Origin of the sequence: Rhizobium sp. AP16 (assembly GCF_000281735.1) — a bacterium.
In the GTDB taxonomy this organism is placed as follows: Bacteria; Pseudomonadota; Alphaproteobacteria; order Rhizobiales; family Rhizobiaceae; genus Rhizobium; species Rhizobium rhizogenes.
Genome location: NZ_AJVM01000064.1, coordinates 57,395 through 100,764 on the forward strand (window position 1 = coordinate 57,395; position 43,370 = coordinate 100,764).

At 60.0% G+C, this 43,370-nt stretch carries 34 protein-coding genes (1 of these 34 cut by a window edge); 17 read left to right on the plus strand and 17 right to left on the minus strand.

The features are described from left to right. A protein-coding gene (locus PMI03_RS17915) for a BMP family ABC transporter substrate-binding protein (RefSeq protein WP_007695931.1) crosses the window boundary here: on the minus strand, nt 1-299 show its start. The gene continues 823 nt to the left of window position 1, outside the view; the window shows 299 of its 1,122 coding nt (coding positions 1-299); it begins with the start codon at nt 297-299; its stop codon lies beyond the left edge, outside the window. A gap of 237 nt (nt 300-536) precedes the next feature. Here PMI03_RS17915 and PMI03_RS17920 point away from each other — a divergent pair, with 237 nt between their 5' ends. The 4 genes from PMI03_RS17920 to PMI03_RS17935 are packed head-to-tail and all read left to right on the plus strand — an operon-like array spanning nt 537 to nt 3,882. Continuing rightward, on the plus strand, nt 537-773 hold the full coding sequence (locus PMI03_RS17920; RefSeq protein ID WP_229202649.1) for a hypothetical protein: 237 nt from the start codon (nt 537-539) through the stop codon (nt 771-773). Next, complete coding sequence (locus tag PMI03_RS17925; RefSeq protein WP_007695934.1) at nt 770-1,432, plus strand: Rieske (2Fe-2S) protein; 663 nt, start codon at nt 770-772, stop codon at nt 1,430-1,432. The genes PMI03_RS17920 and PMI03_RS17925 overlap by 4 nt, the downstream gene beginning before the upstream one ends. Further along, nucleotides 1,432-2,064, plus strand: coding sequence for a glutathione S-transferase family protein (locus PMI03_RS17930; RefSeq protein ID WP_007695935.1), 633 nt, complete (start codon nt 1,432-1,434; stop codon nt 2,062-2,064). Before PMI03_RS17925 ends, PMI03_RS17930 begins: the two co-directional genes overlap by 1 nt. Before the next feature lie 18 nt (nt 2,065-2,082). Beyond that, entirely contained in the window at nt 2,083-3,882 is a 1,800-nt protein-coding gene (locus PMI03_RS17935) for an adenine deaminase (protein WP_007695937.1), read from the plus strand. A gap of 43 nt (nt 3,883-3,925) precedes the next feature. Here PMI03_RS17935 and PMI03_RS17940 read toward each other — a convergent pair whose 3' ends face one another. The 10 genes from PMI03_RS17940 to PMI03_RS17985 all read right to left on the minus strand — a co-directional run bounded on the left by PMI03_RS17940 (nt 3,926) and on the right by PMI03_RS17985 (nt 18,756). Continuing rightward, the gene (locus PMI03_RS17940; RefSeq protein WP_007695940.1) at nt 3,926-5,542 is read right to left on the minus strand and encodes a GMC family oxidoreductase; all 1,617 of its coding nucleotides are present in this window, start codon (nt 5,540-5,542) and stop codon (nt 3,926-3,928) included. Nucleotides 5,543-5,641: 99 nt separating this feature from the next. Further along, a complete protein-coding gene (locus tag PMI03_RS17945; protein WP_007695941.1) occupies nt 5,642-6,715 on the minus strand; it encodes an ABC transporter ATP-binding protein in 1,074 nt (357 codons plus the stop codon). 1 nt (nt 6,716) lies between these two features. Further along, a complete protein-coding gene (locus PMI03_RS17950) occupies nt 6,717-8,648 on the minus strand; it encodes a glycoside hydrolase family 127 protein (RefSeq protein ID WP_007695942.1) in 1,932 nt (643 codons plus the stop codon). Between the two features lie 26 nt (nt 8,649-8,674). Continuing rightward, a complete protein-coding gene (locus tag PMI03_RS17955; RefSeq protein WP_007695943.1) occupies nt 8,675-9,553 on the minus strand; it encodes a carbohydrate ABC transporter permease in 879 nt (292 codons plus the stop codon). Beyond that, on the minus strand, nt 9,550-10,467 hold the full coding sequence (locus PMI03_RS17960) for a carbohydrate ABC transporter permease (RefSeq protein ID WP_007695944.1): 918 nt from the start codon (nt 10,465-10,467) through the stop codon (nt 9,550-9,552). Before PMI03_RS17960 ends, PMI03_RS17955 begins: the two co-directional genes overlap by 4 nt. Nucleotides 10,468-10,538: 71 nt before the next feature. Further along, complete coding sequence (locus tag PMI03_RS17965) at nt 10,539-11,777, minus strand: sugar ABC transporter substrate-binding protein (RefSeq protein WP_039974283.1); 1,239 nt, start codon at nt 11,775-11,777, stop codon at nt 10,539-10,541. A gap of 67 nt (nt 11,778-11,844) precedes the next feature. Further along, nucleotides 11,845-12,843 (minus strand): LacI family DNA-binding transcriptional regulator, encoded by a 999-nt coding sequence (locus PMI03_RS17970; RefSeq protein WP_052034289.1) that lies wholly within the window; start codon nt 12,841-12,843, stop codon nt 11,845-11,847. A 179-nt stretch (nt 12,844-13,022) separates the two neighbouring features. After that, complete coding sequence (locus PMI03_RS17975; protein WP_007695948.1) at nt 13,023-14,333, minus strand: glycosyltransferase; 1,311 nt, start codon at nt 14,331-14,333, stop codon at nt 13,023-13,025. A gap of 14 nt (nt 14,334-14,347) precedes the next feature. Further along, complete coding sequence (locus tag PMI03_RS17980; RefSeq protein ID WP_007695950.1) at nt 14,348-18,328, minus strand: non-ribosomal peptide synthetase; 3,981 nt, start codon at nt 18,326-18,328, stop codon at nt 14,348-14,350. 95 nt (nt 18,329-18,423) lie between these two features. Continuing rightward, a complete protein-coding gene (locus PMI03_RS17985; RefSeq protein ID WP_174053460.1) occupies nt 18,424-18,756 on the minus strand; it encodes a hypothetical protein in 333 nt (110 codons plus the stop codon). A gap of 315 nt (nt 18,757-19,071) precedes the next feature. Here PMI03_RS17985 and PMI03_RS17990 point away from each other — a divergent pair, with 315 nt between their 5' ends. Together PMI03_RS17990 and PMI03_RS17995 are read left to right on the plus strand one after the other, a co-directional pair. Next, complete coding sequence (locus tag PMI03_RS17990) at nt 19,072-20,823, plus strand: ATP-binding protein (protein WP_007695956.1); 1,752 nt, start codon at nt 19,072-19,074, stop codon at nt 20,821-20,823. Next, a complete protein-coding gene (locus PMI03_RS17995) occupies nt 20,820-22,130 on the plus strand; it encodes a sigma-54 dependent transcriptional regulator (protein WP_007695957.1) in 1,311 nt (436 codons plus the stop codon). The genes PMI03_RS17990 and PMI03_RS17995 overlap by 4 nt, the downstream gene beginning before the upstream one ends. Nucleotides 22,131-22,162: 32 nt before the next feature. Here PMI03_RS17995 and PMI03_RS18000 read toward each other — a convergent pair whose 3' ends face one another. The 6 genes from PMI03_RS18000 to PMI03_RS18025 form a co-directional block, all read right to left on the minus strand. Further along, nucleotides 22,163-23,008, minus strand: coding sequence for a carbohydrate ABC transporter permease (locus tag PMI03_RS18000; RefSeq protein ID WP_007695959.1), 846 nt, complete (start codon nt 23,006-23,008; stop codon nt 22,163-22,165). Nucleotides 23,009-23,013: 5 nt separating this feature from the next. After that, nucleotides 23,014-23,952 (minus strand): carbohydrate ABC transporter permease, encoded by a 939-nt coding sequence (locus PMI03_RS18005; protein ID WP_007695961.1) that lies wholly within the window; start codon nt 23,950-23,952, stop codon nt 23,014-23,016. Nucleotides 23,953-24,041: 89 nt separating this feature from the next. Then, nucleotides 24,042-25,289: a sugar ABC transporter substrate-binding protein gene (locus PMI03_RS18010; RefSeq protein ID WP_007695963.1), complete on the minus strand. Its 1,248-nt coding sequence runs from the start codon at nt 25,287-25,289 to the stop codon at nt 24,042-24,044. 454 nt (nt 25,290-25,743) lie between these two features. Then, the gene (locus PMI03_RS18015) at nt 25,744-26,889 is read right to left on the minus strand and encodes an ABC transporter ATP-binding protein (protein WP_007695965.1); all 1,146 of its coding nucleotides are present in this window, start codon (nt 26,887-26,889) and stop codon (nt 25,744-25,746) included. A gap of 134 nt (nt 26,890-27,023) precedes the next feature. Continuing rightward, nucleotides 27,024-27,983 carry a PfkB family carbohydrate kinase gene (locus tag PMI03_RS18020; RefSeq protein ID WP_007695967.1) on the minus strand — a complete coding sequence of 320 codons (960 nt, stop codon included), beginning with the start codon at nt 27,981-27,983 and terminating at the stop codon, nt 27,024-27,026. A 3-nt stretch (nt 27,984-27,986) separates the two neighbouring features. Then, nucleotides 27,987-28,787 (minus strand): class I fructose-bisphosphate aldolase, encoded by an 801-nt coding sequence (locus tag PMI03_RS18025; RefSeq protein WP_007695971.1) that lies wholly within the window; start codon nt 28,785-28,787, stop codon nt 27,987-27,989. Between the two features lie 236 nt (nt 28,788-29,023). On the opposite strand from PMI03_RS18025, the gene PMI03_RS18030 reads away from it, so the two are divergent. From PMI03_RS18030 to PMI03_RS18080, 11 genes are all read left to right on the plus strand, one after another. Further along, the gene (locus PMI03_RS18030) at nt 29,024-29,785 is read left to right on the plus strand and encodes a DeoR/GlpR family DNA-binding transcription regulator (RefSeq protein ID WP_012650347.1); all 762 of its coding nucleotides are present in this window, start codon (nt 29,024-29,026) and stop codon (nt 29,783-29,785) included. Nucleotides 29,786-30,415: 630 nt separating this feature from the next. After that, nucleotides 30,416-30,616 carry a hypothetical protein gene (locus PMI03_RS18035; protein WP_007695975.1) on the plus strand — a complete coding sequence of 67 codons (201 nt, stop codon included), beginning with the start codon at nt 30,416-30,418 and terminating at the stop codon, nt 30,614-30,616. Nucleotides 30,617-31,210: 594 nt separating this feature from the next. Then, nucleotides 31,211-31,930, plus strand: a complete 720-nt coding sequence (locus PMI03_RS18040) for a helix-turn-helix domain-containing protein (RefSeq protein WP_283802854.1) — start codon at nt 31,211-31,213, stop codon at nt 31,928-31,930. A 316-nt stretch (nt 31,931-32,246) separates the two neighbouring features. Beyond that, complete coding sequence (locus PMI03_RS18045) at nt 32,247-32,666, plus strand: hypothetical protein (protein ID WP_007695987.1); 420 nt, start codon at nt 32,247-32,249, stop codon at nt 32,664-32,666. Further along, a complete protein-coding gene (locus PMI03_RS18050) occupies nt 32,663-38,023 on the plus strand; it encodes a YadA-like family protein (RefSeq protein WP_007695990.1) in 5,361 nt (1,786 codons plus the stop codon). Before PMI03_RS18045 ends, PMI03_RS18050 begins: the two co-directional genes overlap by 4 nt. Before the next feature lie 7 nt (nt 38,024-38,030). Then, the gene (locus tag PMI03_RS18055; protein WP_007695992.1) at nt 38,031-38,606 is read left to right on the plus strand and encodes an invasion associated locus B family protein; all 576 of its coding nucleotides are present in this window, start codon (nt 38,031-38,033) and stop codon (nt 38,604-38,606) included. Between the two features lie 14 nt (nt 38,607-38,620). Next, nucleotides 38,621-39,316 (plus strand): hypothetical protein, encoded by a 696-nt coding sequence (locus PMI03_RS18060; RefSeq protein ID WP_007695994.1) that lies wholly within the window; start codon nt 38,621-38,623, stop codon nt 39,314-39,316. Further along, nucleotides 39,313-39,789: a DUF4189 domain-containing protein gene (locus tag PMI03_RS18065; protein ID WP_007695995.1), complete on the plus strand. Its 477-nt coding sequence runs from the start codon at nt 39,313-39,315 to the stop codon at nt 39,787-39,789. The genes PMI03_RS18060 and PMI03_RS18065 overlap by 4 nt, the downstream gene beginning before the upstream one ends. A gap of 190 nt (nt 39,790-39,979) precedes the next feature. Continuing rightward, a complete protein-coding gene (locus PMI03_RS18070; protein WP_007695997.1) occupies nt 39,980-40,504 on the plus strand; it encodes an invasion associated locus B family protein in 525 nt (174 codons plus the stop codon). Between the two features lie 361 nt (nt 40,505-40,865). Continuing rightward, on the plus strand, nt 40,866-41,495 hold the full coding sequence (locus PMI03_RS18075) for an invasion associated locus B family protein (RefSeq protein ID WP_007695998.1): 630 nt from the start codon (nt 40,866-40,868) through the stop codon (nt 41,493-41,495). Nucleotides 41,496-41,514: 19 nt separating this feature from the next. Then, complete coding sequence (locus PMI03_RS18080; RefSeq protein WP_007695999.1) at nt 41,515-43,260, plus strand: ShlB/FhaC/HecB family hemolysin secretion/activation protein; 1,746 nt, start codon at nt 41,515-41,517, stop codon at nt 43,258-43,260. Nucleotides 43,261-43,370 lie beyond the last annotated feature (110 nt).

Consider the following 43,370-nt stretch of genomic DNA (forward strand, 5'->3'; position numbering starts at 1 on the left):
CGATAGGTGCGCGTCGCGTCGGCCGAATAGGGGATATTCTCGACTTCAAGAATCTTTTTCAGCTTCGGATAAGCGGCCTTGACCGCGAGCAGGCCCTGGTGATGCGCCCAGGTCCAGCCTTCATCCGAAATCGGCCCGACATGGCCGAAGCCGACGACCGCATCCTCTTCCTTAATCGCCGGAAAGGATGCCGCTGCGAGCGCCTGGCTGGCAAGGCCGGCAGGCAGCGTCAAGGCGGCCGCACCGGCGGCGCTCATATTCAAAAATCCGCGACGGGACAGCGAACGCAAGTCAATCATGAAATCCTCTTTTGGTTTGGCACGCCAACCGCGTCCGGAGGAAATCGACGCAACAATTATGCCAGTTGCGGCGTGCGAGAGCGATGCCATCTGTTGGGCCGTTTCGGAAGTCTCTTGAATTTTTAGGGGGAGGGCGGCTAGAATGCCCAAAAGTGAAGCATGTATATTTTTTATGCATACTGAGTATTTTTGATGCGCAAGGTGAGGCATGGCTAGGGCGAACGGACATTCCGCGACATGACCGATCGGGCGCGATTTATCTTTCGAGGGCAGATGGTCTGCGACAGTTTCATCGAGTTTGCGCAGCATCGCGCCCGGCGGCTGGATCTGGACATCGAGATGGAAGCCTGTGATGCGATGTCGGCGACGCTCGCCGTCAAAGGGCAGGAAGATCTGGTCGACGCCTTTGAAATGGCCTGCAGTCTCGGGCCGTATGACTGTATCATTCTCGATATCGAGCGGAGTGACATATGAAACTGGAAGCGGGATGGGTGCCTGTCGCCCTGTCGGCATCGATCGAGCCGGGGACCTCGGCGGGTGCCGTCGTCGAGGGCAGCGAGATCGTCGTCTGGCGCGACAATAGTGGCAAGGCACATGTCTGGGAGGATCGCTGTCCGCATCGCGGCATGCGCCTCAGTTTCGGCTTCGTCCGCGACGATCACATCGCCTGTCTCTATCACGGCTGGCAGTACGATACCGCTGGGCAATGTCGCTACATTCCGGCGCATCCGAGCCTCGAGGTGCCGCAGACGATCAAGGTGCCAACTTACCTTGCCGAGGAAAGATACGGGACCATCTGGGCGACAACGGCGCGGGAAGCCTTGTTGCCGGAGATCGACGCGGCGATGGGCGTTACCCCGGTACGCAGCCTCTATGTCGAGCGCGGGGCGGACGATATTTTGGCGGCGCTGGAGAAAGCTGGCGTGGGCAATTTCGCCGGGAATGCCGGTACAGTGGAGCTTGGCGACGACAGGTTGCTGGTTGCGGTTCAGGTCGTCTCGCCGGAAAAGACCGCCGTTCACATCGTCATTCTTGGATCACCGGCGGTGAATGCCGGAGCCAAGCAGAAGCATTATGCGCAATGGGCCGAGGGTCTTCGTTTCGATCTTGAGCATATAGCGGAGGTCGCCTGATGGCGGAGATCACGCTCTATAATTACGAGATGGACGAGGGGAGCTATCGCGTTCGCCTGCTGCTCTCTATGCTCGGCCTCCCATACAAGACCATCGCCGTCGACATGTTTCCGGGCAAGGAAGAAAGCAAGTTGGCCATGCTGGCGCTCAATCCGCTCGGCACCATGCCGGTGCTCACCGACGGAGACCTCGTGCTTCACGGCACGGAAGCGATCCTCGCCTATCTGGCTAAGGCTTACGATCCGGCGCGGCGCTGGCTACCGGAAGATGCCGCGGATTTTGGTTTGACGACGATGTGGCTGCATTTCTCCGCGACGGCGCTTGCGCCTGCCGTTGCCGCGCGCCTGCAATCGCTCTTTGATACGCCGGGCGACGAAGCGTTCCTCAGCGCCGCCGCTCGCAAGGCTTTCCGCGTTATGGACGACCATATGACGCTCCGCCACTTCGACGGCTTCGAGTGGTTCGTCGGCGATCGGCCGACGCTTGCGGACCTGACGCTGTTCCCGTCCTTTGCCCTCAGCCGCGACTACGGCGTCGGTCACGACGACTATCCGGCACTGCGCTGGTGGCTGCGTCGTTTCCGCGCCATCGACGGCTTTCGAACCATGCCCGGCATTCCCGATTATCATTGATTTTGAACTGGATATCCGATGACGCTCACCCGTTTTTCCGTCAAGCCGCTCTCGACCATGACGCGCACGCTCGCCGATGTCGCCTCCGCCCGCCGGGATCCCGATCTGGTCATTCAGGGCGCGCGGGTGCTCTCGACCTATTCGGAGCGCATCCTTGCCGACAAGGAAATCTGGATCTCCGGTGGCCGCATTGCCGCAGTCAAACCGGCCGGCAGCTACCGTGGCGGCGGCGCCAAACTTTACGACGCCAGGGGCGGGATCATCGCGCCCGGCCTCGTCGATCCGCATATTCATATCGAATCCAGTATGGTGACCGCCTGCGCCTATGCCGAGGCGGCTCTTCTGAACGGTACGACGACGATCTTCTGCGATAGTCACGAGATCGGCAATGTCATGGATGTTGCCGGTGTCGAGGCAATGCTGGAAGATGCCCGCCAGGCGCCGCTGTCGATCTTCCTGACCGTGCCGAGCACCGTGCCGGCCACGTCGCCTGAGCTTGAGACCGCCGGCGGCGACCTGACGCCCGCAAAGATCGCTGATCTGTTCGACAAGTGGCCGGAAGCCGTGGCGCTCGGCGAGAAGATGGACTTCGTGCCGGTGGCAATGGGCGACGAGCGTAGCCATGCCATTCTGGCGGCAGCGCTGGAGCGCGGTCGCCCGGTCTCGGGCCATGTCTACGGCCGGGAATTTGTGGCGGCCTACGCGGCATCCGGCGTGACCGATACGCATGAGGCGATCGACCGTGAAATCGCTGATGATCTGCTGGAGGCCGGTATCTGGCTCTTCCTGCGTGGCGGTCCGCCGACGACGGCGTGGCATAGTCTGCCGCATGCGATCAAGACCATCACGGAACTCGGTGCGTCCCACAAGCGCATTGCGGTGTGCACCGACGACCGCGATGCAGACGATCTTCTGCTCTTCGGTCTCGATTGGGTCACACGCCAGGCGGTCGTGGCCGGCATGACGCCGGAACAGGCTTGGGCCATGGGCTCGTTGCATGGCGCGACACGTTTCGGCATGGAGAATGAAATCGGCGGCCTCGGCGGCGGGCGCCGCGCCGATCTCGTGCTTCTGACAGACGATCTGAAGCCGGTCAGCACCTGGTATGGTGGCGAACTGGTGGTCGACGACCGCAAGGTCACGCCGGTTCTCGATGCCGCCCTGTCCAATCCCTACCGTTATCCGGAGGCCGCCTACCACACGGTGAAACTGCCGAAGAACCTGAAACTGACACCGGAACTGCCAACCGAGCCGGTGATCGCCCATACGATCAAGACCGAATTGCCGGGCATCGTGCTCGGTCATGTCACAGTCGAACTCGAACCGGCCAATGACTGGCAGACGCATTTCGACCGTCACGGCCTCTGCTTCGTCACGGTGGTCGAGCGCCACGGCAAATCATCTGGCAACGTCGCACATGGTCTTCTGAGCAACTTTGGTTTGAAGAAGGGAGCGGTCGCCTCCTCCGTCGGGCACGACAGCCACAACATCATCGTTGCCGGCACTAACCAAGCGGACATGCAGGTCGCGCTCGATGCGATCGAGGCTAAACAGGGCGGCGCATGCGTCGTCATGGACGGCAAGGTGACGGCCATGGTGCCATTGCCGATCGCCGGCCTGCTCTCCGACAAGCGTGTGCACGAGGTTGCCGAAGAGGTGAAAGCCTTGAAGGTCGAATGGGAAAAGGCCGGCTGCACCATTCCCTATATGGGCTTCAACCTGATCCCTCTCTCCGTCATTCCGGAAATCCGCATCACCGATAAGGGCCTGGTGCTTGTGCCGGAGATGACGATCGCGCCATTGTTCGAGCCAGCTTGATAACAGGGGAGCCCGGTCTCATCGCCGGGCGTCTTTACCGCTTTTAGAAACCATTCCCGATCATCTCAGCCGCCTTCGAGCCGATCGCCATGGCCGGGGCATTGGTATTGCCCGAAGGGATGAACGGGATGATCGAGCAATCGATGACTCTGAGGCCGTCGATGCCGCGTACGCGAAGCGTCCCGTCAACCACGGACATCGGATCGCTGTCCGGTCCCATGCGCAGGCTGCCGGATGGATGGTAATTGGTCTTGACGGTTTGGCCGGCGAATTTGGCGAGAGCCTCGTCATCCTGCAGGGCCGGGCCGGGGAGGATTTCGTCCGCAATCTTCAATTTGAAGGGTTCCGTTTCCAGCAATTGCCGCGCGACCTTCAGCGAGGCGAGCGTCAGGCGCAGATCGTCTGGGTCGCCGAAGAAGTTGCAGTCGACCAAGGGCTGATCCGGCGGATTAGCCGAGCGTAGCTTGACGCTGCCGCGCGCCTTTGGGCGTAGCAGGCAAGACGTAAAAGTGACGCCGTGGGTCGGTTTGGCGGAAGAGACATCGCGGTCGAGATAGACGATCGGGGCGCAATAGAGCTGGATCGATGGTCGATCGCTGCCATCCGGGTCGTAGAACAGGCAGGATTCGATACCGGTGGTCGTCACCGGGCCGGAGTTGAAGAGCAGATATTGCAGCCCGTTGCGCAACATCGGCCAGCCCTTGTCCTCGCCGAAATAGCCCGACTTCTCCTTGGTCGTGGCGATAACCGGGACTTCGTGATGATCCTGCAGATTAGCGCCGACGCCGGGGAGATCGAGAGCAACGGTAATGCCATGCTCTCGCAGATGGTCGGCCGGACCGATGCCGGAGAGCATCATCAGCTTGGCGCTATTGTAGGTGCCAGAGGCAACAAGGATTTCGCGCTCCGCCCGAGCCGTGTGGCTTTCGCCATTAAGGGTGTAGGTGACACCTGTCGCACGGCCATTTTCGAGGACGATGCGATCGACGCGGGCGTCGGTGATGATATCCAGGCGTGGATCTCCATCGAGCGGATCGAGGAAGGCCTTCTTGGCGTCGGAACGCTCGGTCTTGCCGTTCCATTGGCCGTAGGTGTGCTGCATGATGCCGACGCCGTTTTGTCGGACGCCGTTGAAGTCCGGATTGTAGGCATGGCCGAGCCCTTGAGCTGCCAGCAGGAAATCCTGTGTCGTGTCGCAGGTATATTGTGGCTCCGAGATGCGCAGATTGCCGGAGATGCCGTGGTACTCATTGTTGAAGCGCGTATTGGCTTCAATGCCCTTGAAGTGCGGCAGCATGTCCTCGTAAGACCATTCCCTACCGTTGCCGAGATGGGCGGCCCAGCCGTCGTAATCCTCTCTCTGGCCGCGCATATAGACCATGGCGTTGACGGCGCTGCCGCCGCCGAGGGCCTTGGCGACCGGAACAATGGGGCCGCGACCACCAAGCTGCGGCTGCGAAACCGTATGGTGCATTTCGAGAAAGTCGTCGCGAGCGAGATATTTCATATAGCCGGCGGGAAAGGCCATCAGCTTGGCGGTCTTGCGCGGCCCGCGCTCGATGATCAGCACTGAAAAGCCGAAATCCCGCACCAGCCGCATGGCCGCAACGCACGCCGCCGAGCCACCGCCGGCGATAATGAAATCATACGTCTTCGCCACCAAAACTCCCCCCTTGATCCGGTCTGACGGCGCAAACATCGCCATAATTTTCATTATTGGTCAAACGATTAGGCCGCGTCACTTTGACAGAGCAATGCATCAGCGCAGCCGGTTTCCCTGTCCGTCGAAATAGCGGCGTCTCTCGGGCGCACAGCGCAGATGAAGCGTGTCGCCGCGCTGAATATCCGGACCCTCGCGATACTCGGCGATCAGGCTCTGACCGTCCTCCGTCTGGCAATAAAGATAGCGGGTGCCCCCGAGATATTCGTCGAAATCGACCTTTACCCGAACCGCATCATTGCCGTCCGATACGACAACCAGATGCTCCGGACGCATGCCCAGCATCAGTTTTTCGCCAGCTGCGAGATTGGCCTGCCCTATATCGGCCTTGACGGAGCCGCCCGGGATTTTGACAAGGCCATCTGAGTCCCATTCGGCTGCGATCATGTTCATCCGCGGTGAGCCGATGAAACCGGCGACGAAGATGTTGGCGGGGTCTTCATAGACCTCGCGCGGGCTGCCGACCTGCTCGATCTTGCCGTCCTTGAGCACGACGATCTTGTCGGCAAGCGTCATCGCCTCTGTCTGATCGTGCGTCACATAGATCATCGTGTTGCCGAGCTCGCGGTGCAGTCGGGCAATTTCGATACGCATGGAAACGCGCAGCTCCGCGTCGAGGTTGGACAGCGGTTCGTCGAACAGGAAGACGTCCGGCTTGCGCACAATCGCCCGGCCAATGGCGACACGTTGGCGCTGGCCACCGGAAAGCTGGCCCGGCCGCCGATCCAGCAGATGGTCGATCTTGAGGATCGCGGAGGCCGCCTTGACGCGCGTCTCGATCTCGGCGGTCTCGGTTCGGGCCATCTTCAGCCCGAAACCGAGATTGTCACGCACACTCATATGCGGATAGAGCGCGTAGGACTGGAAGACCATGGCGATGCCGCGCTCGGACGGGTCGAGATCGGTGACGTCCCGACCCTTGATGGCGATCTCGCCATCCGTTACTTCTTCCAACCCGGCGATCATCCTGAGCAAGGTCGACTTGCCGCAGCCCGAGGGACCGACAAAGACGACGAATTGCCCCTCCTCGACCTCGAGATCGATGCCGTGAATGACCTCCAGTCCGCCGTAACTCTTGCGGACGCCGGTCAGCCTCATGCTGTTTTTCGCCATGTCAGGCTCCGCGCTGCAACTGGTCGGCACGGATCCAGACCAGCATTTCGCCCGGTTCGCGGTTATCCCAGAGATGATAGGGAACGAAACGCGCTGTCGCGGCACGGCTTTGTGGCGGTGCTGTCCGATAGAGGTCAGATCCCCAGTCCACATCGTCGCGCTTTACCGGAATGTCGAGCGCAATAGCGCCTTCCAGCGCAGCAATCTCCGCTGTCTGCGCAGCCGCCGGATCGCCGGCAAGCGAGATGCCATTGAGGTCCGCGCCGTTGTCGGTGGTCTCGACGCAATAGACCAGTGGTCCGCGCATCAGTGCCGCGCGGCCGGCATCCTGGCGCACCTTGGGATTGGCAAACAGGGTGCGTGGGATCAGCGGAATGTTGAGATCGACCCTGTCACCGGCCTGCCAGTCGCGCTCGATGCGCGCATAGCCGTCGATAGTGACGGCGGAGAGGTCGACGGGTACGCCATTGACGGCAAGCGTCGCGCCATCGGCCCATTCCGGTATGCGCAATGACAGCGCGAAGCGGGCGTTGCGGTCGGGATTGACCTCGAAACGGATAGCGCCGTCCCAAGGGTAACGCGTCTCCTGAGCAAGTTCGACCGTCACGCCGCTTGCAAGCGGAACGCGGGCTTTGCTTTCACCATAGAGATGCACGGCAATTTCATTGTCTGCCGCGGCATACATGTAGGAGCCGATCGAGGCGAGCAGGCGAGCGATGTTCGGCGGGCAGCAGGGGCAATGATGCCAGGTCCAACGATGATGCTTGCCGCCGCTCTCGAGAGGATTTTCATAAAAGAAGGTCTTGCCGTCGAGCGAAAGCCCAGCCATGGCGCCGTTATAGAGCGCCTGTTCCATGATGTCGGCATAGCGCCGGTTCGGCCCGCGGCCGAGCATGCGGTTCGCCCAGAAGACCAGGCCGACCGAGGCACAGGTCTCGGCATAGGCGCTTTCGTTCGGCAGGTCGTAATAGTCAGTGAACCCTTCGTTGGAAGCCGCTGGCCCGATGCCGCCGGTGACATACATCTGCTTGGTGGTCAGGTCGTCCCACAGTGTTTCCAGCGCCGAGGTCAGGCTGTCGTCGTTATATTCGGTCGCGATATCAGCCATGCCGGAATAGAGATACATGGCACGCACTGCATGTCCCACAACCTTGGTCTGCTCACGCACCGGCTGATGCGCCTGATTGTATTCGTAGGTTTTCTGCACGAATTTCGCCGGGTCGCGGCCATCGCGCAGCGCTTCATCGGTGAAGAAATGCGGTTCCTGACCGCGCTCGTCGACGAAATATTTGGCAAGATCGAGATATTTCTTCTCGCCCGTCACACGGGCAAGCTTGACCAGCGCCAGCTCCACTTCCTCATGGCCGCAATAGCCCGGCAGTTGGCCCTCGCCATGGCCGAAAACCGTGATCATGTAATCGGCGAAGCGGCTCATGATGTCGAGCAGCTTGCGCTTTCCCGTTGCCTGATAATAGGCGACGGCAGCCTCGATCAGATGGCCGGCGCAGTAAAGCTCATGATGGTCGCGAAGATTGGTCCAGCGACGGCCGGGCTGGACGCGCTGGAACCAGGCGTTCAGATAACCGTCCTTGTCCTGCATCTTGCCATACATGTCGATGATGGCATCGGCGCGGGCCTCAAGCTCCGGGTTGGGGCGACGATAGAGCGAGTAGGCGATGGTCTCGATGGATTTGCCGAGGTCGCTGTCCCAGAACATCTGCGTCGAACCCGACCATGTCTGGAGCGGAATGACGATGCCGGGGCTTGGCTGCTCGACATCGATCGCCTGGATCATGCCGGCCTCGACACAGCGGTCGAGCAGGGTGGCAGCCGTCGAATTGCAGATCGCGTCCTGACGGGCGCCGAAAAGGCCGTGCAGTTCGACATTCGGAACGGGCAGCGGACGGAATTGGCGATTTTGCTTGTTTGACATAGCGTTAATCCGTTTCGTTAGAGTATTTATTTCACCGCGCCGGCCATCAGGCCGCGCATGTAGTAGCGTTGCAGAAGCAGGAAGACGATGACGCAGGGAATGGTCATGACGGCGATACCGGCCTGGACCGCGCCCCAATTGACGGCGCCGAGCCGCCCGGTCCTGACGGCGATCATCAGCACCGGTAGGGTGAATTTCTCACTGCTGGAAAGCAGGATCAGCGCCGCCAGGAATTCGTTCCAGGCGTTGAGAAAGGCGAAGATCGCAACGGTCGCCACGCCTGGCAGCACCAGAGGTAGCAGCACACGGAAGAGCAGCTTCAGGTCCCGCGCCCCGTCGATGCGCGCGGCCTCCTCGATCTCCTTTGGCACCGCATCGAAGGCGTTGCGCATCATGAAGACCGAGAAGGGCAGCTGAAGGGTGACATAGACGAGCGTCAGCCCGATGAGCGAATTGTTGAGCCCGAGCTTCGCCAGCATGATGAAAAGCGGAGTCAGGATCGACTGGAAGGGGATCATCAGCGTCGCGATGATCAGGACGAAGAAGACGTTCTTGAACGGAAACTGGTAGCGCGAGAAGCCGTAACCGGCGAGCAGGCTGACCGTGACGGTGAGGACGACCGTCGCCACCGAGACGAAGAGAGAATTCAGAGTGTGCTGCAGGACGCCGGCGCCGAAGCCATCGAGGGAACGATAGGCGTCGAGGCTGAAGCCGCTCGTCGGCCAGGGCGGCAATGGCGGCAGGCTCGCCTCCGTGCCGTGCCGAAATGATGAGAGCAGGGCGATCGCAAAAGGCGCGAAGAAGAAGATGACGATGATGACGCCGACGCCGTGATAGCCGATGCCATCTAATAGTTTCCGTCGCGCTCGTCGCTCTTTTGCGGGTGTGAAATTCGCGATGGTCATGGACGGTCCTCCCCGACGCGCAGCAGCCAGAGCTGGACGATGCTGATCAGTACGAGAATGACGAGGAGAACGATCGACAGTGCCGCGCCGTAGCCGAGATTGAAGGACACGAAGGACTGGTTGAAGATATAATAGACCACCGAGATCATCCGGTTCTGCGGTCCGCCGCTGGTCATGATGTAGAACTGGTCGAAGGCGAGCACCGAGCCGGTAACCGAGATGATCAGGGCAAGCGCAATGGTCTTGCGCATCAGCGGCAGGGTCAGAAAGCGAAAGCGCTGCCAGCGCCTGGCGCCATCGATCCGAGCCGCTTCCGTCAATTCGGATGGGATGGCCTGCAGGCCGGTCAGCAGGATGATCATGGTGAAGCCGGCGATCTTCCAGACCACCATGACGACGATGGTGGCAAAGGCCATGTCGAAATCGGCAAGCAGGTTCGGCTTCTTGTCGACGAGGCCGAGCGCCTGCGCCACTGGTGAGAAAAAGCCGCTATCGACATTGGCAAGCCATACCCAGAGCAACGAAGCGGTCGCCAGACCGACGACGACGGGCAGGAAAATGATGGTGCGATAGAAGCCGACGAAAGGCCGCTGCTTTTCGACGTAGAGTGCCAGGGGAAAGGCGACAGCGAAGATCGCGATGGTGACGATCACCGTGTAATAGGCGGTGAAACGCAAGGCCGCCATGAAGCGGATATCCGATAGCATCCTCGTGTAGTTGCTGAAGCCGATCCAGCGCGGATTGCCCAGCAGCGGCCAATTGTGCAGGCTCATCCAGCCGGTGAAGAGAACGGGTACGACGAAGAAGACGATCACGAGCGCCATGGCCGGCGCGATGTAAAGAAATCCGTGCCAGTTGGCACTTCGCCGCCGTGTGCGCCGCCGCACTGCTCCAATAGCTCCAGGGCTCGCCATGGAATGCTCCTGATGTTCCGATGGGAAGGACCGGGAGACTTTAAGCCTCCCGGTTGGTCGAGCGATTTTTGTTACTGGGCGTTGTCGATGATCGACTGCATTTCCGACTGCGCGTTGGAGAAGGCAGTGTCGACATCGTTGCCGAAGATCGCGGCGTTGGTGAAGCCGGCCCATGGCCCGTTGGCGCTGTTGATCAGATCGTTGAATTGCAGCGTATAGGGCGTCTTGGCAACGGAGATGGCTTTCAGGCCAACCTGCATGCGCGGATCGAGGCCCTGAAGCACCTGATCGGCAATATCGCCGCGCGTCGGCAGGCTGCCATATTTCGCCATGATCTTCTGGCCTTCCAGCGAATAGGTGTATTCGAGGAATTTCTTCACCGCATCGAGTTTCTTCGTGCCCTTGGAGATGACGAAATTATCGCCGCCGGCAAAGGAGGACGGGTTACCGTCGACGCCGGGGATCAGGGTCACGCCGAAATGGATATCCGGATATTGCGTGATCAGCGTGCCGATCGAGAAAGCACCGATGGTTTGCTGGCCGATCCTGCCGTTGCTGATGCTGAGGAAGTTGGCGCCGGTATCGCTGGCGGCACCTGCGGGAACCAGATCCTTCTTGACCATGCTGCGGTAGATATCGACCGCCTTGCGCATCTGCGGCGTATCCAGCGTCGCCTTCTTGCCATCAGCCGAGAGAATATCGGCGCCGGCGCCCCAGACGAGCGGTGTAAAGGTGAAGATCATGCAGCCGCCACAGCCACCGCCGGAGAAGTAGAAGCCGTAGGTGTCGCCGCCGAGCGCGCGGATCTTTTCGGCATTCTTCTCGATTTCGTCCCAGGTCGTCGGCGCCTTGTCCGGGTCGAGGCCGGCCTTCTTGTAGAGATCCTTGTTCCAGGCAAAGACCGAGGTCTCGACGGAAAGAGGCAGGCCGTAAACATGGCCGTCATAGGTGCCGAGCTTCACATGCGATGGTGAGAGCGAGTTGAAATAGGGCAGGGCCTTCGCCCAGTCCGTCAGGTCTTCGAGCTGGCCCGCCGCGGCAAAGGCCGGGGTGTAGATCAGGTCCATCGACAGCGCGTCCGGGGCCTGGCCGCCGGCGATCGCGGTCGCATATTTCTGCACGAGCTCGGAGAAGGGCACCTCGGTGAGGGTGACCTTGTCGTCATGGCCGGCATTATACGCCTCGACGACCTTCTTGAAGGAATCGCCGATGCCGGACCGCACCCACATCGAGATATTTTCGGCGGCAGACGCACTTGTCATCAAGCATAAGGATACGAGGCCTGTCGCGGCCAGAAGTCGCTTCATCATGTTTCTCTCCTCCCATGGGCGTTTCTCCCGCCCTTTTCCTCAACCAGTCAATTCTCGAGGTTTCCCCTCACGACTGCCGCACGATCAGTTCGCACGGCAATGTTCTGATCCCCGGTTCAACGGCGCGTCCCTCCGCCAGCGCCAGAACCGTCAGCCCGGCTTCCCGCCCGAGCGCCTTGAGATTCATATCCACCGTCGTCAGTGGCGGCCGGGTTTGGGCGGCGACAATCTCCCAATTGTCGAAACCAACCACGGACACATCCTCCGGTACCCGTACGCCACGCTCGCGCAGCGCATCCACGACCGCTCGCGCGATTTGGTCGTTGCCGCAGAAGATGCCGTCCGGCTTTAATCCGGACGCGCTCCACAGCCTGGCAACGGCCTCGTGCCCCCAGGCTTCGGACCATTCGCCATACATCACCGGCAAGGTATCGCCGGCGAGATCACGATAGGCCTTGGCGCGCTCGCGCACCGAGACGAAACTGTCCGGCCCGGTGATGTGAGCGATCCGTTTGCCGCCGAGGCCAATCAGCCGCTCGACGGCGAGCGTCGCCCCCTGAAAATCGTCGGCGCAGAAGGTGACGCTGTCGGCCGTCCCTTCGGTGAAGGCGTAGACGACCGGCACGGGCAGGTTGGACAGATCCACCGGCAGCCGGCGATCGATCCTCTTTCCCGAGGCGATGATGCCATCGACGTGCTTGTCGAGCATGGCGTCCACATGAACCTTTCCGAGCGCAGGATCGTCTTCGATCGTGCAGAGAAACACCGAGACACCGTGATCCACGAGCGCTTCCGTAATGCCGGCCATCACCGGGAGGGTGAATCGTCCGTAGGTATCGTTGGTCAGAAGACCGATGGTGAAGCTGCGGTTGCTGAGCAAACCCTTGGCCAAGGCATTCGGCCGAAAGCCGATTTCGGTCGCGACCCGCTTGACCCGCTCACGCGTCTCGTCGCCCATTCGACCGGTATTGTTCAATGCCTTCGATGCCGTCGAAATGCTCACACCCGCGGCGGCGGCAACATCGTGAATCGTCGTCCGCCCGCTTCTGCCACGCTGATTTTCCAGATGTCCGCTCCCGAATTATTTGTAGTGAGAAAAGCTTTTCTCATATCGAGAGTCAAGATGAGAAAAGCTTTTCTCAAGATTTTCTGATGGTGCGGTGCAATCACGGTTGAGCCTCGGCCGCCATGGAGCCGAAAGCTCCATGGCGGCCGATCGCAATGCATCAAACAGAAAAGGTTCACTCAGGCGGACTTGAGCCTGCTGCTGCTTTGGGGGATTGTGGTGGAAGATGGCAGCAGGCCCCAGGTTCGCAGCGCATCTATTGCGCTTTCAACGCCTTGCTCCGCCCTCAGTTCCTCGCCGAGCTTTCTCGCCGCCTCGCACATTTGTGGTGCGTCGGCGCCCAAAATTGCCGAAGCGAGCGAAGTGGCGGTCAATTTTTCTCTCGGCAACGCTCTGGGAGCGACACCCAGATGTTCGAGCCTTGCAGCCCAGAAGGGCTGATCGCCAAAAACAGGTGTGACGACCGAGGGAATGCCGGCTCTGGCGGCGGCGGCTGTTGTTCCCGCGCCGCCATGATGCACGGCCAGGGCCATGCGCGGCAGGAGCCAGTCATGCGGCGCGCGCTCAAGGGCGAAAACCGTGCTGCTATCGAAGTCAGCCTTTTCGCTTAGACCTCCCCATCCTGTCGCCAGGACGGCGCGCTTGCCGGTCATCTTGACCGCACCGAGTATCGTATCGGTAAATCCCGCCGAATCATGATGCATCATGCTGCCGAAGCCGACATAAATGGGCGGCGGACCACTCTCCAGAAACTGCATCAGAGCTTCGGATGGCTGCCATGTGTCCCTGCTTTCCAGATACCATGGCCCGGTCACGCGGGTTTGCTCGGGCCAGCTTGCGGAAGGTTCGATCAGTGTCGGGCTGAAGCCGAAAAGGCGCGGATGGTTGAGAAACTGCGCCTGAAAAGGCGCAAAGCGCGGATAGGGCGGTAACCCCAGAGCAGGCCTGACGATCTCGTTATAGGCGGGCTTCAGGGTCTTCCAGACCAGAAGACGGGCCGCATGGCCGAGCGCCTTGTTGGCAAAACCCGGAAGGCGGTACATCCATTGCGGCAGGGGCAATGGCGGAGATGTGTGAGACGGCAGCGTCGGCATCAACTGGCTTTCCACGACCGGCACCCCAAGGCGCTCCCCGAGCGATGCGGTCAGATAATAAACCATGCCGTTGCCGATCAGCAGATCAGCCCCTTGCGCGGCCGCGCGACCCTGTTCAGCCCAGTCGACGGCCATGGCCAGCAATCTGCGGCGGGCTTCCGCCATGATCGCGAACGAGGCAAGTCCGCGCTCCATCGTTCTCTGGTCGCTTCGCATCCAGGCGAGAAAATCACCGTTCAGGCAAGCGTATTCTATGTCGTTTTCCCTTACCAGATCGGCGCAACTCGGGTCGGTGGCAATGCGGACCTGATGGCCCGCCTGCTGCAACCCCAAGGCAAGGGCAACCAGGGGACGGACATCGCCTTCCGTCCCAATGGTGAAAATGGCAATTCTCATGAGCTTGCGATCCTCTATGCCGTCATGGCATTTTCGGAATAGTCGGGTGCCCGCAAAACCAGGAATTCGCGAAGCACCTCTGCCTGAACGACAGCACCAATTTCCGCCGCCGGGGCGGCATCGAGCATTTCCTCGTGATGGCAATTGAGATGACGGCGATAAACCCGCCCGCCGACATGCGGGAGCCACGCTTCGGCGCGATAATTCATCACGTCATCGATGGCTTTTCCCTTGCCGCGATTGGCTGAGAAGAAATGCATGTCCAGATCGGTAAATCCCGGCTTGAATTTTCGGGCAAGACCGAGGTGATGGATGATGATCGCGCGCGCCTTTTCCAGAATGTCGGGTTCATATGTCTGGATTTCATGGATCAGCGGATGATTGCCCCTATCATACTGGGCAATCAGATAGTCATACAGGATGGAGAAGGCGGGCCGGCTGGGATCGAGTGCGCCTATATCGACATCGACGCCGAGGAAGCCGAGTGCCGCCTGAACCAGAATGACGTCATCCGATGACGCATCACGGACCTTCTGGAGATAGGGATAGGAATCCAGCAGGCCGAGGAAGGCCACCGTCTCATCCTCCTCCCGCAATTGTCTGGCCATCTCGTGAGCGACGAGGCCGCCAAAGGACCATCCCAGGATATGGTAGGGACCATTGGGCTGTATCTTGCGTATGCGGTCGACATAGCGCTCGGCCATTTCCTCGACGGAATTCGGCAAGGCGGAAGGATCGCTCAAGCCTTCCGATTGCAGAGCGTAGATCGGCATGTCCTGTGCGATATGCTCGGCAAGCGAATGAAAGGCCCAGCCCATGCCGAGAACCGGATGGATGCAGAACAGTGGCGCCGAATTCCCGTTTTTGCGGATCGGCAGCACCGGATCGAGATACTCGTTCTTCGCAGTGGGATTGCCGATCAGCACGGCGAGGCTGGCAATTGTCGGCAATTCAAAAATCGCACCCAGCGGAATGGCCGTGTTGATTTTCGAGCGTACGGCGGCGATCATTCTGGCGGCGGCGAGTGAATCGCCGCCGAGCTTGAAGAAGCTGTCGTGGACGCCGACCTCATTGAGTCCGAGCGTTTCGCACCATATGCCGGCGATCATCTTTTCCGCCTCGGTGCGAGGCGCAACAAAGCCTTCCTGGATCTGCCATTGGGGCGCCGGCAGCGCATGCCGGTCAATCTTTCCGTTCACGTTGAGCGGTATGGCATCCAGCATCACAAAGGCAGAGGGAATCATATGGCTCGGCAGGCTGTGGGCCAGTCTGGCGGAGAGATCGGTTTCGCCAATCGCATCGCCATGCGCTGAGACCAGATAGGCGACAAGCCGTTTGCCCTGGCCGCGATCCTCGCGAAGAATGACAACCGCCTGACGGATTTCAGGCTGCGAAACCAGAGCAGCCTCGATCTCGCCGGGCTCGACGCGGAAGCCGCGGATCTTGATCTGATGGTCGTTCCGGCCGAGATATTCCATCACGCCGTCACCGCGCCAGCAGGCCATATCGCCGGTGCGATACATGCGGCTGCCATCGCCCGCGAACGGGTCGGGCAGAAAACGTTCCTGCGTCAGATCGGGCCGGTTGAGGTAGCCTTTCGCGACCCCCGCGCCGCCAATGTAAAGCTCTCCGGCGAAACCGGGCGGCAGGGGTGCGCCGTTGCGGTCCAGAACGTAAAGCCTGGTGTTCCAGATTGGGCGACCGATCGGGGGCATGTCGAGATCCTTGCCCTTCAGCGGCATCGCGGTGGACCAAATCGTGGTCTCCGTCGGGCCATAGACGTTCAGCACCGCATGATCGAACCTTGCCATCTTATGGGCAAGATCAGCCGGAAGTGCTTCCCCACCAACCACCGGGCGCAGGCCGCGCACGCCATTGCCGTGATCATCGAGCAAGGCGCGCCACAGCGATGGCGTCGCCTGCATGATGGTGGCCTTCGATTGCTTGAGAAGCTGTGCAAGAGCCGCCGGATCCCGCACGGTTTCGCGAGGGGCGATGATGGTGCGTGCGCCCGCCAGGAGGGGTAGATAAAGCTCAAGTGCCGCAATATCGAAGGCGATGGTGGTGACGGCCAGAAGACGATCCTCTGCCTTCATCTTCAGAAGGTCCTGCATGGCAAACAGGAAGTTCGTCAGCGCGCGATGCGGGATCTCCACGCCCTTCGGCCGTCCGGTAGAACCGGAGGTGAAAATGACATAGGCCCTGTCGTCGGGTGAAGGCGTGCCGGTCACCAGATGCGGCGAGCAATCCTCCGGATGATCGAGGAGCACCGTCGGGATGCCCTCAACCGGAAGCTTCGACGCAGCTTCGCCCGTGGTGATGATCGCGCTCGGCTTCGCATCCTCGAGAATGATGCCGATACGGCTTGGCGGATCGGAAGGATCGAGCGGCAGATAGGCGGCACCTGCCTTGAGTACGGCGAGCAGACCGACGAGCATCTGCTCCGAGCGGGGAACCGCCACAGCCACCAGATCGCCACGCACGACACCGCGCTTGCTCAGAAGTCCGGCCCAGTTGTCCGACGCAGCATCCAGCTCGGCATAGGTCAACTGTTTGTCCCCGAAGGCAACGGCAATGGCATCGGGATTGTTGGCCGCCTGCTGGCGGAAAAGTTCCGGCCATGTGAGATCGGGGACCGCACGGGCCGTATCGTTCCACTCCACCAGGACCTTTTGCCTCTCTTCATCCGAGAGCAGGCTAAAGGAGCTCAATTTCTGCCCGGGCTCCGTCAGCAGCGTATTCATCATCTGCGTGAAGCGCGCCTCGTGCGATTGGAGTTCCTCCATGCTGTAGAGACCGGGATTGGCATCGAAGTCGACGCGAATCTCGCTGCCGTCGCCGCGATCATAGGCAAAGATCGTCATGTCGTTCATCGAACCGTTGGATAGGTTGTGAACTGTTGTCGGATGGCCGGCGAAGCGAAGATCGTAGTCGAACGGCTCGATATTGACGCCGAGCCAGGCGATCTGTTCGTCGTGGCGCAGAAGACCGAAATCCCGGCGCATGTCTTCATAGCGATAGCGCTGGTAGCGCAGCGCCCGCATCATCTGCTGCGACACCTGCTTGACGAGTTCCTGCAGCGTCAGGTCGGGCGAGAGCTTGAAACGCAGCGGAACGGCATTGGCCATCATGCAGGGAACGCGACGCATGGCCGGGTTGATGCGCGCGGTCAGCATCGTCAGTATGACCAGATCTTCGCAGTCGGTCGCCCGGGCGTAGTAGGCTGCGACGAGTGCAATCAGCATCTGCGGAACAGAAGCACCCAGCTCTTTTGCAACCTTGCCGAGGGTATGGGCATTTTCGGCGGTCAGATAGGTGCTGTGGCGGAGCATGCCGCCTGTCTGCGTCGAGCGCCGTTTGGCCAGCGTCGGCGGCGGAGGGGTTTGCTGGAGCTGATCCGTCCAATAGGCGCGGTCGCGTTCGAAATGCTGTGAGGTGCGGTAGGCCTGATCGGCTTCCAGCATCTCTTCCAGCGTGCCGTAATCGACCGGTGCGGGCTCCCGCCCTTCTTCCAGCGCCGTATAGATTTCCGCGACACGCCGCGATGACAACCCGGCCGTGAAGCCATCAAAGGCGATGTGATGCGCCCGCTGGAACCATAGCCAGTGATCGTCGGCAAGCTTGATGAGCGCGCTGTCCCACAACCTGTCATGCGCAAGATCAAGGGGAGCCAATACTTCCGCTGCCATCCAGGCTTCCGCTGTCCTTCGCGGTTCCTCGGTGGTGGAAAAATCGATCACGCTGAATTCGCCCTCGAATTCCTCCAGCACGATCTGGTGAGGCTGACCTTCGATCTCGTGAATACGAAGCCGGGTGGCGTCGATCTCTTCCGTCAATTGACGTAGCGCCCGCCGAAAATTCTCCGGATTAACCGGCCCGTGGATTTCGACTGATTCCGCAAGATTGAAGATAAGGCCGGCCGCCCCAACCTTCTCGCCGATCCACATGCCGGCTTGCGCCGGAGAAATCGGGAGACGTCTCTCCTTCCTAGTCATTCTTAAATCCTTAAATCCATATCTCTTTTGAAAACCCTACAGTAGAGAACGGCGGCGGATGCAGAACGGGTTTTTGGGTTGCTGCTTCAGACCGCTTAAATGCCGAACGGCCCGTTGATCGGACAGTCTTCTCCCATGGCGCAGTCGCCATATTGCCGGATTACGGTCCGGTCTTTGCTCAACGCACTAGTCACCTTGAAACCTTTCAGCGTGGAGTAGATCGTCTTCATCGACGGGCAGCCCACAGCGGGACCGATCGCCCGCTTGAGCTTGCCATGATCCTCCTCGACTGCATCGCCGAGGTGTGTCGTCTGCCGGTATCGATGGTCAGTGGCTTTCCGCAATCCTTCGGCCCGGCAAGGGCCTTGCCCGGGTTGAAATCGCGCATCAAAAGCTCCGCGGTCGATAATGGTGATCAAAGTCAGCAAGCGACGAATTTTGCAGCAGGGTCCGATCGAGCAACGCAAACAAGGCGAGCTGTGCTCCCCTTTTTGCCGGCACCGTCAGTGCGCGGAAATTGCTGTGATTGTCCGACGACATGACCCTTTCCTCTCCGACTAGGCCCAATACTTCGACGCTCCGCGCATGATGCAAGAGATCTCCGTATGCTACCAGTAGCTAAAGAAAGTTTGACCTAAATTACTGTTTTAGATCATATAATTTTCTATTTTTGCTGCGGCGCAATGTGATTTTGTGCAAAATCTTGCATAGCGAATATGAGGGGATTGCAGTATCCTGCACTAATGAAGCATTTGCCGTTAAAAGCCAAAATCGCCGCGCCGATCGCAATCCTGCTGCTGATGGCAGGACTATGGGGATTGGCGACGTTCTGGATGGAGAAGGACGCGCTTGCGCGGCTAGGGGCGAGTGCAGAGCTTGTTGCCCGTCAGCAAACCCGGTTCATGGATAGCGAACTCGCCAAATATCGGCTGCTTCCCGTGGCGCTCGGGGAGTACAGCGACCTGGAAGATGCGTTGGCCAGCGGATCGCCTGCGGTAGCCTCGCGTCTTAACGAAAAGCTTGCATTCCTGGCCTCGCAGACCGGTGCGCCCGTCATTTACATCATCGACGGCAATGGGCGGGTCATTTCCGCCTCGAACGCCGATACCCCGGAGAGCTTCGTCGGCCGTAACTACGGGTTTCGTCCCTATTTTACCGATGCGTTGTCCAGCGGCTCCGCAGAATATTATGCCGTCGGCGATCTCAGCGGGCGCCCGGGTTTGTTTCTTTCGCGGCGGGTCGGCAACGCAAAGGGCGCACTCGGGGTGGTGGTCGTCAAGTATGAGTTTCAGGCACTGCTGCATGTCTGGGCCGAGGATCCGGGTCAGACCTTCGTGATAGATCCGCGCGGCATTGTCCTTGCCTCGACCGATCCGGGAGAGGAGCTGCGGACATTCCGGCCGATTTCTGCCGTGGATCGTGCGCAGATTGCCAAAAGCGGTCAGTTCAGCAACGTGCCGCTGGAGCCTAGCCGCCACAGCTTCGAAGCGGACGGCATGATGCGTGACCCATCAGGCGCCTTGTTGATGCCGGTTGACGAGCCGATCGCCGAGACAAAACTGAGGCTGATCCATGTGGTGAAGGCCGCGCCAGCGCTGCGCGGCGCGCGCGATCTTGCTTGGCTGACTTCCATTGCCGCGACCATTGTTCTGGTTGCCATCGCCGTCACAATCTACTGGCGCATGACGCGCGCGGCGCGGATCGCCGCGGATCGGGCAGTGCTTGAAGCCGCCGTCACCACGCGCACAGCCGAACTGAGCTCGGAGATGGCGGAACGCGAACGCGCGGACCGCCGCTTTCGCGAAGCGCGGGAAGAGCTCGCACAGGCAAACCGGCTGGCCTCTCTTGGTTCGATCACTGCCGGCCTGATCCATGAGATCAATCAGCCGGTGGCCACCATCCGTACGCTCGCCGAAAACGCGCAGCATCATCTAGCAAACGCCCGCATGGATCGTGTTGCCGCCAATCTGGCCACAACGGTTGAACTGACGGCCAGGATCGGCGCGATCACGCAGGAAATGCGGCGTTTCGCGCGACGCGGGAAGGGAGAGACCGGCCGGGTGCCCCTCGATGGGATGATAGAGGGCGCGTTGCTTCTGATCGGCGATCGCTTCCGCAATGCGCAGGTGCGGCTTGATCTGCCGGAGCCCGGCCAGCCGGACGTGCTTGCCAATAGGGTTCAGCTGGAGCAGGTGCTCGTCAACCTGCTGCAGAATGCACTGGACGCAGTGGCGGGCCGTCCCGATCCACGCGTTGTCCTGAGCATTGACGGAGATGAGACGTCGGCCATGCTCGTCGTTGCCGACAACGGCCCCGGTATCGATCCCGAGTTGGGCGAAAAGATCTTCAGCCCGTTCGTGACCAGCAAACCCGACGGTTTGGGTCTTGGGCTCGGCATCGCGCGCGACATCGTTGCCGAACTGGGCGGCACGCTGAAAATCATGCCGTCGTCCCTCGGGGGCGCGGCTTTTGTTGTCAAGGTAAGACGAGCATGACACAGGTCGAAACGTTGCGCGTAATGCTTGTCGATGACGATGATGCTTTTCGTGTCGCGCTGGCGGATTCGTTTGCAATCGCCGGGCTGGATATCGAAACTTATGGTGACGGGCACTCCGCGTTGGCGAGCCTGAACGCCGACTTTCCGGGCGTCCTCGTCACCGATATCCGCATGCCTCGCGTGGATGGGCATGGCGTGCTGGATGCCGCTCTGGCCCGCGATCCGGAACTCCCTGTGATCCTGATGACGGGTCATGGCGATATCGCCATGGCAGTGGCTGCACTGAAGCAGGGCGCGTTCGATTTTATCGCAAAGCCATTTGCCACCGATCACATGATCGCCAGCGTCCGCCGTGCGCTCGAGATGCGGCGCCTGGTTCTGGAAAATCGTCGCCTGCGCCTGGCCGCCGCCGAGGCCGAAGAGAGCTTGCCGCTGCTCGGCGAGACACCCGTCATGGTTCGGCTGCGCGAGACCATCCGCCAGCTGGCGAGCGTCAACGTCGACGTGCTGATCGAAGGCGAGACCGGCACCGGCAAGGAGCTCGTCGCGCAGCTGCTGCATCGTTGGAGCGCGCGCCGCGCCCGGCGCTTCGTGGCCGTGGACTGCGCGGCTCTGCCCGACGCTATTGCCGACGAGGCGCTGTTTGGCAATCGGCTCCAGCGCGGGCGGATCGCCGATGCGGACCGCGGCACGCTTTTCCTGGACGAGATCGACAGCATGTCGTCCGCATTGCAGGGGAAACTGTTGCGGGTGGTCGAAGAGCGCGAATTGCCCTCGGTTTCGGGTGAGCCCCGCGCCGTCGATTTGCGGATCATTGCTGCCGCCAAGGATCATCTTGCCGGCGCCGTCGCTAACGGGCGCTTTCGTTCAGACCTTCTCTATCGGCTCGAGACGGTGCGGTTGCGAATTCCGCCCCTGCGTGAGCGGCGGGCGGATGTTGGGCTGCTCTTTGCCTACTTCATCGGCGAGGCCGCCAAGCAATTCGGGCGGCCGCGCCCGGTCATCAACGCCGCGATCGAAGCGCGGCTGATCTCGGATAACTGGACCGGCAATGTTCGCGAGTTGCGAAACTTCGCGACACAGACCGTGCTCGGTCTCGGGCTTGCCAACGACGACGATGGCGACCGGCTTTCGCTATCCGAGCAGATGGATCGTTTCGAGATCGGTATCATTCAGGCGGCGCTCAACCGCGCTCAGGGGGATGTGGGCCAGGCCGCCGAAGCCCTCAAGCTGCCGCGGCGAAGCCTTTACGCCCGGCTGCAGCGCCATGGCATCGACGGGGCGGCTTTTAGGAGTCGTGGCTGAATGGCGGTTGACAGGACAACATCATCCGCACTTCAGCTCTTGACCGAGCCGGCCGTCATGCCGGCCAGGAAGTAGCGCTGGGCGACCAGGTAAAGCACCAGAAGCGGAAGAGATCCAAGCACGCTCATCGCCATCATCTCGTTCCATTCGAAGGCATGCTGGCCCATCAGAAGCTGGATTCCAATCGGGACGGTTCGAAGATTCATGGATTTCGTCAGCGTCAGGGCGAAAAGGAATTCGTTCCAGGCGAGCAGAAAGGTGTAGACGGCCGTGGCGACGATGCCGGGGATGGAAATGGGAACGATCACCCGCCAGAGGGCCGTCCAGCTCGAGCCACCGTCCACCAGCACGGCTTCGTCCAGTTCCTTCGGCAGAGTGTTGAGGTAGCCGGTCATCAACAGGATGGCATAGGGCAGGGTGAAGACCATGTAGGTCAGGATCAGCGCCAGATAGGTGTCGAAGATCCTGAAGGCCACCACCATTCCGAAGTAGGGAATGAGCAGGGTGATCGGTGGGACGGTCTGCGTGCTGATGATGAACACATTCAGCGTGTTCTTGAACCGGAACGAATAGCGGCTGAAGCCATAGGCGGCCAGGATGGCGATGACGAGCGTCAGCAGGGTGACGACGCCGGCGACGAAGTAGCTATTGATGAAAAACCGCACCTTTACCGGGTCGTTGAAGATCGTCAGATAAGCCTCGATCGTGAAATTTTCCGGCAGCAGCCTCGGCGGAAGGGCGAAGATTTCGGTGTTCGATTTCAGCGAACTGAAGAACAGCCACACGATTGGAAAGGTGGCGAAGACCAGGCCGGCTGCCAGTCCGATATAGGTCAGGACGGTCGGCAATACCGAGTTTTTGAAGGAGCGCTTTGCCATGGCCTTCACCTCTGCCGCTGATGCTTGATGTAGAAATAGGTGACGCTCATCGACATGATGAGAATGATGACCGCGCTCGCCGAAGCCAGCGAAAATTCATATTGGGAGAAGGCCAGCTTGTAGGTGAAGGTGCTCAGAACCTCGGTCGAATAGATCGGACCGCCGCCGGTCGTCATCCACACGAGCGGGAAGACCTGCATCGTCCAGATGAAATCGAGCAGCGCGATACTGATGATGATCGGCATCAGCTGCGGGATGGTGATGTGCCAGAATTTTTCAAAGCTGTTGGCGCCGTCGATACCCGCCGCTTCATAGAGCTCTTTGGGAATGCCCTGAAGGCCGGCGAGCAGGCTGACCATATAGAGCGGATAGCCGGCCCATATGTTCGCAAATGTCAGGGCGTGGAGTGCGGTGCTGGTCGAGGAAAACCACTCCACCTTGAAGTTCACGATATGGAGCGCCATCAGGATGCTGTTGACGACGCCGTTCGGGTCCAGCAGCAGGCGCCAGATGATGGCGATGATGACGGCGGTGAACAGCCACGGCAAAATATAGAGAACCCGCAGAATACTGCGGATGAGCGGATCGACCCGGTTCGTGTTCAGCAGCAGTGCGAAGGCGAGGCCGATGATGAAGTGGAAGACCACGCTCATCACCGTGAAATACAGCGTCTGAACGACCGACTGCCAGAAAACCGGATCATCGAAGATGGTCAGGTAGTTCTGCAACCCGACAAAGGCGGCGTTCTTCTTCATGATGGCGCCATCCATCAGGGAATAGCGGAAGACCATCATCATTGGAAACAGCATGAGCAGAACGAGAAGAAGCGTTGCCGGCGAGACGTAGAGATACGGCACCAGGCGCCGCAGCGCCTTGTAGCGAAACTTCCTTTTCCTGCGCAGTTTTGGTTGCGCAGCGACCAGAGCCAGGACGGGACGGTTCATGAGGTGTGACTTTCCACTCCACAGAAAATGACAACGACCCGCTTGGCGACGCGGATCGCGCCGCCAAGCATTCGTCAATGCGCCGTAGCTTAGAATTTGGCGAGCCATGCCTTCTGCGTATTGGCTGCGGCTTCCTTGGCCGTCTGCCCGCCGTCGAGCTCCTTCTGGATCTGGATATTCATGTCACGCATCAGTTCCTCGGCGACGGGAAGGCCGACGAACTCATTGGCCGGATAACCGCTCTGGAAGATCTTGAAGGCTTCCGCGAAAATAGGATCGGAGGCCACGAAATCAGGCTTTGCCTTGACGTTGCCGGGAAAGGCATTGGCGATCGAGACGAGACGACCGTTCACATCGGGGCTCATCAGATATTCGACCAGCTTCCAGGCCTCTTCCTTGTGCTGGCTGGAATCGCTGATGCCTATTCCCCAGGACGCATAGGGAAGGCCGCGCTTGCCGGTATAACCGTCAGTAGCCGGCATTGCGGAAATACCGAAATTCAGCTTCGGATTACGCTGTCGGATCAGGTTCACATGCGCCAGGGAGTCGATCATCATGCCGACGCGGCCATTGACGAACTCCTCGACCTTGTCCTGCTCCTTCTTGGCGAAGATGCCTGGTGAAATGACGCCATCCTTGTGCAGCGCCTCGATATATTCGAGCGTGCCGACGACAGCCGGATTTTCCAGATCGGGCTTGCCATCCTTGAGCATCGATGCACCCGAAGCCCAGACCCACGACATGACGTCGTTCTGTACGCCGCTCGGCGACTGCAGCGATAGCGGCAATACCCAGCCATACTCGTTCTTGGCGGGCTCGGTCATCTTCTTCGCAGCGGCCGCAAATTCGGAGCGGGTGGTCGGCATCTTGTCGACGCCGGCGGCCTTGGCCAGATCGAGGTTGACGAAGACCGGGTAGACGAAGGACGCGAGCGGGAACATCACGCTCTTGCCGTCGACCTTGATAATATCGGCGATCTGACTCTTATCGTAGTTCGCTTTTGTCATCAGTTCGTCCATCGATGCGATGGCACCCTGCTTGGCAAGGCCGTTGACCCACGCCCCATCGAGGCCAACCACGTCGCTGAGGGTTCCCGAAGCCGCGCCGACAACGATCTGATCGTGCGTGGTGGCATAGGGGCCGCTGACAAGCGTGACCTTGATACCGGGGTTCTTGGCCTCGAAATCGTCCATGATGTGACGCAAGGCGCCCGCCGGCATTTCGGGCTCCCACCACTGGATGAACTCGATGGTGGTGTCGGCAAATGCCGCTGTGGCGCAGAGCGCCCACGCGGCTGCGGCGACCCTCAGCGTCTTGCTAAATTTTCTGATATTCATGTTTCCCTCCCTTTGAACTTTTTGTCGATCGATCCTCCCACAGATCGCAACCAAGGTAGGTTCTTGAGGCACCTGGCTGTCAATTAAGAACTGCAATCGGCGACAGGCGCGGATATCGAGTCAAAAGCGGCGTCCTCACAAACCATTGATAAAAAACGATAAAATAGAAATCTGTCGCCCAGATTTTTCTGCCTCGTTTACGCTGTTTGCAAGGTGCTTTCCTCAATTTTCGTAAACAAATGAAAATTTAAACAATAAATCGAAATTCAATCTATCGCGTCTGGCGGGAGATGATCTTTCGCTATTCTATCAACGGATAAAGGATTATTGCGACGCAGCATCGAGAATACAGCGTTGCAAACAAGTTTTCGATTTTCGCAAGAAATGCGGCCGGGGATGGCGAGCGCCCGACAGTGGGATCCGGAGGCCATCAGCAAAGCGTGAAACGCCGTTATCACAGCGCCATATGCGTCTGCGGGTGGAAGAAGTGCAGCTTTGCCGGATCAATGGCCAGATCGATGCTCTTGCCCACCTCAACCGAGCTGACGGCTTCGAACTTCGCGACGGCATTGGCGGCACCGCTCAGGTCCGCGACGGTATCCGGGTCGCCGGAATCGACACGCACCGCCTCGATGCAGAGGTGGACTATCAGCTCGGAGCCAAGCTCCTCGATCGATTTGACAAGCGCCGGGATCGTCGGATGAGCCGCACCCGAAGGCAGGCCTTTGTCATGGAGATCTTCCGGCCGGATACCGAAGACGACGGTCTTTCCTTCGAAGGAGGAAAGGCTGGAAGCGCGTTTGAAGGCGCTCGCCGGCAGAGGGATGGAGAAAGTCGCCATCTGAATCCTGTCGCCCTGCAGCCGCCCTTCGAAAAGGTTCATGGATGGCGAGCCTATGAAGCCGGCGACGAAGGCATTGACCGGGTGGTGATAAAGCGCCTTGGGTGTGTCCACCTGCTGCAACACACCACCCTTCAGGACTGCAACGCGATCGCCCATCGTCAGAGCCTCGGTCTGATCATGGGTGACGTAGATCGTCGTCACGCCCAGCTGCCGCTGAAGGCTTACGATTTCCGCCCGCATCTGCACGCGCAGCTTCGCATCAAGGTTCGAGAGCGGCTCGTCCATGAGGAAGGCCGCGGGCTCACGCACCATTGCGCGTCCCATCGCCACGCGCTGACGTTGGCCGCCGGAGAGCTGGGCGGGCTTGCTGCCCAGCAAACTCTCCAGCTGGAGGATCTTGGCAACTTCGTGGACGCGCTTGGTGCGCTCAGCCTTGCTCTTGCGCGCCAGCTTCATCGAGAAGGCAATGTTGTCGAAGACGGTCATATGCGGATAGAGCGCGTAGCTCTGAAAGACCATGGCGATATCCCGGTCCTTGGGCGAGAGATCGACGACATCTTGCCCACCGATACTCAGCGCTCCGCTGCTGATCTCCTCAAGCCCGGCGATCATGCGCAGTGCCGTCGATTTTCCGCAGCCTGAAGGGCCGACTAGAATCAGGAACTCGCCATCATGGATCGTCAAGCTCAAATCCTTGATCGCATGGAAGTTGTTTCCAAAGGTCTTGTAGATCTTGTCCAATACAACTGTAGCCACGTCATTTCCTCCCAGGTTTTATGCTCGACCGCATCTGGCGGTGGCTCTCGCTCACGACCTTACAACCCTCTTTCAGCGGGGTTGCTACAGGCGGACATCGCAATGCTATCGATACGGTCATCGGCTGCGCCAGATTATTCAGGCGCCAATCGGGATCTTGTTTCGGCGTCAAGCGCGTGGGGGACGGGTGCATTTTCACCAATCATCCACGCCCGGCACGTCCGGTTATCGGGCAATCCTCTGCGTCCGCCATGCGCCGTCACGGAGATGGCGGCGGCGGCTGTGGCGTAGGCGACGCAATCGAGAGGTCTCTTGCCTTCCGCCAGGGCGAAGGCATAGGCACCGTGAAAACAGTCGCCTGCGCCAGTCGTATCGATTGCTCGCACCGCATGGGCCGGAACATGCCAGAGACTGGCGTCATCCTTTTGCCGGACATACGAACCGTGATCGCCATCGGTGAGCACCACTGCGGAGCGCTCGGGGGACCAGAGCTTTTCCAGGATTGCTGCAGGATCGCTCTCGCCCGTACAGGATCTGGCGAAGGCGATCGGCAGCACCAGATGATCGGCCAGGGCCACGATCCGGTCGGTAGCCGGACCAGCGGTCCATTCGATATCGGCGACAACGGAAAGGCCGAGCAAGCGGGCTCGCGCGACCACCGATTGCGAATGCACGGAATAGCCGTCGATCAAGAGCACCGGCGCCTGCGTCAGCACATCATCCGATAGCGCGTCCGAGGTGCCATGCAACACGTCGTCGTCATAGGCAATGAACCGGTCGCCATCGGGGCCGACCGTGATCACCGATCGGATCGGCTGAGCGGAGGGATGGCGCGGTGCCAGGGATATGTCCACGCCATCTCGTTGGAGTTCATTGCCGCCGACATCGGTTGACGGCTGATCGTTCAGCCAGCCGATGAATGCGGCGCGTCCGCCGAGCCGGGCAACGGCCACCAGGGCCGTCGCAACGTTGCCGCCATGTTCGGTGGCACGCTTCGTCACTTTCCCCTTGCCGGCCGTCAGCTCCCGGTCGACATAGATGATGTCGTCGATTGCCAGAGCGCCGAAGCCCAGAACATGGAAAGGGTGTGACATGTCTCAAGCACCGGCAGCGGACAGCGCCTCTTCCGGTGTCATTCCATCATGGATGACGAGCCTGAAGGCCCGCGCGGCCTTGGTGGTATCGCCGTGACCCCAGAGATTGCGGCCAACCACGGCGCCTTTGGCGCCGGCCCGCAGGGCGTCGGACGTCTGCTTCAGGGCGCCAAGCAGTGTATCCGTCTTCGGGCCGCCGGCGATGACGACGGGGACCGGGCAGGTCGCCACGGTTTCACGGAAGCTGTCGAAATCGCCGGTGTAGCCGACCTTGATGACATCAACGCCGGTTTCGTAGCCAATACGCACCGCATAGGCGATTTCATCCGGCGTGAAGACGATCTTGCCGCCATTGGCGAAGTCGCGCGGATAGACATGGGCGACAACGGGCATTTCGAAACGGGCGGCGGCATTCACGGTATCGGTCAGCCAGCGGATATATTCGCCCTCGGTATCGCCGCGCACCGGAATGGCGACTGCCAGGGCATCGGCGCCGTAACGCACCGCGTCCTCAGGCGTTGCGATGAGCTGGCGAATGCGGTCGTCGGCGGTGAAGCAGCCGGCCTGGATGACCAGTGCCGCCTTGCCGGCATATTCCGACCACAGATGACGCGCCGCGCCCGGCTGAATGCTGATGTAGTCGGGGCGGCCGCTCATGACGCGCCTCAGCGCGCCCGGTAGGTCAGCAAGCCCACCTTCACGCACATTGCCATAGCCGACGAAATGATCGACCGCGCCTCCGAAAAGATTGCCTGACGGATTTGAGAACAGACGGGAGAGGCGAATTTTTGTTCCGAGACCCATTTCGAAAAATCCTTTTACGGTTGCGGGTGCTGATGTCGCGTGGACCCTAACTCGAAAATAAAACAATGTTCAATATTTCGATTTCTTTCGTTTTGATCCAATTTTGGATTTTTCGCCACACTATCATCCGGTGGTATCGACTTTTTGCTTTTTGGAGGTCAGATAGTGCGATAGGTAATCTTTCGGTTTTCGAAAGAGTAGGCCGATCATCGGCAAAGGCAGTTTTGGGGTCGCATATGCTTGCAGAACAACGACGGCATCAGATCTTGTTGGAGCTTCAGCGAGTCGGTCAGGCGCGTACCAGTCAACTCGCGGAGTTTTTCGAGGTTTCGGAAGTGACGATCCGGTCCGATCTCGAAATCATGGACGCCAAGAAGCAGCTGATCAAAACCCATGGAGGGGCGATCGCTCTTCCCGCCGATTCCCCGGCTGCCGCTTTCGAAGAACGCATGCAGCGCAATTTCGACGCCAAGCGGCGGATTGCCCAGTTGGCGGCGCGTCAGATCATCGATAACCAATCGATCGTCTTCGATAGCGGCTCCACCCTGTTGCAGGTGGCCATGCAGATGCCGCCAGTCTCCAACGTGGTGGTGGCGACGACCGCCATGAACATCGCGCAGCATCTGATGTACCGGCCCGGACTTGATGTGCACATGATCGGCGGCCGGGTCTTTCCGAGCACCGTCAGCACGATCGTCTCGGATTCCGACAAGGCGCTCGGCGGCCTCGTCGCGCATCAGGCCTTCGTCAGCGCCCACGCGATCGACCAGTCCTTCGACGTCGTCGATGTTTCTGAGGATATTGCCCGCACCAAGCGCAATCTGGTTCGCATGGCTCGCCGCGTGGTTCTCGTCGCGGATTCCAGCAAATGGGATATCGGGGCCTCATCCAAGGCCTTTTCCGTATCGCGGGTCGATCTGATCATCACGGACAGCAACATGCCGCACAGCATCCGCAATCGCGTGGAAAAACTAGGCGTGGAAGTCCGCTACGCATGAGCAGCGAATGATCTGCGAGAAGACCTTTCTTCATCTTTGATGGGAAAAGGTGATGCCAGCCGCCGGCCTTTTCCACGAGGCAATACCGGCCACGCAATCCCAGGCGTACATATGGAGCGAACCGTCGTCGCCGAGACGGCCGGCGTCGGCGTAGCTATTCGGATTGAGCGCAATAGCATGTATCTGCTTGTCTGAAGTCGCTGCAATCCGCCACGTTCCTTGTGATGGCTGCTCGTAGCTGATGCTCTGGTCTGAAATGGGGTGATCTTGAAGCCGACATTTTTAAAGGCGATTAGGGCTGACTTCCTGTGCGTCAGTCTTGGTGCATAGTCGCTTTCGAGCACGTATAACGCCAATGCGGGTCGCGCCTTATATGTCGCCATCCTGATCAATGTCGAGCTCATGGATGCTTAGATTATCGAATAGGCATATTGCAATGTATAGTATTTAGAATAGGTCGCTCCATTAAGTACCAAGTCTCGAACAAAGCCACCCTGACCTGCGCGGGCGCAGTGAAGCATAGAGTTGGCGTGATTTGGCATTGTCCTGAGAAGAATCTGTGTTTCATTCTCGATTAATTTTATATTAGGAATATCATAACGGATATATATTGATCACACAGGAGTACTAATGGTCGAGTTCAACTTCACTGAGCCTCCAGCGGGTGATGCGGCTGCCGACATCTCAAGCGAGTGCCAGCGCCAATTGCTGCCTGTCGTCCAGGAGATGGTCGAGTCGGCGGTTGTAGCTGGATGGAATCAGAAGGATGTTCTTCTGGCGCTGGTGGACCTCGCATGGGATCTGTATGAGAAACGTCGCGGAGATCTGTAACAAATAGCGCCGTCCGGCATGTTCGCGATACGTCTCTTCGCGCTGTATTTATTGCAGAAATAACTACTATAAAGTGTGGTTGCGTGCAGTGGGGTCGACAGCTTGGTCACCAATATGATGAGCGACCAGAAATCGACCGATTCGCCCCAGAGGCCTCGGCGCTTATCGATGAAGAACGCTACTGTCGTTTGATTGCATCGGTTATTTCTTTCTTTCGCCTTGCGCACGATTCCTCCTTCACAACTGAATGTTTTGCCCTATTTGCAATTCGCGCGATACGCCGACTTTGCGGGCGGCGTTGCGTAAACAGGGTTGGGAAAACAAGGGATTTCAATCTTTGATTGAGATTCTACCTGTTTGTTCGTGCATGCAGTATTTCGTTCGGCGGGGCGGTACAGAATGAATGATTCGGAAGTGGCTCGGGAACGAGGCGGCTACCGCGCCGTCGATTCCGGGCGGACAGATCGATATGTCTTCGATATAATTCCTCAAAGCGCTGGCCCGAGAAAGGCCACCGCGCGCGGAAGCGTGATACACTCCATCCGTAGTCCTGGGTCGCAGACGTTCCTGGCCAGGGAGCATGCTGTTGGAATTGTGTTGACCCCCACACAGAAGTTGAGAGCCTCGCTCGGCAGCGACAGGATCACGGAATATGATGCACCGGTTGGCTGCATCGCCGTTAATCCCGCCGGCGTGGACAGTAGTCTTGCCTGGACGGAAACCAGAAAAAATCTCGTCGTAGCGATACCTCCGGAAACGTTGTCCGAATTGGCTCTTCAGGAGCTCGATCTCGCCAACGTGGAGCTTCAGCCGCCCGCTTTCGGCACCGTCGACCTCCGCGCCCTCGACATGGCCCGGAGGATTTCCGTCGAGTTAACTGGGAAGGCAACTCCGAATGAACTCTATCTCGATTCGTTGGTTACCCTATTCGGTGTTCATCTGCTTCGTACCTACGCAAGCCCCATGAAACAGCTCCCATTGCCCAAGGGTGGGCTCTCCGCCAAAAGCGCTCGACGCGTGGAAGAGTACCTTCGCGAGCATTTTACCCAAAAGGTACATGTCGCCGAGCTCGCGGCGGTCGCCGGTATTTCACCGAACCATTTCATCTTGCGGTTCGCCAGGACATTCGGCATGCCGCCACATCGCTACCTGATCAACCTGCGCCTGGACTTCGCCGAAAAGCTGCTGATCGACGGCGAGATTGCGATTGCCGAAATCGCCTATATGACCGGATTTTCGGATCAAAGCCATTTGGCCACCACGATGAAGCGGTACAGGGGAAAGACGCCGACAGAGCTGCGATTTATGGAATAATCGTCACGGAGCTTCAGCGCTAACGCCTCGAGCAGATCCGGCCAAGGGCCGATTTTCCAGACTTGTCGCCGAAAACGCCTGCCCAGGGAGGGCCACGCGTGCCGGCAACGCTATTCCATCCGATTCGAGAGTTGAGGCTGGCGCTACCCTCGCCATATCATTGAAATATTAGCTGCCTGAAGTCAGTGTGGCAAAGCTGATACACTTGTCGCTGGCTAAGCAAAAAACCGTAATTTTCTAAAAATAGTCCGTAATTTTCTAAAATACCGCCGCCGCGAATGAAGCCATCCTCGTCACCGTAACCATTCGGTGCGCTATGGACACTCAATTCTCTGGTTTTGAAATCTTTGCTCCGAAAGTCGAGGTAGCCTGGACTGCCTTGCAACGGCAATACGCCAGCCGCCTCACCGGCGCGGAGCTTGATCATCTATTTGCCTGCCTCGTCTTCGGATTGACCTCTCCGGCCTATGCCGAGCGGGAACCGGCTCTTCATTTCGATATCTGCCATGCCTTGGTGGCGATGAAACTTCCCCCCGGTCGGGCGGATGCCGCATTGCATGCGGTTCCGGAACCGACGGAGTCATGGGTCTTGAGTGCGCGTGAGCAGATAGAAAGCCAAGCCGTCAGGATGGGGCACACGCTTCTGGAACTACATAATTTCAACGACGACACAGCCGCCGAAGCGGACACAAGCGCGCTCGGTCGTTCAGACAACAGCGAGGAGAAAGCAGCATGATGAAGTGCGTTGGGGAACGTCTGCAGTCTAAGTCTCATGCCGGTTTTGTCGGAAATTGGATTTCGGGGAGAAGCGACAGTCGTTCGCTTCGTCGGCGGCTGATGGCGGTATTGCGCCTGGCGCACCGCACGCTTGGCACGAAGCGTAAGGGGTTGGGGCTCGGGTCGCTGGGGTTCGGCGGGGCGGTGGCGCTGGGTGCGATCGCATTCGGCGGCATCGCCAGCCCGGCGATGGCGCAGTATGCTGCGGGCGGCGGCACGGCGTCCGCTGGCAACGCCGTCGCCATCGGTAACGGTGCCCAAGCGAATGGCACGAACAGCGTAGCGTTGGGCACCTCTAACAGTGCAACGGGCGCTGCTTCGATCGCCATCGGCTATTCGATGGGTGTCAATGGCCTCAATGCCATAGGCATTGGTGTTTTCGCGGGCGCGACCGGCACCAATGCTCTCGCCATCGGCGGGAACGCCCAGGCCACTGGAGACGCAGCAAGCTCAATTGGCGTCAACTCGGTCGCAGCCGCAGGTGCGTCCGCTTTTGGCTTGAACGCGCGTGCCGACGGAACAGAGTCGACAGCGATCGGCTATGTTACCCGGGCGACCGGGCTGCGCGCCACCGCGCTCGGGTTTGGGGCGACAGCGTCCGGGCTGGATTCGATTGCCCAAGGTAATAGCGCTACCGCAAGCAACCAGAATGCCATCGCCATCGGTTTCCAGGCGACCTCGACCGCGATCAACTCCATCAATCTTGGCAACCGAACTGTTGCGGGAATGGGCGCCCTTCAAGAGAGCGCCATCGCCATCGGCACGGACGTATTGGCCTCTCAAGTCGATGCCACCGCGATCGGCCGCCAAAGCCAGGCGACGGGCACGGGCGCCATTGCCATCGGCAAGTCAGCAGCCGCATCGGGCATTAACTCGCTCGCCGCCGGCCCCAGCACGGTAGCGTCGGGAGCCTTTGGTGTTGCCTTAGGCAACCAGGCGCAGACGCTGGCTGCCGGTGGTGCTGTGGCGATAGGTTCGGGCGCAATTGTGGCAAGCACCGCGACTTCCGGCGTCGCTCTCGGCAACAATGCAAATGCCGGTGGTGTTCTATCGGTTGCCACGGGCGCCGGTGCCAACGCCAGTGGCGACAATTCCACTGCCACTGGACGCCAGGCTGTCGCCAGCGGAACAAACGCCTCCTCGTATGGATCTGGGACGCAGGCGACAGGAGACAATTCTCTCGCTGCCGGCGTTAGCGCCAACGCCAGCGGGGCCGGCAGCACCGCACTCGGCATCGGCACCGTAGCCAGTGCCGAATCGGCGATCGCCGTGGGCAACAACGCCAAGGCTGATTCAGCCGACGCCGTTGCCATCGGCACGACCGCGACCGCAACCGGTGGCAAGGCTGTCGCGATCGGCGCAGGCAACACCGCCTACGGCGACGGTGCGGTCGCCATCGGCGATCCGAGCTATGCCAGCGGCACCGGCGCCTTCACGGGCGGCGCCAATAATATCGCCAACAGCGATGGCACGGCGACTGCCACCGCCGCCAACCAGGCGAGCGGCGCGGTTGCTATCGGCAACAACAACAAGGCGATCGGCCAAGGCTCAGTGGCACTTGGCAACGGCTCGACCGCAGGGGCAAGCGGTTTCGTCGGCAACGTCGCCCTGGGCAACGGCGCAACGGCGACCGCGAGTTCCGGTGATGTAGCGCTGGGTTCCGGCTCGACAACCGTGACAGCCGTAGGGACGCCGAGCGCTGTTATCGGTGGCACCACCTACAATTTTGCCGGCACCACTCCGACCTCGACGGTGAGCGTCGGTGCGGCGGGTGCCGAGCGCACCATTACGAATGTCGCGGCGGGTCGGCTTAACAATGGTTCGACGGATGCTGTCAACGGCTCGCAGCTCTTTGCGACCAATCAGCAGGTCACCCAGAACACCACAGACATCGCCAACATCAGTGCTGGCGCTGGCATCAAGTATTTCCATGCCAACTCGACGTTGGCGGACTCGTCGGCAACGGGGACGGACTCCATCGCGATCGGACCCGTCGCAACCGCGGCCGGGGCGAGCGCCATCGCGGCTGGCACCAATGCGAGCGCCTCCGGCTCCGCCGCATCGGCCATCGGCAACGGCGCCGTTGCATCTGGCCTCAACGGAACGGCGTTCGGCTACATATCCAAGGCCTCGGGCGACTACGGCACCGCCGTCGGACCGAATGCCAACGCAACAGGCTTGTCCAGCACCGCGATCGGCCAGAACGCGTTTGCTACCGACGCGCAAGCGACCGCACTCGGCAAACAAGCGAATGCCAGCGCCGCGGATGCGGTGGCGTTAGGCCCCAACGCCACCGCCAGCAATGCAGGCGCCGTGGCGCTCGGCTCGGGTAGTGTCACCGATGTCGCCGTCGGCACTGCCAGCACGGTGGTCAACGGCACGACCTACAACTTCGCCGGCACGACGCCGGCCTCGACGGTCAGCATCGGTGCGGTCGGTGCCGAGCGTACCATCACCAACGTCGCCGCCGGGCGGATCAGCGGGTCCTCGACGGATGCGATCAACGGCTCGCAGCTCTATGCGACCAACCAAGCGGTCGACGCCATCGGCACCACGCTCAACAACATCAATGTCGGCGGCGGCATTAAATATTTCCATGCCAACTCGACACTAGCGGACTCGTCGGCGACGGGTACGGACTCGGTCGCGATCGGACCCGTCGCGACCGCAACAGGAGCGAACGCCATCGCAGCTGGTGCTAATGCGAGCGCCACCGACGCCAACGCGTCGGCCATTGGCAGCGGCGCCGTAGCATCGGCCCTCGACGCAACGGCATTTGGTTACATATCCAAGGCCTCGGGCGACTACGGCACTGCCATCGGGCCTAATGCCAACGCAACAGGCTTGTCCAGCACCGCGATCGGCCAGAACGCGTTTGCGACTGACGTTGAAGCGACTGCTCTCGGCAAGCAAGCGAATGCCAGTGCTGCGGATGCGCTCGCGCTGGGCGCCAATGCCACCGCCGGCAACGCAGGTGCCGTTGCGCTCGGCTCGGGCAGTGTCACCGACGTCACCGTCAGCACAGCGAGTGCCGTGATCAACGGCACGACCTACAACTTCGCCGGCACGACACCGACCTCGACGGTCAGCGTCGGCGCGGTCGGCGCCGAGCGTACCATCACCAACGTTGCGGCGGGCCGGATCAGCGGGTCCTCGACGGATGCGATCAACGGCTCGCAGCTGTTTGCCACCAACCAGGCGGTCGACAGCCTTGGCAACCAGGTCACCACGATCGGGGGCCAGGTCACGCAGAATACGACCGACATCAGCAATCTCGGCAATACGATCAACAATATCGCCGGAGACACGTCGACGACCTATACCGACGCCAATGGTGATGGCATCCGGTATGTGCGGACCAATGACAGGACCCTTGCCGTCAGCGACTCCTCCGCTCAGGGCATCGGTTCCACCGCGGTCGGATATAACGCAACCGCGGTCGCCGACAGTTCGCTCGCGCTTGGAAGAGAAAGCCAGGCCACCATCGATGGCGGCGTAGCGCTTGGTTCCGGCTCGATCTCCGACCGTGCCCTGGCGCCGGCCACCGGCCAGATCGCGGCCGGTCCGACGAACTTCATTCAATACAATACGACCGATAAAACGTTGCTGGGCGCGGTATCGGTCGGCTCGGACACGTCTTACCGGCAAATCACCAATGTTGCCGACGGCACCAGCGCTCAGGATGCCGTCACGGTTCGCCAGCTGCAGGGCGCCATTGCATCGGTTGCGGCGACGCCGAGCAAATACTTCCACGCCAACTCTGCCGCCGGCGATTCTCTTGCCGTCGGCGCCGAGTCGGTGGCAGTTGGCCCAACAACGGTGGTCAACGGCGACAATGGCATCGGTATCGGCAACGGTGCGATCGTCGATCAGGTTGCGCCCGGCGGCACGGCCATCGGCCAGAATGCCCATGTCATGCTGGCGGACGGCGTTGCAATCGGCACGAACTCGACGGCGGCCGGCATCCAATCGGTGGCGCTCGGCGCGGGTGCGCAAAGCAACAACATCAATAGCGTTGCGCTTGGCGCGCAATCCATAACCTCTGTGGGGGCGCAGACGAACTATACCGGCTTTGCCCTTACGAGCCCGCAAACCTCTGTCGGCGAAGTGTCGATCGGCTCGGCCGGATCGGAACGCAAGCTGACCAATCTCGCGGCAGGGTCGGCGGACACCGATGCCGTCAATGTCAGCCAGCTTAAGGGTCTCGGCACCAACATTACCAGCCTGATCGGTGGCAACACGACGGTAAACCCGGATGGATCAATCACCGGTCCCACCTACAACATTCAGGGCAACAATTATTCGACGGTCTATGATGCCTTCGGCGCGGTCGACAACACGCTGACCAACATCACCAGTGGCGGCGGCATCAAGTATTTCCACGCCAACTCGACACTGGCGGATTCCGCAGCTTCGGGCACCAACAGTGTTGCGATTGGTCCGGAAAGTGTTGCCAGCGGCACGGACAGCCTGGCTGCCGGTCATGGAGCCACGGCTGCGGGGCAGGGTGGCGTTGCTCTCGGTCAAGGCGCGCAGGCCAACAATGCCAACGATGTGGCATTGGGCTCCGGTTCCGTAACACAGGCGGCTGTCGGCACTTCCAGCACGGTCATTCAGGGCAAGACCTATGATTTTGCCGGCACCGCGCCCGTCGGAACCGTGAGTGTAGGCTCTCAGGGGGCGGAAAGGACCATTACGAACGTCGCCGCCGGCCGTATTTCCGCCGATAGCACCGACGCGATCAACGGATCGCAGCTCAACGCGACCAATTCGGCGATCAATGATCTGCAGACCGGCGTTGGGACCATCACCAAAAACGCCGTCACGTATGATCTCAATTCCGACGGCAGCAAGAAGAACAGCATCACCCTGCAGGGTGGCGACGTCAACGCGCCGGTGGTCATCTCCAATGTCGGCAAGGGTGTAGCCCCCACCGATGCCGTCAATGTCGCTCAATTGGGCGACAGTATCACCCAGGCCAACTCCTACACCGACACAGCCGTTGCCGGTGGCTTGACTGCGGCTAACAACTATACGGACCAGAAATTCGGTCAATTGAACCGGGAGATTGGCGACGTACGGTCGGAGGCGAGACAGGCGGCCGCAATCGGGCTTGCTGCGGCATCGCTTCGTTACGACGATCGCCCCGGCAAGCTCAGCGTGTCGGTCGGCGGCGGCCTCTGGCGGGGCGAGGGCGCTCTGGCCTTCGGCGCCGGCTACACCAGCGAAAATGGCCGGGTTCGCGGGAACTTGTCGGGTACGGCAGCCGGTGGGCAGGTGGGTATCGGCGCCGGTCTCAGCTTCACTTTGAATTGAGCCAGCCATGTTTAAGGGAGCGCTTTCCCGCGCCGCGGTTTTCATGGCTTGCTACCTCCTGTCCGGTCCGCATGCGGCCGGACAGGAGGTAGCCTCTTCCAACTATCGAATAAAACCCTCCGAAGTCATTGTGCCTTCGGAGCTGAAACTTGGCGATTACCAGAGGATCATTCGTCCGTTTGAAAACTGGACGCTGATCTGCGACGAAAACCTGAAGGTTCGCCAGCGGGTTTGCAACGCTACCCAGATCATCGAGAACGAGGCAGGACAGGTTGCTTTCAGCTGGTCGCTCGCGGCCACAAAAGGGGGCGATCCCTATATGATCCTGCGCACGGCGCCGGTTGCCAAGAGCGATGGCCGGATCTCGCTGAGGTTCGAGGGGCGGAAGGAACCGATACAGGTTCGGCTCGACGGATGCAGCAAGACGGTTTGCGTCGGCATGTTGCCGGTGGGTCCCATCCTGCGTGAACAGATTTCAAAAAGCTCGGCACCCACAATCTCCTATCCGACGATGGATGGGCAGACGATCAGCGTAACCGCACCCCTCAAGGGCCTTTCCACCGCCGTTAAGGCGATCAAGTGACGGATAGATTTTCCATGAACCAGCAATCAATCCATGATCGAATTATGTCCCGGAGCCAGGGCGGCATTGCTGTTCAGAGCGCCGACGACGACCAGGCAAAGCCGAAGCGGAACTGGTGGAAAGCGACGGTTCTTTCGTTGCTGGCAATTGCCGTTGTCGGTGCTGCCGGCTACGCCGCCGTGCGATACCATGTTGTCGGGGACCTCATATCGCAGCCGGCAATTGCCGCGACGAATGACGCCAACCCGGCGCTGGCAGATACACCATTTCTGCAGCACACCAAGCAGGCAGGCCTGCAATCCTGCTCCACCGTCTTTCCGGTTCTCGGAGAGCTGCTGACGAGCGGCGCCCAATATAATGTCCAGTCGGTGTGGAACAACCAGGCAGCCGACAAGCATGCAGTACAGGCACTTGTGGGCATGAATTATGCCACGCAAGGCTATAGCGGCCCGGCGGCCGGCGTCGTATTCGCGGCACCCGTCGCATCCGGCTGCGAGGGCTCAATGGTTCGTGTCGCACCGTTTACCGCCTCTTGTCCTGATATTTCGGCCAAGTTTCCGAACGGAAGCAAGCTCGTCAATACTCTCGGGCAGGTCGGCGTCTACGAACTGGCCAATGATGGAGGCGACGCGATGCTTCTGCCAACCGGAAACGGCTGCGTCGTCATTTCCGTGGCCTCGGCAGCAGGAAAACAAGGGAGCGCAAAATGAGATCGAGATTCGTCATCGCAGCAATCGGTATGTTGTTTGTCTCCGCGGGACAGCTGGGTGCGGCTGATCTCTTTACGGCCGAGGAGGCGCCGGTTCCTCCGCCTCAGGAAGAGCGCGGCATCTGGGCGGCGATCGCCTATTCCACGCCTGATGAAAAGCACGGTTTCTTCTGGGGTGCCGACAAGCGGCAGGAAGCAATGGATATCGCGCTCAAGCATTGCGAGCGGGACGGGGGCAGCAAATGCACCGTGGTTACCGTCTTCCGCAATCACCGGCATTGGGATGACGACGATAACACCGGCTTTCCCTACAATCATTGCGGCGCGCTCGCCATCAGCAAGCAAGAAAACAAGCGCGTGACGCCGTGGGGCGCTAATTCGGCACCGACGCGCCGGGAAGCCGAAGACCTTGCCCTCAAGGCATGCGAGCTTTCGGGGACACAATGCAAGGTCCGTGAGTGGGTGTGTACGTGACCCGCTCATAATCTTTAGGACCGCCAGGACGGAAGCCATGGGGGCCAAGCTTCTGGCGGTCATCGCGGACCTCGATTTCCCGTTCGTCGGCACCTTGCGGCACAACCGAAGATCTGTCCTCCTCTAAATGGAAAGACGTATCCCTTTGTCCATCTCGATATTGATTTCTCTTCATAAGATAATTGCCCGCATGTCTCGTGCGAAGGTTGCTCTTCTTTGTTCGAGCATCGCGTTCGGCCTTGCTCCCGCGGCCGTTGCCCAGTCCGCTCTGCCAAACGGCGCAACCACCCTGCAGGAGACCTATCAGGACTGGCGGGTTGCGTGCGGCCAGCGCGACAAGGCGCCGGCATGCGCGATTTCCCAGGATCAGACCCAGCAGAATGGTCAACGGCTGCTGGCCGTCGAGATGCAGATGCGTCCCGATGGCAGCGCCGTCGCAACGCTTCTCCTCCCGTTCGGCATCGTCCTCGACTCAGGCGTGACGCCGAATGTCGATGATCAGCCGCCTTTGAAGCCGGTGCGCTTCCGCACATGCTTGCCGACAGGATGCATAGCTTTGCTTCCAATCGATGCGGCGACAGTCACCAAGCTGCGGACCGGTTCGCGCCTGAACCTCAAGGTTATCGCTGATGCGGACAAGCCCCTGAGCTTCCCGGTGTCGCTGCAGGGCTTCTCGGCCGCTCTCGATCGCGTTGCGGCCCTAAGCCCCAGGTAGGAAGTCCGGCAAAGCAGACCAAACCACCGTCCTGGGTTCGAACCTCAAGCCCCTGCATCCACACGGCGAGTATGTTGCTGAATGGCAACGTTGTCGACGCAATATACGTAAGATTGAAAATGTGATTTCCCGTAGACCGAGTACTGGTTGACGCCTGCAACGAAGCAGACCAAGAAGCGAACAGCAGCACTTTTCCCCTCGGGTGCCGCCTTATGACAATGATGATCTGTTGACGAGCAAAACCCAGTTTGCCCGTCAGGATAGTTTTGCCCTGAAGGATGGTTTGCATGGCGCATGACAGTTTGATCGGTACGACTTTTGCAAAGCGTGCCGCATTTACAATTCTCCTATCCTCCGTCCTTTGTGCTGCCCCTCCCTTGCCCAGGACGCCGGCCAGCAGCCGGCAGCGAGCGGCAATCCTCCAGCGGCCGGTGCTGCCGCAACTGCGACGCAAAGCCCCCAGGCTGCACCGCAGCAGCCGGCTCCGCCTCCGGCGAAAGTAACGAAGTTCGATGACTGGTATTATCGTTGTATCGACGGCAAGGCTGCCGACGGATCGGCTGTATCGAGCTGCGAGGTCGCACAGATCGCGACGGTGAAGCAGGGCGATCAGGACGTCAATGTGCTGACGCTGGCGATTGCCAAGGCGCCCGCATCGCCGAATGCGACGGCCACGGCAAAGAAGGGCGGCAAGGCTCCGTCCGCCGACCTCGTCCTGACGGCGCTGGTGCCTCTCAACATGTATCTGCCGGCGGGCTTGAGCATCGATGCTGGCGACAAGCAGGCGGTGCAGCTTGCCTATCGCAACTGCAACCAGGCGGGCTGCTGGTCACAGCAGAAGCTCGACGCCAAGGCGCTTGCCGCGTTGCAGAAGGGTGCCGACGGCACGGGCCATGTGCAGCTGATGAATGGCCAGAAGGTCAATATCAAGTTCTCGCTCAAGGGCCTGTCCGCGGCGCTGGATGAACTGCAGAAGCCAGCCTCCAACTAAAACAAGCCGGATAAGCCTCATGACCTTAGGCTGGCGGTCTGTTTCCGTCTTCACGAGACCCATCCTTGTCGCCCTGCTGGTCTCGGTATCAGCCGGAGCGGCAGCTTTTGCGCAGCAATCGCCAGCCGACGATTTCGCGCGCCGGCAGGCTGAGCAGAGCGAACAGCAGCGGCTGGACGCGCTGAAGAGGATTACGCCGAAGCCGGGGGCAACAACAGCTCAGGAACCGGCAGCCAAGGCGCCGGCCGGCGGCCCGTGTTTTGCCGTTACCCATGTCGAGGTCGAAGGCGTCAAGCGCGTCTCGACCGCGTTGGTCGACAAGGTCATTGCTCCCTACCGGGACAAATGCGTCGGCGTCGGCGAGATCAACACGCTGCTGCGCGATCTTACCTTCCTCTATCTCGACAAGGGTTTTGTCACCTCGCGCGTCTACGTGCCGGCGCAGGACATCGCCAAGACGAAGGTGCTGCGGCTGGTGGCGGTGGAAGGCACGCTGTCAGACATCTACATCAACGGCAAGCCGGCACCGGGTTCGGGTGTGCTGGCAACGGCCTTTCCCGGCATGAAGGACCACATCCTGAACCTGCGCGACATCGAGCAGGGGCTTGATCAAATCAATCGGCTATCTTCCAACAATGCCAAGACGGCGATGCTGCCCGGTAAGGACGATGGCAGCTCGATCCTCAATATCGAGAACAAGCCGGATCACCCTTGGCATTTCAGTGCCGGCAACAGCAATCTTGGCCAAGAGCAGACCGGTTATTCCAAGACCTCCGCTTCGCTCAGCTACGACAACCTCTTCGGGATCAACGATCAGCTCGGCTTTTCCTATGAGCATAGCGGGCCGAACTATCCCTGGGGCGACGACGGACACGGCAAGAGCGACAGCTATTCCGGCAATATCAGCGTTCCTTACGGCTATTGGACATTCTCCGGAAACGGTTCGTGGTACGGCTACGACAGCACGGTTCCCGGCAATTTCGGGGAACTGCGCACCTCCGGCAATTCCAAGCAGCTTGGGTTCAGCGCCGACCGGGTGATTGCGCGGGACAAGGATTCGATCACCACGCTCAATACCGGTCTGACCTACAAGGAAACCAACAATTTCCTGCTCGGCAGCAAGATCGAAGTCGGCAGTCGCAGATATACGGTCGGCAATCTCGGCCTTTCGCATTCGCGCCGCATGCTCGGCGGTCTCTGGGTTTTCGATGTCTCCTATGAGCAGGGACTGAACCTCTTCGACGCGGTCGATTCTGGAGAGGCCGGGGCAGGGGATGCGAACCCGCGGTTCTCGAAGTTCACCGGTACCATCAGGCTCAACCGCCCCTTCGAGCTCGCCGAGCAAAGATTCGAATTGGCCTCGATCCTCACCGGGCAATATTCGCCCAACAACATGTTCGGCGCCGAACAGATATCCATCGGCAGCTACGCCAACGTGCGCGGCACACGCGAGACGCTGCTTTATGGCAATGACGGTTTCTTCTTTCGCAATGATCTCAGCTGGCGCACGCGGCCATGGGCCGACAATGCCGCGCTGGTCCAGGCGCTCGGCGAGTTGCGCCCCTATGTTGGCCTCGATTACGGCCGGGTTGCCTCGCAAGCGCGCTTTCAGATCGATGGCGGCGACATGCTGAGCTGGACGGTCGGCGCTAAGCTCGCCGGCGGGCACCTCAATCTCGATTTGGGCTATTCCGACGTCTTCGCCGGCACGATCGATCGACATGATGCCGGGCTGTTTTTTGTAAGCACTTCGGTGCGGTGGTGATTAATAAATTTAGAGGGAAATCATAATGGGATTGATCTGGCGAAACGATAATTATGCCGTGCGATCGGCAACGCTTCCGATTGCGGCGCTTCTTTGCTGTGCAGTCGTAC

What these genes read in the sequence shown, in the direction of transcription:
- PMI03_RS17920 (WP_229202649.1), top strand. Translation starts at nt 537, where the DNA reads ATGACCGATCGGGCGCGATTTATCTTTCGAGGGCAGATGGTCTGCGAC.
- PMI03_RS17925 (WP_007695934.1), top strand. Translation starts at nt 770, where the DNA reads ATGAAACTGGAAGCGGGATGGGTGCCTGTCGCCCTGTCGGCATCGATC.
- PMI03_RS17930 (WP_007695935.1), top strand. Translation starts at nt 1,432, where the DNA reads ATGGCGGAGATCACGCTCTATAATTACGAGATGGACGAGGGGAGCTAT.
- PMI03_RS17935 (WP_007695937.1), top strand. Translation starts at nt 2,083, where the DNA reads ATGACGCTCACCCGTTTTTCCGTCAAGCCGCTCTCGACCATGACGCGC.
- PMI03_RS17945 (WP_007695941.1), bottom strand. Translation starts at nt 6,715, where the DNA reads ATGGCGAAAAACAGCATGAGGCTGACCGGCGTCCGCAAGAGTTACGGC.
- PMI03_RS17950 (WP_007695942.1), bottom strand. Translation starts at nt 8,648, where the DNA reads ATGTCAAACAAGCAAAATCGCCAATTCCGTCCGCTGCCCGTTCCGAAT.
- PMI03_RS17955 (WP_007695943.1), bottom strand. Translation starts at nt 9,553, where the DNA reads ATGACCATCGCGAATTTCACACCCGCAAAAGAGCGACGAGCGCGACGG.
- PMI03_RS17960 (WP_007695944.1), bottom strand. Translation starts at nt 10,467, where the DNA reads ATGGCGAGCCCTGGAGCTATTGGAGCAGTGCGGCGGCGCACACGGCGG.
- PMI03_RS17965 (WP_039974283.1), bottom strand. Translation starts at nt 11,777, where the DNA reads ATGATGAAGCGACTTCTGGCCGCGACAGGCCTCGTATCCTTATGCTTG.
- PMI03_RS17975 (WP_007695948.1), bottom strand. Translation starts at nt 14,333, where the DNA reads ATGAGAATTGCCATTTTCACCATTGGGACGGAAGGCGATGTCCGTCCC.
- PMI03_RS17980 (WP_007695950.1), bottom strand. Translation starts at nt 18,328, where the DNA reads ATGACTAGGAAGGAGAGACGTCTCCCGATTTCTCCGGCGCAAGCCGGC.
- PMI03_RS17990 (WP_007695956.1), top strand. Translation starts at nt 19,072, where the DNA reads ATGAAGCATTTGCCGTTAAAAGCCAAAATCGCCGCGCCGATCGCAATC.
- PMI03_RS17995 (WP_007695957.1), top strand. Translation starts at nt 20,820, where the DNA reads ATGACACAGGTCGAAACGTTGCGCGTAATGCTTGTCGATGACGATGAT.
- PMI03_RS18000 (WP_007695959.1), bottom strand. Translation starts at nt 23,008, where the DNA reads ATGGCAAAGCGCTCCTTCAAAAACTCGGTATTGCCGACCGTCCTGACC.
- PMI03_RS18005 (WP_007695961.1), bottom strand. Translation starts at nt 23,952, where the DNA reads ATGAACCGTCCCGTCCTGGCTCTGGTCGCTGCGCAACCAAAACTGCGC.
- PMI03_RS18010 (WP_007695963.1), bottom strand. Translation starts at nt 25,289, where the DNA reads ATGAATATCAGAAAATTTAGCAAGACGCTGAGGGTCGCCGCAGCCGCG.
- PMI03_RS18020 (WP_007695967.1), bottom strand. Translation starts at nt 27,983, where the DNA reads ATGTCACACCCTTTCCATGTTCTGGGCTTCGGCGCTCTGGCAATCGAC.
- PMI03_RS18025 (WP_007695971.1), bottom strand. Translation starts at nt 28,787, where the DNA reads ATGGGTCTCGGAACAAAAATTCGCCTCTCCCGTCTGTTCTCAAATCCG.
- PMI03_RS18030 (WP_012650347.1), top strand. Translation starts at nt 29,024, where the DNA reads ATGCTTGCAGAACAACGACGGCATCAGATCTTGTTGGAGCTTCAGCGA.
- PMI03_RS18035 (WP_007695975.1), top strand. Translation starts at nt 30,416, where the DNA reads ATGGTCGAGTTCAACTTCACTGAGCCTCCAGCGGGTGATGCGGCTGCC.
- PMI03_RS18045 (WP_007695987.1), top strand. Translation starts at nt 32,247, where the DNA reads ATGGACACTCAATTCTCTGGTTTTGAAATCTTTGCTCCGAAAGTCGAG.
- PMI03_RS18050 (WP_007695990.1), top strand. Translation starts at nt 32,663, where the DNA reads ATGATGAAGTGCGTTGGGGAACGTCTGCAGTCTAAGTCTCATGCCGGT.
- PMI03_RS18055 (WP_007695992.1), top strand. Translation starts at nt 38,031, where the DNA reads ATGTTTAAGGGAGCGCTTTCCCGCGCCGCGGTTTTCATGGCTTGCTAC.
- PMI03_RS18060 (WP_007695994.1), top strand. Translation starts at nt 38,621, where the DNA reads ATGAACCAGCAATCAATCCATGATCGAATTATGTCCCGGAGCCAGGGC.
- PMI03_RS18065 (WP_007695995.1), top strand. Translation starts at nt 39,313, where the DNA reads ATGAGATCGAGATTCGTCATCGCAGCAATCGGTATGTTGTTTGTCTCC.
- PMI03_RS18070 (WP_007695997.1), top strand. Translation starts at nt 39,980, where the DNA reads ATGTCTCGTGCGAAGGTTGCTCTTCTTTGTTCGAGCATCGCGTTCGGC.
- PMI03_RS18080 (WP_007695999.1), top strand. Translation starts at nt 41,515, where the DNA reads ATGACCTTAGGCTGGCGGTCTGTTTCCGTCTTCACGAGACCCATCCTT.